At 32.9% G+C, this 57,671-nt stretch carries 58 protein-coding genes, 3 pseudogenes, 1 riboswitch and 2 other annotated features (2 of these 64 cut by a window edge); of the genes and pseudogenes, 51 read left to right on the forward strand and 10 right to left on the reverse strand.

Annotated features, from left to right (window positions below; genetic code table 11):
• The 3 genes in view from ACVWY7_RS18430 to ACVWY7_RS18440 are tightly spaced (at most 35 nt apart) and all read left to right on the forward strand, a layout consistent with a single transcriptional unit that may run on beyond the window.
• A protein-coding gene (locus ACVWY7_RS18430) for an MDR family MFS transporter (protein WP_000644773.1) crosses the window boundary here: on the forward strand, window positions 1-1,072 show its 3' portion. It extends 371 nt beyond the left edge of the window; only the last 1,072 of its 1,443 coding nucleotides appear in the window; its start codon lies off the left edge, out of view; it ends in the stop codon at window positions 1,070-1,072.
• A 33-nt stretch (window positions 1,073-1,105) separates the two neighbouring features.
• Window positions 1,106-1,855 (forward strand): 4'-phosphopantetheinyl transferase Sfp, encoded by a 750-nt coding sequence (gene sfp, locus ACVWY7_RS18435; RefSeq protein WP_456523897.1) that lies wholly within the window; start codon window positions 1,106-1,108, stop codon window positions 1,853-1,855.
• A 35-nt stretch (window positions 1,856-1,890) separates the two neighbouring features.
• Window positions 1,891-2,433: a hypothetical protein gene (locus ACVWY7_RS18440; protein ID WP_000959134.1), complete on the forward strand. Its 543-nt coding sequence runs from the start codon at window positions 1,891-1,893 to the stop codon at window positions 2,431-2,433.
• 37 nt (window positions 2,434-2,470) lie between these two features.
• On the opposite strand, the gene ACVWY7_RS18445 is transcribed toward ACVWY7_RS18440, so the two are convergent.
• A complete protein-coding gene (locus ACVWY7_RS18445) occupies window positions 2,471-2,743 on the reverse strand; it encodes an HU family DNA-binding protein (protein WP_001043907.1) in 273 nt (90 codons plus the stop codon).
• Window positions 2,744-2,948: 205 nt separating this feature from the next.
• On the opposite strand from ACVWY7_RS18445, the gene ACVWY7_RS18450 reads away from it, so the two are divergent.
• Both ACVWY7_RS18450 and ACVWY7_RS18455 read left to right on the forward strand, forming a co-directional pair.
• Window positions 2,949-3,716 (forward strand): DUF3891 family protein, encoded by a 768-nt coding sequence (locus ACVWY7_RS18450; protein WP_000577431.1) that lies wholly within the window; start codon window positions 2,949-2,951, stop codon window positions 3,714-3,716.
• A gap of 14 nt (window positions 3,717-3,730) precedes the next feature.
• Window positions 3,731-4,255 carry a DinB family protein gene (locus tag ACVWY7_RS18455; RefSeq protein ID WP_000666448.1) on the forward strand — a complete coding sequence of 175 codons (525 nt, stop codon included), beginning with the start codon at window positions 3,731-3,733 and terminating at the stop codon, window positions 4,253-4,255.
• 88 nt (window positions 4,256-4,343) lie between these two features.
• On the opposite strand, the gene ACVWY7_RS18460 is transcribed toward ACVWY7_RS18455, so the two are convergent.
• The 3 genes from ACVWY7_RS18460 to ACVWY7_RS18470 all read right to left on the reverse strand — a co-directional run bounded on the left by ACVWY7_RS18460 (window position 4,344) and on the right by ACVWY7_RS18470 (window position 8,150).
• On the reverse strand, window positions 4,344-5,537 hold the full coding sequence (locus tag ACVWY7_RS18460; protein WP_073524114.1) for a S8 family peptidase: 1,194 nt from the start codon (window positions 5,535-5,537) through the stop codon (window positions 4,344-4,346).
• Between the two features lie 225 nt (window positions 5,538-5,762).
• Complete coding sequence (locus ACVWY7_RS18465) at window positions 5,763-7,130, reverse strand: alanine/glycine:cation symporter family protein (protein ID WP_105989588.1); 1,368 nt, start codon at window positions 7,128-7,130, stop codon at window positions 5,763-5,765.
• 107 nt (window positions 7,131-7,237) lie between these two features.
• Window positions 7,238-7,357: riboswitch (glycine riboswitch) on the reverse strand.
• A gap of 217 nt (window positions 7,358-7,574) precedes the next feature.
• Window positions 7,575-8,150, reverse strand: coding sequence for a hypothetical protein (locus ACVWY7_RS18470; protein ID WP_001170874.1), 576 nt, complete (start codon window positions 8,148-8,150; stop codon window positions 7,575-7,577).
• Window positions 8,151-8,282: 132 nt separating this feature from the next.
• On the opposite strand from ACVWY7_RS18470, the gene ACVWY7_RS18475 reads away from it, so the two are divergent.
• The 10 genes from ACVWY7_RS18475 to ACVWY7_RS18520 all read left to right on the forward strand — a co-directional run bounded on the left by ACVWY7_RS18475 (window position 8,283) and on the right by ACVWY7_RS18520 (window position 20,562).
• Complete coding sequence (locus ACVWY7_RS18475) at window positions 8,283-8,645, forward strand: hypothetical protein (RefSeq protein WP_139242278.1); 363 nt, start codon at window positions 8,283-8,285, stop codon at window positions 8,643-8,645.
• Window positions 8,646-8,850: 205 nt separating this feature from the next.
• The gene (locus tag ACVWY7_RS18480; protein WP_000925157.1) at window positions 8,851-9,471 is read left to right on the forward strand and encodes a YdbC family protein; all 621 of its coding nucleotides are present in this window, start codon (window positions 8,851-8,853) and stop codon (window positions 9,469-9,471) included.
• A gap of 185 nt (window positions 9,472-9,656) precedes the next feature.
• Window positions 9,657-10,364 (forward strand): 23S rRNA pseudouridine(2604) synthase RluF, encoded by a 708-nt coding sequence (gene rluF / locus ACVWY7_RS18485; RefSeq protein WP_001222169.1) that lies wholly within the window; start codon window positions 9,657-9,659, stop codon window positions 10,362-10,364.
• Window positions 10,365-10,489: 125 nt separating this feature from the next.
• Window positions 10,490-10,713, forward strand: a binding site (T-box leader).
• A 35-nt stretch (window positions 10,714-10,748) separates the two neighbouring features.
• Window positions 10,749-10,971: a binding site (T-box leader), on the forward strand.
• A gap of 44 nt (window positions 10,972-11,015) precedes the next feature.
• Window positions 11,016-12,935 carry a threonine--tRNA ligase gene (gene thrS / locus ACVWY7_RS18490; RefSeq protein ID WP_000663055.1) on the forward strand — a complete coding sequence of 640 codons (1,920 nt, stop codon included), beginning with the start codon at window positions 11,016-11,018 and terminating at the stop codon, window positions 12,933-12,935.
• A gap of 253 nt (window positions 12,936-13,188) precedes the next feature.
• Window positions 13,189-13,956, forward strand: coding sequence for an ABC transporter ATP-binding protein (locus ACVWY7_RS18495; protein ID WP_000106420.1), 768 nt, complete (start codon window positions 13,189-13,191; stop codon window positions 13,954-13,956).
• Window positions 13,957-13,967: 11 nt separating this feature from the next.
• Entirely contained in the window at window positions 13,968-15,848 is a 1,881-nt protein-coding gene (locus ACVWY7_RS18500; protein WP_000897890.1) for an FtsX-like permease family protein, read from the forward strand.
• 267 nt (window positions 15,849-16,115) lie between these two features.
• Window positions 16,116-17,147: an alpha/beta hydrolase gene (locus ACVWY7_RS18505; protein ID WP_000716998.1), complete on the forward strand. Its 1,032-nt coding sequence runs from the start codon at window positions 16,116-16,118 to the stop codon at window positions 17,145-17,147.
• 197 nt (window positions 17,148-17,344) lie between these two features.
• Window positions 17,345-18,631, forward strand: a complete 1,287-nt coding sequence (locus ACVWY7_RS18510; protein WP_456523898.1) for an MFS transporter — start codon at window positions 17,345-17,347, stop codon at window positions 18,629-18,631.
• A gap of 61 nt (window positions 18,632-18,692) precedes the next feature.
• Entirely contained in the window at window positions 18,693-19,553 is an 861-nt protein-coding gene (locus tag ACVWY7_RS18515) for an ABC transporter permease subunit (protein WP_033681975.1), read from the forward strand.
• A 1-nt stretch (window position 19,554) separates the two neighbouring features.
• The gene (locus tag ACVWY7_RS18520) at window positions 19,555-20,562 is read left to right on the forward strand and encodes an ABC transporter permease subunit (protein WP_456523899.1); all 1,008 of its coding nucleotides are present in this window, start codon (window positions 19,555-19,557) and stop codon (window positions 20,560-20,562) included.
• A 50-nt stretch (window positions 20,563-20,612) separates the two neighbouring features.
• Here ACVWY7_RS18520 and ACVWY7_RS18525 read toward each other — a convergent pair whose 3' ends face one another.
• Window positions 20,613-21,350 carry a ZIP family metal transporter gene (locus ACVWY7_RS18525; protein WP_000440604.1) on the reverse strand — a complete coding sequence of 246 codons (738 nt, stop codon included), beginning with the start codon at window positions 21,348-21,350 and terminating at the stop codon, window positions 20,613-20,615.
• A gap of 138 nt (window positions 21,351-21,488) precedes the next feature.
• Between ACVWY7_RS18525 and ACVWY7_RS18530 the strand changes: the two are divergent.
• From ACVWY7_RS18530 to ACVWY7_RS18545, 4 genes and pseudogenes are all read left to right on the forward strand, one after another.
• Window positions 21,489-21,764 (forward strand): annotated as a pseudogene (locus ACVWY7_RS18530) (SAM-dependent methyltransferase); the annotation flags it as partial.
• Between the two features lie 48 nt (window positions 21,765-21,812).
• Complete coding sequence (locus ACVWY7_RS18535; protein ID WP_001994305.1) at window positions 21,813-22,442, forward strand: immunity protein Imm33 domain-containing protein; 630 nt, start codon at window positions 21,813-21,815, stop codon at window positions 22,440-22,442.
• Window positions 22,435-22,968, forward strand: a complete 534-nt coding sequence (locus ACVWY7_RS18540) for a DUF6843 domain-containing protein (protein WP_456523900.1) — start codon at window positions 22,435-22,437, stop codon at window positions 22,966-22,968. The genes ACVWY7_RS18535 and ACVWY7_RS18540 overlap by 8 nt, the downstream gene beginning before the upstream one ends.
• A 73-nt stretch (window positions 22,969-23,041) precedes the next feature.
• Window positions 23,042-23,908 carry an MBL fold metallo-hydrolase gene (locus ACVWY7_RS18545; RefSeq protein ID WP_456523901.1) on the forward strand — a complete coding sequence of 289 codons (867 nt, stop codon included), beginning with the start codon at window positions 23,042-23,044 and terminating at the stop codon, window positions 23,906-23,908.
• A gap of 159 nt (window positions 23,909-24,067) precedes the next feature.
• Here ACVWY7_RS18545 and ACVWY7_RS18550 read toward each other — a convergent pair whose 3' ends face one another.
• Window positions 24,068-25,009 (reverse strand): nucleoside hydrolase, encoded by a 942-nt coding sequence (locus ACVWY7_RS18550; protein ID WP_139242277.1) that lies wholly within the window; start codon window positions 25,007-25,009, stop codon window positions 24,068-24,070.
• 33 nt (window positions 25,010-25,042) lie between these two features.
• Window positions 25,043-25,645, reverse strand: a pseudogene (locus tag ACVWY7_RS18555) (DUF2441 domain-containing protein).
• Window positions 25,646-25,857: 212 nt separating this feature from the next.
• Here ACVWY7_RS18555 and ACVWY7_RS18560 point away from each other — a divergent pair.
• The 6 genes and pseudogenes from ACVWY7_RS18560 to ACVWY7_RS18585 all read left to right on the forward strand — a co-directional run bounded on the left by ACVWY7_RS18560 (window position 25,858) and on the right by ACVWY7_RS18585 (window position 29,882).
• Complete coding sequence (locus ACVWY7_RS18560) at window positions 25,858-26,343, forward strand: DUF2798 domain-containing protein (protein WP_456523902.1); 486 nt, start codon at window positions 25,858-25,860, stop codon at window positions 26,341-26,343.
• Window positions 26,344-26,514: 171 nt separating this feature from the next.
• Window positions 26,515-26,940 (forward strand): DMT family transporter, encoded by a 426-nt coding sequence (locus ACVWY7_RS18565; protein ID WP_000676025.1) that lies wholly within the window; start codon window positions 26,515-26,517, stop codon window positions 26,938-26,940.
• A 19-nt stretch (window positions 26,941-26,959) separates the two neighbouring features.
• Complete coding sequence (locus ACVWY7_RS18570; RefSeq protein ID WP_000431595.1) at window positions 26,960-27,655, forward strand: Crp/Fnr family transcriptional regulator; 696 nt, start codon at window positions 26,960-26,962, stop codon at window positions 27,653-27,655.
• A gap of 16 nt (window positions 27,656-27,671) precedes the next feature.
• Window positions 27,672-28,142, forward strand: a complete 471-nt coding sequence (locus tag ACVWY7_RS18575; RefSeq protein WP_073524257.1) for a DMT family transporter — start codon at window positions 27,672-27,674, stop codon at window positions 28,140-28,142.
• A gap of 610 nt (window positions 28,143-28,752) precedes the next feature.
• Window positions 28,753-29,162, forward strand: a pseudogene (locus ACVWY7_RS18580) (GNAT family N-acetyltransferase).
• 66 nt (window positions 29,163-29,228) lie between these two features.
• Window positions 29,229-29,882: an MBL fold metallo-hydrolase gene (locus tag ACVWY7_RS18585; protein WP_456523903.1), complete on the forward strand. Its 654-nt coding sequence runs from the start codon at window positions 29,229-29,231 to the stop codon at window positions 29,880-29,882.
• A gap of 97 nt (window positions 29,883-29,979) precedes the next feature.
• Here the strand turns inward: ACVWY7_RS18585 and ACVWY7_RS18590 are convergent, their stop codons facing one another.
• Window positions 29,980-30,603 carry a TetR/AcrR family transcriptional regulator gene (locus tag ACVWY7_RS18590; RefSeq protein ID WP_139242276.1) on the reverse strand — a complete coding sequence of 208 codons (624 nt, stop codon included), beginning with the start codon at window positions 30,601-30,603 and terminating at the stop codon, window positions 29,980-29,982.
• 121 nt (window positions 30,604-30,724) lie between these two features.
• On the opposite strand from ACVWY7_RS18590, the gene ACVWY7_RS18595 reads away from it, so the two are divergent.
• The gene (locus ACVWY7_RS18595; protein WP_456523904.1) at window positions 30,725-32,956 is read left to right on the forward strand and encodes an MMPL family transporter; all 2,232 of its coding nucleotides are present in this window, start codon (window positions 30,725-30,727) and stop codon (window positions 32,954-32,956) included.
• A gap of 42 nt (window positions 32,957-32,998) precedes the next feature.
• On the opposite strand, the gene ACVWY7_RS18600 is transcribed toward ACVWY7_RS18595, so the two are convergent.
• Entirely contained in the window at window positions 32,999-33,181 is a 183-nt protein-coding gene (locus ACVWY7_RS18600; protein WP_071737533.1) for a DUF4021 domain-containing protein, read from the reverse strand.
• A gap of 200 nt (window positions 33,182-33,381) precedes the next feature.
• Here ACVWY7_RS18600 and catA point away from each other — a divergent pair, with 200 nt between their 5' ends.
• The 24 genes from catA (at window position 33,382) to ACVWY7_RS18720 (ending at window position 56,144) form a co-directional block, all read left to right on the forward strand.
• On the forward strand, window positions 33,382-34,032 hold the full coding sequence (catA, locus tag ACVWY7_RS18605) for a type A chloramphenicol O-acetyltransferase (RefSeq protein WP_456523905.1): 651 nt from the start codon (window positions 33,382-33,384) through the stop codon (window positions 34,030-34,032).
• A 208-nt stretch (window positions 34,033-34,240) separates the two neighbouring features.
• The gene (locus tag ACVWY7_RS18610) at window positions 34,241-34,765 is read left to right on the forward strand and encodes a GNAT family N-acetyltransferase (RefSeq protein WP_000673969.1); all 525 of its coding nucleotides are present in this window, start codon (window positions 34,241-34,243) and stop codon (window positions 34,763-34,765) included.
• Between the two features lie 55 nt (window positions 34,766-34,820).
• Window positions 34,821-35,747 carry a GNAT family N-acetyltransferase gene (locus ACVWY7_RS18615; RefSeq protein ID WP_078986349.1) on the forward strand — a complete coding sequence of 309 codons (927 nt, stop codon included), beginning with the start codon at window positions 34,821-34,823 and terminating at the stop codon, window positions 35,745-35,747.
• 144 nt (window positions 35,748-35,891) lie between these two features.
• The gene (locus tag ACVWY7_RS18620) at window positions 35,892-36,404 is read left to right on the forward strand and encodes a GNAT family N-acetyltransferase (RefSeq protein ID WP_000153567.1); all 513 of its coding nucleotides are present in this window, start codon (window positions 35,892-35,894) and stop codon (window positions 36,402-36,404) included.
• A 570-nt stretch (window positions 36,405-36,974) separates the two neighbouring features.
• Window positions 36,975-37,424 carry a hypothetical protein gene (locus ACVWY7_RS18625; protein WP_427328948.1) on the forward strand — a complete coding sequence of 150 codons (450 nt, stop codon included), beginning with the start codon at window positions 36,975-36,977 and terminating at the stop codon, window positions 37,422-37,424.
• A 105-nt stretch (window positions 37,425-37,529) separates the two neighbouring features.
• Window positions 37,530-38,252 carry a hypothetical protein gene (locus ACVWY7_RS18630; protein ID WP_427328950.1) on the forward strand — a complete coding sequence of 241 codons (723 nt, stop codon included), beginning with the start codon at window positions 37,530-37,532 and terminating at the stop codon, window positions 38,250-38,252.
• Between the two features lie 444 nt (window positions 38,253-38,696).
• Window positions 38,697-39,575: a DMT family transporter gene (locus ACVWY7_RS18635; protein WP_327804169.1), complete on the forward strand. Its 879-nt coding sequence runs from the start codon at window positions 38,697-38,699 to the stop codon at window positions 39,573-39,575.
• A 63-nt stretch (window positions 39,576-39,638) separates the two neighbouring features.
• On the forward strand, window positions 39,639-39,968 hold the full coding sequence (locus ACVWY7_RS18640) for a tRNA-binding protein (protein WP_427328947.1): 330 nt from the start codon (window positions 39,639-39,641) through the stop codon (window positions 39,966-39,968).
• A 325-nt stretch (window positions 39,969-40,293) separates the two neighbouring features.
• A complete protein-coding gene (locus tag ACVWY7_RS18645; RefSeq protein WP_286096919.1) occupies window positions 40,294-40,614 on the forward strand; it encodes an ArsR/SmtB family transcription factor in 321 nt (106 codons plus the stop codon).
• A 183-nt stretch (window positions 40,615-40,797) separates the two neighbouring features.
• A complete protein-coding gene (locus ACVWY7_RS18650; RefSeq protein ID WP_456523906.1) occupies window positions 40,798-42,183 on the forward strand; it encodes an NAD(P)-binding domain-containing protein in 1,386 nt (461 codons plus the stop codon).
• Window positions 42,184-42,262: 79 nt separating this feature from the next.
• Window positions 42,263-42,466: a hypothetical protein gene (locus tag ACVWY7_RS18655; protein WP_071736974.1), complete on the forward strand. Its 204-nt coding sequence runs from the start codon at window positions 42,263-42,265 to the stop codon at window positions 42,464-42,466.
• Window positions 42,467-42,492: 26 nt separating this feature from the next.
• Window positions 42,493-43,551 carry a flavin-containing monooxygenase gene (locus ACVWY7_RS18660; protein WP_427328957.1) on the forward strand — a complete coding sequence of 353 codons (1,059 nt, stop codon included), beginning with the start codon at window positions 42,493-42,495 and terminating at the stop codon, window positions 43,549-43,551.
• 22 nt (window positions 43,552-43,573) lie between these two features.
• Window positions 43,574-44,068, forward strand: a complete 495-nt coding sequence (locus ACVWY7_RS18665) for an arsinothricin resistance N-acetyltransferase ArsN1 family A (protein WP_427328956.1) — start codon at window positions 43,574-43,576, stop codon at window positions 44,066-44,068.
• A gap of 621 nt (window positions 44,069-44,689) precedes the next feature.
• A complete protein-coding gene (locus tag ACVWY7_RS18670; protein ID WP_000416313.1) occupies window positions 44,690-45,037 on the forward strand; it encodes an ArsR/SmtB family transcription factor in 348 nt (115 codons plus the stop codon).
• A gap of 28 nt (window positions 45,038-45,065) precedes the next feature.
• Window positions 45,066-46,115 (forward strand): ACR3 family arsenite efflux transporter, encoded by a 1,050-nt coding sequence (arsB, locus tag ACVWY7_RS18675; protein ID WP_456523907.1) that lies wholly within the window; start codon window positions 45,066-45,068, stop codon window positions 46,113-46,115.
• Window positions 46,116-46,147: 32 nt separating this feature from the next.
• Window positions 46,148-46,552 carry an arsenate reductase (thioredoxin) gene (gene arsC / locus ACVWY7_RS18680; protein WP_000428327.1) on the forward strand — a complete coding sequence of 135 codons (405 nt, stop codon included), beginning with the start codon at window positions 46,148-46,150 and terminating at the stop codon, window positions 46,550-46,552.
• A 64-nt stretch (window positions 46,553-46,616) separates the two neighbouring features.
• Window positions 46,617-46,976 carry an arsenite efflux transporter metallochaperone ArsD gene (gene arsD, locus ACVWY7_RS18685; protein ID WP_427328951.1) on the forward strand — a complete coding sequence of 120 codons (360 nt, stop codon included), beginning with the start codon at window positions 46,617-46,619 and terminating at the stop codon, window positions 46,974-46,976.
• 18 nt (window positions 46,977-46,994) lie between these two features.
• Entirely contained in the window at window positions 46,995-48,755 is a 1,761-nt protein-coding gene (arsA, locus tag ACVWY7_RS18690; RefSeq protein ID WP_456523908.1) for an arsenical pump-driving ATPase, read from the forward strand.
• A gap of 38 nt (window positions 48,756-48,793) precedes the next feature.
• Complete coding sequence (locus ACVWY7_RS18695; protein ID WP_427328953.1) at window positions 48,794-49,075, forward strand: HesB/IscA family protein; 282 nt, start codon at window positions 48,794-48,796, stop codon at window positions 49,073-49,075.
• Window positions 49,076-49,101: 26 nt separating this feature from the next.
• Window positions 49,102-49,527, forward strand: a complete 426-nt coding sequence (locus tag ACVWY7_RS18700; RefSeq protein WP_456523909.1) for a protein-tyrosine phosphatase family protein — start codon at window positions 49,102-49,104, stop codon at window positions 49,525-49,527.
• Window positions 49,528-49,644: 117 nt separating this feature from the next.
• Window positions 49,645-50,484 (forward strand): TnsA endonuclease N-terminal domain-containing protein, encoded by an 840-nt coding sequence (locus ACVWY7_RS18705; protein ID WP_427328981.1) that lies wholly within the window; start codon window positions 49,645-49,647, stop codon window positions 50,482-50,484.
• Window positions 50,456-52,609 carry a Mu transposase C-terminal domain-containing protein gene (locus ACVWY7_RS18710; protein ID WP_456523910.1) on the forward strand — a complete coding sequence of 718 codons (2,154 nt, stop codon included), beginning with the start codon at window positions 50,456-50,458 and terminating at the stop codon, window positions 52,607-52,609. The genes ACVWY7_RS18705 and ACVWY7_RS18710 overlap by 29 nt, the downstream gene beginning before the upstream one ends.
• The gene (locus ACVWY7_RS18715; RefSeq protein ID WP_456523911.1) at window positions 52,602-54,242 is read left to right on the forward strand and encodes an ATP-binding protein; all 1,641 of its coding nucleotides are present in this window, start codon (window positions 52,602-52,604) and stop codon (window positions 54,240-54,242) included. The genes ACVWY7_RS18710 and ACVWY7_RS18715 overlap by 8 nt, the downstream gene beginning before the upstream one ends.
• A gap of 6 nt (window positions 54,243-54,248) precedes the next feature.
• Complete coding sequence (locus tag ACVWY7_RS18720; RefSeq protein ID WP_456523912.1) at window positions 54,249-56,144, forward strand: TnsD family Tn7-like transposition protein; 1,896 nt, start codon at window positions 54,249-54,251, stop codon at window positions 56,142-56,144.
• A 298-nt stretch (window positions 56,145-56,442) separates the two neighbouring features.
• On the opposite strand, the gene ACVWY7_RS18725 is transcribed toward ACVWY7_RS18720, so the two are convergent.
• Window positions 56,443-57,327, reverse strand: a complete 885-nt coding sequence (locus tag ACVWY7_RS18725) for a DMT family transporter (RefSeq protein ID WP_456523913.1) — start codon at window positions 57,325-57,327, stop codon at window positions 56,443-56,445.
• A 170-nt stretch (window positions 57,328-57,497) separates the two neighbouring features.
• Between ACVWY7_RS18725 and ACVWY7_RS18730 the strand changes: the two genes are divergently transcribed.
• A protein-coding gene (locus ACVWY7_RS18730; RefSeq protein ID WP_000581022.1) for a helix-turn-helix domain-containing protein crosses the window boundary here: on the forward strand, window positions 57,498-57,671 show its 5' end (the start). It continues 387 nt past the right edge of the window; the window shows 174 of its 561 coding nt (coding positions 1-174); it begins with the start codon at window positions 57,498-57,500; the stop codon falls past the right edge of the window.

Genomic DNA, 57,671 nt, shown 5'->3' on the forward strand with positions numbered 1-57,671 from the left:
CCGAACATTTTCACCAGAGGAAAGGCCGAAAATTTCTCGGTTTATTGTGTTGCCAATTGCTGTCGCACCGGCAGTAGGACCAATTATTGGGGGCTTTTTTGTAGATCAAATGTCTTGGCGCTGGGCATTTTATATTAATTTACCCTTTGGAATTATGGCGTTACTATTCGGTCTGCTATTTTTAAAAGAGCATATTGAAAAATCAGCTGGTCGCTTTGATTCTCTCGGTTTTATTCTATCAGCACCAGGATTTGCGATGATAATCTATGCGCTTAGTCAAGGACCATCAAGAGGCTGGATTTCTACAGAGATTATAAGTACTGGAATAGCTGGGACTGTATTTATTACATTGTTTATTCTTGTAGAACTTAAAGTAAAGCAACCGATGTTAGATTTACGCTTATTAAAAGAACCAGTCTTTAGAAAAATGAGTCTTATTTCATTATTTTCATCAGCTGGTTTACTAGGAATGTTATTTGTTTTTCCTCTTATGTATCAAAATGTAATAGGAGTTTCCGCGTTAGAATCAGGTCTAACGACATTTCCGGAGGCGATTGGTTTAATGATTTCTTCACAAATCGTACCATGGTCATATAAGAAATTAGGAGCTCGTAAGGTAATTTCTATTGGGTTAATTTGTACGGCGATTATCTTTGTTTTATTAAGTTTTGTAAATCACGATACAAACCCTTGGCAAATACGGGCATTATTGTTTGGCATAGGTATTTTCTTAGGCCAGTCAGTTGGAGCAGTTCAATTTTCTGCATTTAACAATATAACGCCACCTTCTATGGGGAGAGCAACCACTATATTTAATGTGCAAAATCGATTAGGTTCAGCGATAGGAGTTGCTGTTTTAGCTAGTATACTAGCCGGTTTTGGAAATAACAGTGTACAACATAATGCGCATTCAGATTTCTTTCCATATCAAGCAGCATTAATTGGATCAGCAATATTTTTACTCGTAGCATTACTATTTTCTTTACGTCTTTCTGATAAAGAGGTAATGTCAAAGAAGAAAGAAAAAATGTTATCCGTAACAAAAAAACAGAAAGCACTTGTCAATGAATAACAATTGATATTCGTTATATAAAGGAGAGTTTACATGATAGAAAGTAAAGTTGTAGATTCTATACCAGCTTTGAATGAGAATGATTGTCAAATATGGTGGGGAAGAATTTCAGATTTACAATCATGGCATTATAATTTACTAAATGATATTGAACGAGAGAAAGCAAATTCATATCATCATTCGGCAGATCGTGCCCGTTTTATAATCGGTTGCGTAATTAGTAGATTAGTTCTTGGAAAGATACTTTCTATGTCGCCAGTTCAAGTTCCGATTGATCGAATGTGCCCAGTATGTAAGTTACAACATGGTAGACCACAATTACCAGAAGGCATGCCGCAGTTATCCGTTTCACATTCGGGTGAGTGGGTTGTTGTTGCATTTACAAAGTTTGCACCTGTAGGCGTTGATGTTGAACAAATGAATCCGAATGTGGATGTTATGAAAATGGCAGAAGGCGTATTAACAGACATTGAAAAAGCGCAAGTTATGAAATTACCTAATGAACAGAAAATAGAAGGTTTTTTAACATATTGGACTAGAAAAGAAGCAGTGCTAAAAGCGACTGGTGAAGGACTAATGATTTCACCAGTGGATATTACAATATCAGCTCCAAATGATTCTCCATACTTATTGGTTTTTAAGGATAGACAAGAGTTAGTAGAAAATACAGTGATGAGAGATTTAAGGCCAAGTGTAGATTATATGGCTTCCATTGCAATATGTAGTAAAGAAGTCACCGAAATTACACAGTTGGACGCAGTAGCGCTTTTAACTTATAAATAAGTTAAATAAAATATTTTATAGAAGAGGTGTTCCTCATGTTAGTAGCGGAAAATAGAACAAATGAATTCACATATAATGTACAAGCAATTAAAAATATTTTATTTTCTGGAGATACATCATCTATTCATGCTTTAGAAAAGCTTTTGAATGATACAGTTCAATTTGATGTTCTAGAACAAGAGGTGCTTGATAGACAGTACATCCCGAAAGAAGCGAAGAACTTCTTTGATAAAAACGGAACATTTCTTTATCGTGTATCTCATGTTAGCTATAAAGGAAAAGTGTTATCTGAAAATCTAATTTTTGCAGACACTTCGTTTTTACCAAATACAATTAAGAGTGAATTAGAGAGTGGAAACATTCCAGTTGAAAAACTTATAGAGAAAATGGAAGTAAGAAGAAATGTATTATACGAAGGGTATCAGCCCTCTGGAAATATTATTGAATTATTTGATGGATGCTCTGTTTCGGCGAATGTGTATCCAACTAGAAAATATCAAATTGTAAGTAACTGCAAATGTATATTTTATATTTGCGAGGTGTATCATGCTGAGAATATAAAAGAATTACTTAAATAAAACAAGAAACCAGCCTATAAAATGGCTGGTTTCTTGTTTATTTCACAGCTTCTTTTAACTCTTTACCTGCTTTAAATGCAGGAACTTTACCAGCAGCGATTTGAATTTCTTCGCCAGTTTGTGGATTACGTCCTGTACGAGCAGATCTTTCACGCACTTCAAAAGTTCCAAAGCCGATTAATTGAACTTTATCGCCAGATTGTAATGCAGTAGCAATTGTGTCAAATACAGATTGTACAGCTGCAGAAGCATCCTTTTGAGAAATATCAGCTGATTGTGCGACATTTTTAATCAATTCTGTTTTGTTCATGTTTTCACCTCATAAAAAAATTTTTTGGAATGAAAGATTTAGTATAATGGATAGTAAAGATAAAGCTATTTATATTGTTAGAAAGAATGCTATATAGTTATGTTAATTTCGTTGCAAGAAACTGAATCCCTGCTAATATTTAGGGATTAATTAAGAATTGATGCATAGAAAACGCTGTAATATGAGGATGAGGGGGAGTATACAGATGATTTTTCGTAAAAAGGATGAGAAAGAAAGTATATTAATTCGTCAACATGATCATGGTTTTTTAGCTGGAGAGATTGCGAAGCATATAAAAGAAGATTTTTTTGAAGATGAAACATATTTAAAAGAGACAATTGATGCAATATATGAGCATGATAGAGGGTGGATAGAACTTGATAAAGTACCAATTTTAAATGATGCTAAAAATACCCCATATACATTTATGGATTGTCCAAGTTCATTACGCTTTGTCTTTTATACGATTGGTTTGAATGAAATTGAAGATTCCAATCCATACGGAGCATTACTTTGTAGTAAGCATTTTTTATCATTTCCATTAAATGAGGAAGATGAAGAGATGATGTCATTTTATGCGGGGGAATTGGAACGACAAAAAAGAATATTGACAACGCTAACAAAAGAACAATTTGTGATGTTCGATAAACATTATAGATTATTAAAGTTTTGCGATGAACTTTCTTTATATGTCTGTATGAATAAACCAGGTGTAGAAAAGAAAAATGAAATTGATTTGTTTAAAGATGGTTTTGAAGGAACAGAAATGTTTAATAGTAAAGAGGAGAAACCTATTCAAGCGGAATGGATAGATGAGGAAACAATTCGCATTACACCGTTTCCATTTCAAATGGAATTTCATACGCATGTAAAATATAAAACTATAGATAAACGTGAAATTGAAGAAAAAGGAATTGTAAAGGCTGATAGAGAATCAGAAATGAAGGAACAAACTATTCGTTTCATACAATAAGGAGGCGATTTTGATTGAAAGAGTACATGTTAAAACAAGTGGATTACCATGCTTGGGCTAATACACGATTATTCGAGCGACTAAAAGAATTACCAAACTATGAGACGATTTTTACTGAACAGATACAGAGTGTATTTCCATCAATCAAGGATACGTTTGCGCATATTTATATTACAGATCAAGTGTGGTTACATATATTGCATGGTAAAAGTATGAATGAAGCAATACAAGACCGAGAAAATTTACGAAAACAAATGGAAAACAAATCGTTACATGAATTAGAAAAAATGTTTGAAAACATGGCAAATCAATATAAAGATTTTTTAAGTACAATACAAGATGTGAATGCTGTATTTGTTATTGAAAATCCATATGTAGGGAAATTAGAAACTTCAATTTTAGAGTTAGTACAACATGTTATAAATCATGGTACATATCATAGAGGAAATATAACAGCAATGATTCGTCAACTTGGTCATTCGTCGACAATGATGGATTTTGTACTGTATTTACATATGGTTAAAAAGCAGGGAGAGTAATATAGTTTGTAAGAAGGAGAGACTTTCATTGTAAAAGTCTCTCCTTCTATTTTATCCTGCATGAATGGTCGATCGACAGATTAAAGTTTTAAGACGCTTTATTTTCTTGTAATTGCTTAGCGTATTGTACCGCTTTATATGCATTGACTCTACCGTTTTTCCAGTACGTACCTGTACCACTAATTTTATCAGAAGTTGACTCAATAATTTGGCGGATTTGTGTATTGCTATATCCTTGATTTGCTAAAAGAGCAGCGACTCCTGCAACGTGGGGTGTTGCCATAGATGTACCACTTAATGATTGATACGTGCTTCCTTTATATGTGGAATATATATTTGAACCTGGTGCTGCAACATCTACCCAGCTACCATAAGTAGAAAATGAAGATTTTCTATCTGATTGATCTGTAGAAGCAACTGCAATTACTTCGCTGTAATAAGCAGGGTAATTAGCTTTTGTATTTCCAGCATTTCCAGCAGCCGCAACAATAACAGAGCCTTTATTCCATGCATATTGAACAGCTTGTTGTAATGCAGTCCCACCATTTGGAGCTCCTAAACTTAAACTAATTACTTTTGCACCTGAATCAGCAGCTTCTCGAATACCTTGCGCTACAGCATCAAGAGTCCCACTTCCTTGATTATCTAATACGCGGACAGCATAAATTGAAGTTTGTGGGGCAACACCAGCAATTCCGACGCTGTTATTCGTAAGTGCTCCAGTAATTCCAGCGCAATGTGTACCATGACCATTACCGTCATCAGAAACATTATCGTTATCAACATAATCATGCCCGTAAATTACTTTCGAAGATAAATCAGGGTGTGAACCTTGTACTCCTGTATCAATAATAGCTACTTTTATACTAGAATCACTTCGTTGACTATCCCAAGCTAGTGGAGCTTGAATTTTTTGTAATCCATATTGATTTTTATAATATGGATCGTTCGGAGTCCAAAAGGAGTGAACGTAGTAATTCGGCTCTGCATATTCCACATCTGGATTGTTTTTATAGCTTTTTATCTTTTCTTTTACAGTACCTTTCGAAAATTGAACGACTTCAAAACCTAACTTATCATCTTTAGATAAAACAGTAGCACCAACAGACTTATGAAAAGATTGCACATTACTTAAAGATGCATTTTGTTTGAACTTAACGATCAATTGGTTAGGAACGTAATCAGTAGATGATGTTTCAGCACTTGAAGTATTTGTGTTAAAGAAGAAACCACCAATAATAAATGACAAAACAGATAGGAAAACAATGATTTTGTTTTTCAAAAGATTTTTCCTCCCTTTTCTTGGATAAGTTTTTCAGCGACGCTTTAATGTCGCATTCCTTTTCAACTATATAGTTAGACCATACGATTTATGTCATTTATGTGAAAAACTTTTAGTGGAATAAAAAAGGGAAAGATTGATATAAATATATTTTTGATGGTATTTACTGAGTAAGAAAACGAAAAAAAGGAATGCTCATTATGTATGAGTCATTCCTTTTTTAGATTAACTTGCCTGTTTTTTATTATTTTCTTTCAATTTCTCTGCTTGTAAAAAGCGATTCGTTTCAGCAACAACAATACCACTTAACCCAATAAGACCAATTAAGTTTGGAATCGCCATAAGTCCATTTGCAATATCCGCAAATGTCCATACGATACCTAGTTTTAAATTCGCACCAATAGCAATCATTACTATAAAGATTGCTTTATAATAACGAACAGCACCTTCTCCAAATAAATAAGCTACACACTTTTCTCCATAATACGACCACCCTAAAATAGTAGAGTAGGCGAATAAAATAATTGCGATACCGAGAATCATACTACCTGCAGTACCGAATACAGATTGGAACGCAAGTGTTGTAGCTTCAACGCCAGTTTTACCAGATTTCCATGCGCCTGTAGTAATTAATACAAGTCCTGTAATTGTACATACAATAAAAGTATCTAGAAAAGTACCAGTCATTGAAACTAAAGCTTGCTTTGCAGGTGAATCAGTTTTTGCAGCCGCCGCGGCAATAGGTGCACTCCCTAAACCAGCTTCGTTCGCAAATACGCCGCGCGCCATTCCGATTTGAATAGCAGATGCAACTGTTGAACCGATAAAACCACCAGCCGCTGCAGTACCGTTAAATGCACCAGAAAAAATAAGTGAAAATGCTTCTGGAATTTGATCGTAGTGATAGAAAATAATAATAAGACCAGCAATGATATAAAAGAAAGCTTTAATAGGAACGACATACCCTGTCACTTTCCCGATTTTTTTTACACCGCCTAAAATAACGATAGCGATTAAAAATGACATTATTATACCAGTTAAAGCAGGGGGGAAAGAGAAATTAATTCGCATTGCCTCTGCAACTGAATTAGACTGCACCATATTACCGATACCGAAAGAAGCAGTTGTACCGAATATAGCGAATAAAACTGCAAGCCATTTCTTACCTAAACCACGTTCTAAATAGTACATTGGTCCACCTGAATATTCACCATTTTCATTACTGACACGGTATTTCACTGCAAGAATTGCTTCGGCATATTTTGTTGCCATACCAAACAAAGCAGTAATCCACATCCAAAAGATTGCACCAGGTCCACCGATCGTCACAGCAGTTGCAACACCAGCTATATTTCCCATACCAATCGTTGCCGCCATAGCTGTCATAAGTGCTTGGAAGTGGCTAATATCTCCAGAGGAAGATGTATCTTCTGATTTTTTAAAAGCTAGTTTGTGAGCGTATAATAGTTTACTAAACTGTAAACCTTTTAAACGCACTGTGAGAATAATACCAGTACCAACGAGTAACAATAACGTTGGTAATCCCCACACATAGTGATTGATTTGTTCTAATACTTTACTTACTGTCTCCATCTTTATTCTCCTTTTTTAGAAAAAATAAAAACCACTTCAAGTAAATGAAATGGTCTCTGGAGAAACAAGAGATAGAAAAATAAACCGATACAAATCGGCATTTTCTTTCGCTTGTCTCTGTCCTTTTACCTGAGAGATTATCCGCTATAGTAGCGGATTTGCTCCTTCGGTGCTCGTTTTCCTCTCCGCTATTTAAAGCGAGAGGGAGTCTCTCCAGAGATTCGTCCCCATGCAGTTCTACTTGTAAACAAGACCTGAGAGTTTCAAAGTCGGTTAACAACTTTTTGCCCCGTCGGTAGATCAATAGACCTTCTCCTGAATGGTTCATCCGAATTATAAAATTAATAACCTATACGAATTGAATGTGTATAGAATCAATAAAAACATTATAGATATACAATTAGTGAAATGCAATCATTTTTTATTTTAAAATAGTAAAGAATTCTATTTTTTCGAAAGTCCTAATTTCTCTTCAACTTCAGTTAAAGTAGATAAAGCGATGACAATATGTTGATCTGCAAGCCCTAAAGCATGTTTAGTATTTTCAATTGTTGCACTGTTTAGAGTAGAGTTAGTGGCCCCGTCTATAATTAAATCTGCCGCGTTTTTCATAAATTTAGAAGCAGCCTTAAATTCAGTTGTAAAATAAACTAGTTGCTCTTGTATTTGTACGTCCGATATATTTTCTTTAATTTTCAATGTGTCTATTTCATTCATAATGTTTTCATATTGTTTGGAAACAGCATTCATTGTAACTAATAGTTTATCTCTGGCTACTGAATCACCGTTCGTGTTAATTTCTTCCCAAGCAGGCAACCAATCTTTTTCGATGATGTCATTATAATTAGTAGTCAATTCATTAATTTTAGGTTGCAATTTAGATTTGAAAGTTGTTGTATCCGCTGTTTCTACAGTTGCTTTTTCATTGTTATTTTTACCATTAGTAACGTAGAAAATTGTACCGAAAATGATGAAAATAGAAATAACAACTGTCCATTTAGTAAAAAGTAATTTCTGCAATATGTAACGCCTCCAAAATTTAAAAACTTATAATTATAATATATAACAATAATGTTGTTTCATGTAGAGAAAATAGGTTAGAAATGATTTAAATTATATCTTTTCTATACACGAATAATTAAAGTTAGTAAAATGATAAAAGAAATATGTGAGAAAAGAGGAATTTTAGTGAAAATAAATAGAAGAAAACTAGTTTTAAATAGTTCAATGGCTATGCTGTTAATTAGCTTAATTGCACTCATATATTTAGACAAAGAATCTAAAATTGCAGATTTTCCAGTACCAATGTCAGCAATCCATATTAACGATGATAAGGAAGAGGATTATAAATATATAAGTGTAATGCCTATTATAAAGGTAAGTGGATGGGAGAACTTAGGGGAAAACGGGCATACTGTTAGTTTTAAAAAAGGGGAGCGGAAGGTAACTGTATTACATTATCCGGGAGAAATTACGTATTATTTATTTGAGAAAAAGATGAATAATGGAGATTAGCTAAAGATGTAATTCATTAAGAGTTACATCTTTTTTTGCATTCTGAATTATTTGAAATTAAATTTGATAGATGTTTTGATAGATGTAGTGATAAATATGATTAGTTCTATATGTCTATAAAGAGTATTAGGGTGATTATAAAAATATTATGTGAACTAATTATTGTGAGAAGAAGATAAATTATATACTAAAGGGGAAATTAAAAATGTTACTAAAAACAATCTATTGTAAAGTAGAAGAAGAGAAAAAAGAGTTATTTTCAATGGCACAAGAAAAATGGCGTGATATACAGCATCTAGATGGATTTCATGGACAATTTGGTGGATGGCATAAAGGTGAGGCATGTGTATTTACTTTATGGGAAGATCGAAGTGCATATCAATCATTTATGAATGGTGCTCACGATACAATTTATTTAAATAGTAATCAAGAGGATACGTTTCTTTCATGTGAAATTGAATTATTTCAAACTTTGTATGATATAACTGATACACTTCTGAAAGATGTTGTTACAGAAGGATCATTCGTAAGAGTTGCTATATGTGATGTTAAAGTGGAAAAAGAAAAATATTTTTTACATAAACAAGAAACAATTTGGAATAAAGGAATGGAAAATATAAAAGGGATGCTAGGTGGAGTAGTTGGTAAGTCTTTAAAAAATGAAAACCGTTACATCGTGTTAACTTATTGGAAAGATGAAAAAGCGCATCAACATTATGTAGAAGAAATTTCCCCTGAGTTGTATAAACTAGCTAATATTCATGAAGATATAGAGAATATAAGAGGAAAACAAGCTGTATGTAAGGAAGAATGGCTTGTATATTAAGCGCGGAAAAAGTGCATAAATGAATGTATAATAAAGATATTTTCTTATAAATAAGTAATTAATAGAAGACGTTATATGCCCTTTCATGTTAATATATTTAAGTTATAATAGGAGGCTTACCCTTTTGTATTGTACGGTAGAAGCAGTGTGAGCTTGAAATTTTTTTAGAAAAGGATGTGCCTAATTTGCGTATCAATAAATTTATTAGTGAAGCTGGAAAAGCGTCTCGACGTGGAGCAGATAAACTAATTAATGAGAGAAGAGTAATTATTAACGGCAAGGTTGCAAAAATTGGTGACCAAGTGAATCCAGGTGATGATGTACGCGTAAATGGAGAGCAACTTCGCATTGCTCGAGATCACGTATATATCGCTTTAAATAAACCAGTAGGTATTACATGTACGAGTGAAAAATCGGTAAAAGGGAATATTATCGATTTAGTGAATCATCCATTACGAATTAGTCACATTGGACGTCTTGATAAAGACTCAGACGGTTTAATTTTGTTAACGAATGATGGTGATATCGTTAATGAAATTTTACGTGCTGAAAACAAACATGAGAAAGAATATATCGTTTCAGTAGATAAGCCAATTACACCTGATTTCTTAGAAAAAATGGCAGCTGGTGTGAAAATTTTAGGAACGAAAACACTTCCATGTGAGATCACACAGTTATCAAAATATGAGTTTAAAATTATTTTAACACAAGGATTGAATCGTCAAATTCGCCGTATGTGTGAAGCTTTAGGGTATCAAGTATATACGTTAAAACGTACGAGAATTATGAATATTGAATTGAATAATTTACCAGTTGGACAGTGGAGAGATTTAACGAAGAAAGAGAAAAGACGTCTATTTTCAGACTTAAATTACGAACCACAAGATTGGTAAAATTGAGAAGAGGAAACCAAAAATCTATTTTTGGTTTCTTTTTTTATTAAATAAAAAATATTTTTTTAACACTTGCAAAAATAAAATGAATAAGATATAGTAAATAACAATTAATGGATGTACTTTTAAAAGCAAAGAAAAGGACACGAGTTATTTTACCCGGTTATACAGAGAAGGAAGGAAAGCTGAGAACTTCCTAACGCAGAAAAATAACTTACCACCTTAGAGCTGCACTAGGGAAACGAAGTATCTAGTGCCGTGTAAGCGACGTTATCGCAAAAGAAGCCATTATGTTTTTTGTGATGGGAATTTGGGTGGAACCACGGATATAAGCATATTCGTCCCTATTTTAGGGATGAATATGCTTTTTTGCATTCAATTTCATAATAAGCGAAGAAAAGGACACGAGTTATTTTACCCGGTTATACAGAGAAGGAAGGAAAGCTGAGAACTTCCTAACGCAGAAAAATAACTTACCACCTTAGAGCTGCACTGGGGAAATGAAGTAACTAGTGCCGTGTAAACGACGTTACCGTAAAAGAAGCCATTGCATGTTTGTGATGGGAATCTGGGTGGAACCACGGGTATAAGCACGCTCGTCCCTATTGTAGGGATGAGTGTGCTTTTTATTATGAAATGGAGAGATGAAAAATGAAAGAACAGATGATTGAAATTAAATTTCCAGATGGTAGCGTGAAAGAATTTGTAAAAGGAATTACTTTAGAAGAAATTGCTGGATCCATTAGCAGTAGCTTAAAAAAGAAAGCAGTTGCAGGGAAAGTAAATGATGAGTTATATGATTTACGCCGAAATATTGAAGAAAATGCGGAAGTAGAAATCATTACTATAGATTCAAATGAAGGTGTAGAAATTGCAAGGCACTCTGCGGCACATATTTTAGCGCAAGCTGTAAAAAGATTGTATGGTGATATAAATCTTGGAGTAGGGCCTGTTATTGAAAATGGATTTTATTATGATATGGATCTTCCGAGTAGTGTAAACGTAGAAGATTTACGAAAAATCGAAAAAGAAATGAAAAAGATTATAAATGAAAATATAAAGATAGAACGAGTTGAGGTTTCTCGAGAAGAAGCAGCTAAACTGTTTCAAGAAATGAACGATCGATTGAAATTAGAACTTTTAGAAGCAATTCCTAGTGGGGAAAGTGTAACACTATATAAACAAGGTGAATTTGTAGATTTATGTAGAGGTCCACATTTACCGTCAACAGGTTATTTGAAAGCATTTCAATTAACTCACGTTTCCGGTGCATATTGGCGAGGAGATAGTAATAATCAAGTGCTTCAGCGTATATATGGTGTTGCATTCTCTTCCCAGAAAGAATTAGAAGAGTATTTACATTTCGTTGAAGAAGCAGCCAAAAGAAACCATCGTAAGTTAGGCAATGAACTGGAGTTATTTATGTTTTCTGAAGAGGCTCCGGGAATGCCGTTTTATTTACCGAAAGGCCAAATTATTCGTAATGAATTAGAAGCTTTTTTAAGAGAAATTCAAAAAGAATATAATTATCAAGAAGTACGCACTCCATTCATGATGAACCAAGAAGTATGGGAAAGATCAGGGCACTGGGGACATTATAAAGATAATATGTATTTCTCAGAAGTGGATAATAAAAGTTTTGCATTAAAACCGATGAACTGCCCAGGGCATATGCTAATGTTCAAAAATAAATTGCATTCTTATCGCGAATTACCGATTCGTATGTGTGAGTTTGGTCAAGTACATCGCCATGAATTTAGTGGGGCGTTAAACGGATTATTAAGAGTACGTACTTTCTGCCAAGATGATGCACATTTATTTGTAACTCCAGAACAAATTGAAGATGAAATCAAATCTGTAATGGCGCAAATCGATTATGTATATAAAACTTTTGGATTCGAATATGAAGTAGAACTTTCTACTCGTCCAGAAGATTCAATGGGTGATGATAAGTTATGGGAGCAAGCAGAAGCGTCATTAGAAAATGTATTACAATCGCTAAATTATAAATATAGACTAAATGAAGGTGATGGTGCATTTTACGGACCGAAAATTGACTTCCATATTAAAGATGCTTTAAATAGAAGTCATCAGTGTGGGACAATCCAGCTAGATTTCCAAATGCCAGAGAAGTTTGATTTAAATTATATAGATGAGAAGAATGAAAAGAAAAGACCGGTTGTCATTCACAGGGCAGTATTAGGATCTTTAGATCGTTTCTTAGCAATATTAATTGAGCACTTTGGAGGTGCATTCCCAGCATGGGTGGCACCAGTTCAAGTGAAAGTCATTCCAGTTTCAAATGCAGTCCATGTACAATACGCAGATGAGGTTGCAGATAAATTAGCACAAGCTGGTGTTCGTGTCGAACGAGATATGCGAGATGAAAAATTAGGATATAAAATAAGAGAAGCACAAATGCAAAAAGTTCCTTATGTTCTTGTTATTGGTGATAAGGAAATGGAAAACGGAGCTGTAAATGTGCGTAAATATGGGGAAGAAAAATCAGATGTAATTGAACTAGATATGTTTGTGGAAAGTATAAAAGAGGAAATAAATAATCGAAAATAGATTTTAAAAAGAAAACACACCAATTCAAAAATGGTGTGTTTTCTTTTTTACCTTACAAAAATGTAAGATAAATGTAAGCGAAATCGAAGGAACGAGTTGTAGAAAAATGAGAATATGAAGTAGGAAATAGCTTCATGTAGCCTGTGTAACCTTAATAGGATGAATAATTAAAAAATGCTTAAGAATTTACATGAGAAAAAGATAAGAAATATGTGAGAAATTAAATTTATATAAAAGGAATGGAGTGAAAGAGATGTCAACAAATGTAGTTACTGTAGAAAGTGTAGAAAAAACGTATGGGAAAAGAAATGAGAATCAGTCAAAAGCATTAAGAGGCGTATCATTAAATATTAAGGAAGGGGAATTCGTCGGGATTATGGGTCCTTCTGGGTCTGGAAAAACAACTTTACTTAATGTGATTAGTACATTGGATCAAGCGACAGGTGGTAGTGTGACAATAGCTGGTACAAATATTACTTCTATGAAGGGCAATGCGTTATCTGATTTTCGTTCTCAAAAATTAGGTTTCATTTTTCAAGATTTTAACTTACTTGAAAACTTATCAATTTATGAAAATATCGCTTTACCACTTTCTTTGCAAGGCGTACCTTCAAGTGAGATTACTGGAAAGGTGAATGAGGTTGCGAAGAAGTTAGGGATTACTGAAATTTTAACGAAATATCCAACTGCTGTTTCTGGTGGACAAAAGCAAAGAACAGCGGCAGCACGAGCTTTAGTACATAATCCAGCAATCGTATTAGCAGATGAACCGACTGGTGCGCTTGATAGTAAAAATGCAAAAAGCTTATTAGAAGCGATGCAAGATTTACATGGAAATCATAATGTAAGTATTTTGATGGTGACACACGATGCATTTAGTGCGAGTTACTGTGAGCGAATATTATTTATCCAAGACGGTCTTTTATATAAAGAATTAAAGCGTCAAGGAAAGCGAGAAAATTTCTATCAAGACATTTTAGGTGTGCTCGCTCATATGGGCTCAGCTGCTGAGTCTAAGTAGGGGGCGAGATTATGTTATTTAAATTATCACGTCATAGTATGAAAAAGATGTTAAAAGATTATATGGTTTTACTTATTGGTCTCGTTATTAGCATTAGTATTTTTTACATGTTCCAAACGATGGCGATGAATAGTGAATTTACGAAGGATAATAGTCTTATTAGTAGTATTAGACTTGTATTCTGGGTAGGTGCAATACTATTATCTTTCATAACTGTATTTTATATTATATATGCCAATTCTTTCTTACTCACATTAAGAAGAAAAGAACTCGGTATGTACATGATGCTCGGAGCGAAAAAGAAAAAAGTAGCACAGTTATTATTTATTGAAACATTCGGTATGGGTATTGTTAGTATTATTATCGGGATTTTAGTAGGGATGTTACTTGCAAGTGTAGCAGGGAACTTTTTAATGAATGGTATGGAAATTTCAGCAAAAGGTAGTTATTCATCTGTATATACACCAGCAATCTTAGTTACAGCTATTTTCTTCGTAATACTATTTTTTATTACAGGTTTAATGAATAGCATCCGTTTATTACGCAAAACAGAACTAGAGCTAATTCGTGAAGATGAAACACTAGATGAAGTGAAGAAAAGTAAAACTCGCATTATTATAATGACTGTATTTGGTGTATTACTAGTAAGTACAGGCTACTATTTTATGGTAAATATAAAAATGTTTGCTGAACTCGGTTTCATAATAGCGACAATCGTCACAACGCTTGGAACATATTTTATCTTTAGTTCATTGCTCCCATTTTTTGTGATGAAAATTAAAGGGAATAAAAAACGTAATGAAACGGGCTTAAATAGTTTTACATATGCACAGCTACGCTTTCGAGTAAATAGTTTATCGAGAGTATTAGGCACTGTAGCGATGTTAATTGCATTAGGGGCAGGTGCCATGACAGCAGGTATGGCGTTCCAAAAAAATGTAGGTATTATGACAGACTTCTCACGTGTGTATGATGTCGTAATTCATGATCCAAATGAACAAGATACAGCTGCATTAAAAGAAATGGAAATTGTTGAAGAAAGCCAGTACAAGTATAAAGTAGATGGGGAAGCGGTTTATTACTTACGTAATGATTTAACAGCGAAACCACCACTAATTTCTGAACGCTTTGATACGAAAACTTTAAAAGAGCCTGCGCGTAAACGGGTGACCGAACCTTTAACTGAACCTATATATTCTGCTTTGGAAGCTCCTGAAGTAGCAAAATTCCCTCGTATGCCGAAAGATTGGGAAGATGCAATTGTAAGAGAAATACAAATTACACATAATCAATTTAATGGAAAACCTGTAAGAATTGCAGATGAAGCGTATTATAAAGGAATTCAAGGAACAGAACACACTGTAACATTAGCAAAAGTAGATGATATGAAAAAGTATAAACCGTTGTTGATTGAAATAGATAAGAGACAAAAAGAACAAATTGAAAAAACAACAGGTACAAAAGTAGACATATTTACGAAAATGACAATTTATCAGTTAACGAGCAGTTTCATGAGCGGAACAATGTTTATGGGATTTTTCCTCGGAATTGCCTTTTTAGCGATGATGGCAAGTTCACTAATGTTCAAAATATTAACAGGTGCTTCTCGTGATGTACGCCGTTATGAAATGTTACGAAAAATCGGTGTGAGACGTAGTATGTTAACAAAAAGTATATATAAAGAAATTTCATATTTATTTATCTTCCCAGCGATTATTGGAATTTCCCACGTGTTAGTAGGGCTAAACTTATTTAGCTTCATATTAGTTGACCCGTTTGTAAAAGTGTGGGTGCCAATTGGGATATTCTTAGTCATTTATTTTATCTATTACTGGATAACTGTCCAATTGTATAAAGGTATGGTAATGCCGAAAGAAGAGGTAGCAAAATAGATTAATAAAAAAGTCCTTGTTTTGAAAACAAGGACTTTTTTATTTGTAATACATTGTAATCAAGTTTTTCCATAGTTAATATATCGAAAATTAAGAAAATATTAAGGGTTACTGTAGCGGAAAGTTAAGAATTGTATGGGATATTAAGAATGTACAAAAGATCAAGTTGAAATTAGAAAGTGCAGTTGATGTACATTCCTATTTTTTAAGGTAGTTTTACAGAACTAAATTGATGTTTTTATAAATTTAAAAGAAAGGAAACGACTTATGAAGAAGATAGCAAAATTAATAAAATTTATTGGTGCCATCACTATACTATTATTAATTGTAGCATTAATATTTCCTACATGGACCTCGCAAATAAAAGGACAAAACAGTATAAGTATATTAGAGAAAGTAGAGATAAATGGAAGTGATCATGAAATTATGATACGCGGCAAAGATAAGAGCAATCCAGTTATTATTTTTGTACATGGTGGACCTGGTTCTTCAGAAATACCATATGCTCAAAAGTATCAAAAATTATTGGAAGAGAAATTCACCGTAGTTAATTATGATCAAAGAGGAAGCGGGAAATCGTATCATTTCTTTGAGGACTATTCAAATCTTACATCAGATCTTCTTGTAGAGGATTTATTAGCTATGACAGATTATATTTCAAAACGTCTTGGTAAAGAAAAGGCAATATTGATTGGCCATTCTTACGGTACATATATCGGAATGCAAGCTGCTAATAAAGCTCCTGAAAAATATGAAGCATATGTTGGTATAGGGCAGATGAGTGATACATTAGAAGGTGAGATGGATAGTTTAAAGTTTGTCATAGACCAAGCGGAAAATGCAGGAAATAAAGAGGAAGTTTCCTATTTAAATGGATTAACTGAAAAAATTCAAAATGGCGATACATACACTCCGCGGAATTATGTTGCGAAATATGGTGGAACATCAAGACTCATTGAAAATCCAGATGGTGATAACATCGGGATGTTACTCAGTAATGAATATAACTTGTTAGACGTAATTCGTTATAACATTGGATTATCACACTCTCAGACTGTCTTATTAGAAAAAGATTTAAAGAATCCATTACCTACTAAGGTGAAGAAACTGAAGTTACCGTTTTATTTCCTTATGGGGAAATATGACTATAATACTTCATTTCATGCGGCAAAAACATATTTTGATACGATTGAAGCAGAGCAAAAAGAATTTATTACTTTTGAAAAATCCGCGCATTATCCACAATTTGAAGAGAAGGAAAAGTTTTATGAGTGGATGTGCGATACATTCGTAAAGTAAATAAAGTGTATCCGAACTATAGAGAATTAAAAAAGTTAGCGAGATGTATCGTTACATAAAGCGAAATCAAATAAAAAAGACTCTTGTATAAAAAAATAAGAGTCTTCTTTATAATGTTCTCTATACAGAAGGAAAAGATTGGATAATAGTCGAAAAATATAATATAACTTCCAAGAAATGACTAGAATAATAAAATTTTGTCGAAAGAAAGGATACGAAGTATGAAAGAAATGCTACAGTTATTTCGCAACAAAGTGTATGCACGTTTTTTTCTAGCAAATATTTTAGAGCGACTCGGTTCTATGATTGCTGGAGTTTCTTTAATGTTTTATTTGCTAGATCAATACGGAAAACAACCAGTTTACGCAACAATGACACAAATTATGATTGCATTACCTGCATTAATCTTTTTTCTATTAGTAGGGACAGTAGTGGATCGTTTTGATAGACAACGTATTTGTACAGTAAGTAACATATGTTGTTCACTCTGTAATATCGGAATTCTAATTTCGTTTTATTACGGGATGATTATACTTGTCTTTCTATTTTTATTTTTAGAAAATGCATGTATACAATTTTTCTCTCCATCAGAACAGTCGATGATACAGGGAGTAGTTGAATCAGACCAATATGGTGCAGCAGCGGGGATTAATCAAATGGTAAATAGTTTGTATGCCTTGTTTGGTGTAGGAATTGCAACGATGGTGTACTGGACTTTTGGAGTTTACGGGAGCATTTTAGTAAATACGCTCACATTTATTATGAGTGGTATTTTGATTCAAACGATCTCCATTCCAGAAAAAGTTCGTTTGCCAAATGGTAGAACAAAATGGAAAGAAGTTAATTTAAAAATGTTAATAACAGAGTTTAAAGAAGGGATTAGGTATATATACCAAAATGAAACTTTAAAAAAATTACTTTTAGGATTTATCGTATTTGGACTATTAAATGGTATTTTAAGCGTATCTACTACTTACATATTAAAATACAAATTAGCACCAGCTACGTATGAAAGTTTAGCAATGGTAGGCGGTGTAGTTGGAGGGATTTCATTACTAATTGGAAGTATAGTAGCAACGAGTATAGGTAAGAAATATGCGCCAAAACCTATTATAGTTTTTGGTATGGCGGGCTCAGGGATCTTTTTCGGTATGTGTTACTTTGTAAATTACGTATGGTCTTTTTATGTATGTATTGCTTTTGCGACTTTCTTTTTACCGTTTATTAATGTTGCAATAATGGGCTGGATGTATGAAATTGTAGAAGAGTCATTTATGGGGCGCGTTCAAAGTTTACTTAGTCCATTAACGACAGGATTCCAGCTTTTATCTCTCGGTGCGATAGCAATGTTATTCCCGAAATGGATTCGTGCAGATACATTGTATATCATTTTATTTGGTTTATTACTTTTTGTTACATGTTTATATCAAGCTATTCTACCTAGTGGGCAAAAGCGAGTACATGTTGTCGCTAAAGAAATGTGATATATTTAGCTTTTTTATTTCTGAATCTTCTATCTAATGGTAAGGGGAAATCGTTATGTTGATGCGAATGGTTAAGTGGTGTGGGATTAATGGTTTACAACTAGTAGCTGCAATTTTATGTATAATCTGCCTAGGTGCACTACCGCGTTTATTTAAGGGATTGCAAATTGATTTAATCGGTTTTTGGAACACGATTGTATTTCTTGGAGGAAAGTTACTTCAACCGGGGGAAATAACATACGGTTTTCGAGACTCAAGAAAATTATTTCCGCAAATATGGATTCATTATTTAGAGACAATGTTTGTGTTTATTTCGGCATTTTTACTGTCATTACTTATTGCATATCTTCTCGTTGTGTGGGTATTACAACGATCTCAATCAAAGCAACGAATGTGGAATGGGATTTTTGTCGCACTTGAAAGCATCCCAGATATTTTAATAATTTTATTATCTCAACTTCTAGTTGTAATAATCTTTCAAAAGACAGGGTTTATGCCAGTTAAACTTGCAGGGATTGGGGAGGAAAGGGCTCGCCTGTTGCCAATAATATGTCTCACTTTGCCTACAACGTTATTATTTATTAAGTTACTACTATTACGTTTTAGGGAAGAATTAGAGAAGGATTATAGTATATTTGCTAAAAGTAAAGGGCTTAGTTTAAGACATATTTTAACACATCATATTTCAAGAAATGTTTTGTTAACAACAATCTATTATGCAAAAACAAATATTTTATTTATGTTATCAAATCTATATATTATTGAATGGATATTTAATACGTACGGCATGTTTGTTTTTGTAAAAGAAAATTCGAAATTAGAAATATTTACAGTGAGCTTAATTATGTTATACGTACCGCTTTTTATACTATTTCGTTTATTACATACGTTCTTACAAAATGTTATAAAGGAGCGTGTGTAACATGTGGGAAGTTGTAAAAAGAGATGTAAGATTTTGGATTGGTGTTACTTTTTTTAGTGTACTTATGATTGTTAGTATTGGGAATACGTTGTTTTTCGACGGGAATATTCGCGAACTAACGATGATGTATAACGAAAAAGGAGAACTAGAGGCTGCTCCGTTTTCACCGTCGAGTAAATTTTGGTTCGGAAGTGATGAGAAAGGACGCGACCTTTTCCAGTTAATAATAGAAGGAGCAAAATGGACAGTTGGCGCGAGTGTAATTATAGCGATTTTACGAGTTATAGTTGGAGGGGGTATAGGCTTGCTTCTTGGTATGTATAGCAAACGGTCTTTTCCAGTTATATCATCTTTTTTTGATCCGTTCAGTATTGTACCTATGGTTATGGTTTCTTTCTTTGTATTAAAGGAAGTTTTAGTTTTTGAAAATGGGACAGTACCAGAACCGTTTCATTTAAGGGTAATATTTCAAATGGTTATCCTTATATGTTTAGCGGTACCAACAATTATGTTATATACAACGCAGGAAGTCCGTCGGATAAAAGGAGAAGAATTTATGATGGCAGCAACTGTGCTTGGGGGAAGTAATTGGCATAGAATGAAAAATCACGTATGGCCACACGTATTGCCATCATTTTTTTTACTTGTCGCCCAACAATTTGTGAGCACTTTATTACTTCTTTTACATCTTGGCTTGTTGGAGTTATTTTTTGGTGGAACAATAATCTCTGGTTTAGAGGCAGATAGTGTAACAAAGGAATGGACAGGTCTAATTGGTCAAAATTTCCGTCACTTAACTACACATACATGGATAGTACTTATACCAATCGCTTTCTATAGTATGACGATCTTGTCAGGGAATCTAATTAGTAATAGCATGCAAGATGCGATTAAACTAGGGAATATAAGAACACCTAAGAGCAAGAACAAGGATAAAGAAATGAAGGAAGAGATACAAGTACAACATACTGTGAATGATTTTTCTTTCTATAGAGAGGTACAAAAATAAAGAGAGATAGCTGAAGACAAATTGTTTTCAGCTATCTTTTTTTGTTTAATTTAGTGATGTCCAGCTAGTAGAGTAAACACTATTATTAAGAAAAATCCACTAGATGCCCACATTAAAAATGTAAGAAAAGAGAGCTGTTTCTTTGCCTTCCAAAGCATTTCATGAATTGTGACATAGCCAAGTGAACCGATAGCACTTCCCATAATGAGTCCTTGCAGGTGAAGAGCTTTTCCTTCCATCAAAATACCAAAAACCGTACCAGTACCGAGAATAAGAGAAAGTAATAAAGTTGTTAATAAAAATGAAATATATTTATGCTTTGTAAAGAGAAAGGGGATAATTAAAGCTAATCCTTCTGGAATATGGTGAATGACGATTGCCATTAAAAAAGGAATGGCAGAGTCTGCATGATTAATAAAAGCTGTACCTAAAGCAAAGCCACTCGGTAAATTATGAATAAATATAGCGAAAGAGAGGAAAAGGAAAGTTTGCCAAGCTTGTTGATCTTTTTTATGTATCATTGGATGATGACAATAGTTATCTAATAAGCTCATAACTAATACTCCGATAGCTATACCAAGTATAGGACCAATTATTTCATAGCTTGAAAATGTTTCAGGAATAATTTCAAGGGATAAAAGCCCAAGCAAAATCCCTCCACATAATGCATATAAACGATGCATCTTTTCTTCAATTAGTTGGCGCGTAGCAATGCCAACAGCACCGCCTAATAGTAATCCGCCAAATGAAAAAAACGTAACAATCATTGGAATCCATAATCGTTCCATATTATCACACTCCGATTCTCCCACCTTATTTTTAGCTTACGAAAAGGAAAGTTAGATTAGTCCAAGTAATTGTGTTTGATTATAGAGAAAAAACTAATAATTCGTTATAATTTATATATTAAATTTAAGTGGAATTATGAAAAGGGGAGAAAATGTGATCTATATACTGAAATGACATATGATTCAATTCAGCAAATACAGCACTACATAACAACAAGAAAGTTTTATGATGATGATGCATTAGTAGAGGAACTGAAAACAACGATTGATCTTCGCTATACGTATCCTCAGGAGTTAGAAAGATTATTAGTAGCGAATGGTTTTGAATTATTACATATATATAATGATTGGGAAGGAAATGAGTTAGGGGAAGATTGCTATTCTATGGTAGTAGTTTGCCGGAAGAAAAAATAGTATTATTTTAAAAATATGAGTGTAAAAAGCCTTTAAGGAGAGAAAAAGATGTCTTGGTACTTAGATAATGTTTATGAATTAAATAAAGAAGCGCCGTATACATTCTACCTTCCTAGCTCAGAAGTTTTGGCGAAATTAAAGGTTGGAGATTTGGTAAAGCTAATTTTTGTATCTAAAAAAGAGGAAGAAGATGGATTTAATGGTGAAAGAATGTGGGTTAAAATTACTGAAAGAAATGAGAAGAAGTTTGTAGGGGAACTGAGCAATGAACCATATCGATTAGATTTAAAAATAGGTGATAAAATTTCATTTGGAATTGAAAATATATGTGATACGGAATATAACGATCCAGCTTCAAAAGATTGGGATTTTTATTTTGATACGAAGGTAATTGTTAGTAATGATGTACTTGAAAAAAGAGAATTTAACTTTATGCTTAAAGGGGATTCAAGGGAAGAAGGTGACTCTGGTTGGTCAATATTAAGTGGTTATGAGAGTGATGACTATGTGAATGATCCTAAAAACTTTCAAATTATTTCAATTGGAGTCATATTGAATATAGATGATACTATTTTGAAATTTATTGAAGAAACCCCTTTATGTGCATATGAAAGAAACGATGAAGGTAGATTCTATAAAATTGAAGACTATGATTGGGATGCATATTTAAATGGATAGAAGAATTTACTTTGTTTTAAAGAACAGTACATTTTGTTTCGGAATCATATTAACGTTTTTATTAAGCGGATGTATCAGTTTTAGTAAAGAAACTACAGATACCATATACTTAATTCCTGAAGAGTACGAAGGGGATCTGATTGTTGTGTACAACGTACCTGGTGCTGAGTTGTTACCAAAGGAAGAGGAGTTTAGTGTTGTCACTTTTGCAGCTGATGGGACTGCTGTGACATCTACAAAAAATATGAAGTTTGGAACGGTAAATGATTTATATTATACAGTAAATAAAGAAGGCCAGCGTACAAAAATTGATTCGAGCTGTATACATTTTTCTTCAACTGGAAGTAGAACCGAAAATTCGTGGGAATTTCCAATTGCAAACTTAGAAGTAACTCGTACAGCATGTTCTCAAGAATTTTCAGCCAATGGCAGAGAGGTACCAGAGAATCAAGAGCATCCTGCCGAAAAGAAGATGAGAGATTTAATGCAGCGTATACAAGAACGGTATATGAATAAAGTAAAATAGTTATTGTGTTAAATAGCAAAAATTTAAAAGTGGTGAAAATTAAAGAGAATAGTAGTAAATGGAGGAGTTAATTATGCAACACATTAAGAAAATAGGAAACTCATTTTGGTACATGACACCAGTTTCCGAAACAGATAGACCTATTTTGGGAATGGTTGTTGGAAAAGAAAAAACGTTAATGATTGATGCAGGAAATTCAGAGGAACATGCACAATTGTTTTTAGAAATGTTAAAGGAACAAAATGTATCACATCCTGATTTCGTAGCATTAACGCATTGGCATTGGGATCATATTTTTGGATTGTCTGTACTACAAGATGCATTGTCCATTGCACATTCTGAAACGAAAAAAGAGATGAGTAAACTTGTTTCTTATGAATGGACAGATGAAGCGTTGGATGCACGTATAAAAAAAGGTATTGAAATTGAGTTTTGTGCGGATTGTATCAAAAAAGAGTTTAATGAAAAAGCGAGAAATATTAAAATTATCCCTCCAACTTTAACATTCGAGAATCAACTTGAATTGGACCTTGGTGAAGTGACCTGCGTGTTAAAACATGTGGGCGGAGATCATGCACATGATTCAGTTGTTATGTATATAAAAGAAGAAAAGATATTGTTTGTAGGAGACTGTCTATATGCAGATATTTTTTCTTCTAAGTGGAACTATACGACGAAAAGAACGTTTAAATTAATAGAAGAATTGGAGAAATTTGATGCTGAAACTTATATTCTTTCTCATGGGGAAGCAATAGATCGAGCTGAATTTTCACAAGAAATTCATTTGCTAAAAACAGTAGGAACTTATACAGAAGCTCATAAAGGCGATGAAGAGAAGATAAAGGCAGCATATAAACAAGAGCTAGATAGAGAATTAAATGAAGATGAATTAGAAACAATAACGTATTTTGTCAATGGTTATGAAATGGTGAATCTATAAAATACAACTTTAATCAAATAATTTTAGACTACATAAAAAGAGTATTGAAAGTTAATTCAATACTCTTTTCAATATTAAGTTCCAACCAATTTCCAATTATTTTTTACTACGTACAATTTGAAGCTACACCATTTTTTTGTTGTTTATATACATAAGCTTTTAAGTAGAGCCTTTCTTTGCTAACCCAGTTATATAGTCGAAAAATCGATCGTGGTTTACATCATAAACAACATGTACCGGCCGCCCATCATCAGTTTCCACTGTACGTCCTTGGCTTGGTCCGTATGTATGAACGATACTATTGATCGTTTGTACTTTTGCTAGGTCAGCTTTCCCAACAAAGGCAGCAGTTAATACATCCCACAAATAGTAGGTAGAGTTCTTTGCAAAGTGAACGAGAGGGGGAACAATTGCATAACATTGACCAAGGAAATCAATACCGATATACTTTCGCTCTTTTGCCCATTGTTCACGTATGTCTATAGTTAGGGGAACTTGGTTTGTACTCTCTAGAGTTACTAAGTCGATTTCTATATTTGCTTCCCATACGCGAGCTACTGCTTCAGGGTCCCAAAACGAATTCCATTCGGCTGTTCCATCATGTTCAGGTTCATGTACATTGCCTGCAGTACGAAATGTACCGCCCATCCAAACTAAACGTTTAATTTTATTTTCGATTATAGGTGCTTCATATAGTGCACGGGCTAAATCGGTAAGAGGACCTGTAAATAATAAAGTTGTTTTCTCTTCAGTTTGTAGAAGAGTCTCAATTAAATGATGATGCGCAGGCTTTGCTGCTACGTGCGTTACAACTTTTCCAGACTCATTTAAAATGGGTAAAGCATCTACATAAAATGCATGCATCCGCCAATCTTTTGGAAACGGATTTTTTCCACGAGAATTAGAAGCTGCTACCTCAATAGTATTTTTGCCGAAGCGATCAATAATTTTTCGACTTGCAGACATTGCTGGTTCTAAATAGCAATCTGCTGGGATAACTGAAACACCTGTAAGTTCTACATTATCCATTTGGAGTAATAAAAATAGTGAAACTAAATCATCTACACCACCATCATGATTGAAGTACACTTTTTTCATCATTGTAATCTCCATTCTCTAATATTTAACTAGAAATTAAATTTTCATTTTGGAAAAATCATTGATTATTTCTACTACCTCAATTTTTCCATTAATCAATAGCTCAGGTAATTCGTTTTTGCTATTTCCTTTCCAATACTCTCTAGCTTGTTCTATTTTTTGAGAGAAAGGAATCCCATCTTCTTTCGGTAAAAGGTTACCGTCACCTTCAAAAGAACTTCCAATTACTCATAGTTTAACAATTTGTAAAGCTTCTCGATTGTAAGAATCAAATAATGCTTTCCATTTTAAAGCATCTTCATAGCTTTTAGCAGCATATAAACAAGATAATCTTGACGGATAATTAGGATATTCTTGTAGTCTAACCATTTCCACAATCGTTTCTCTAATGGCTCTAATTGTTTGATCCATGTAATTCATAACGACTGGAGCATTTTCATTATTTATATGTAATTCTTCATTTTTATAGTGATTATTTATAATTTTCATGCCATCTTCACCACTAGCATTTAATTGTTCCTTTTCAAAAAAGAAGTGATATAGAGTATTATGTTGATTTTTGTTAAAATGAATGATTTGTCCGATATTCATTTTTCTCTTTGTTACGATGTGATATGCGTAAAATGCTGCTTCATTCATGGGTATCCTCCTAGTAATAATGTAATGCAACGTTAAATTTAGTAATTCAACATCGCGATATATATAACCTTTATAAGTAAAAGTGAGAATTTAAGTAGAAAATAAAGAAAATATATGGAAACGCTTTAAAATTGTTCACAAAATGTTCACTTACGAAGGGGTTTCCAATATCGATATAATGACAAAGACTCAAAGAGAAAGGATGATGAATTTTGCCAACAACAAGAAAGGAAAACCTCCAATTTGGTATGATGATGTGCCTTGGGATGGTTATCGTAATGACGTTTTACAATTTACTAATGAATGGATTAGGAGGGCCAATTCATATTAAGGAGATTGCATTAGAACTATTAATTGGATTTATTATTGCGCTATTAATTGAAATAAGTATTGTTGGACCTTGTGCGAAAAAAATTGTATTCATGCTACCGTTTGATAAATCAAAGAAAATAAATATTATTATTGCAATGGCGACAGCAATGGTAATCGGAATGGTGTTCTTTATGTCATTTTTCGGAATGATTATGATGCATTTACATGGTGGGCTACAAGGAGACTCATTTGTTTCAATATATTTTTCAATTTTTATTAAAAATTTTATTATGGCTTATCCATTACAATTAATTATTATGGGGCCACTTGTGCGTTTCTTATTTGCAAAGTTTGTTATGAAAAAGAAATCTGTTAATGTAGCGTAATTTTTATTTATAAAACATTATATATAAATAAAAAAACACATCTCACATTTTTGAGGTGTGTTTTTCTTGTTCATCCCTAGTTATTTCAAACTGATGTGACATTTGTCCTTTTGCCTTTATAGGATTATAGCTTTTAATTAAGTTAGAAATAGAAGATTAGGAGATGATTTTTTGAAAGGTATTATATTTGCTGTTTTAGCCGGCATATTTATTACACTTCAAGGTACATTTAATGCAAAACTTAGTTCGCATATAGGTATATGGTCAACGAGTATTGTAACGCATTTAATTGGATTTATTATTGCAACAACTGTATTTTTGTTAAAGAAGGAAGAGAAAGTAACGGAATTAAAGAGTGTGAAAAAAGTATATTTAGTAGCGGGTGCATTTGGTGGATTCATTATTTGTGCAGAAACAATGGCGATATATTCATTGGGAGTTACATTGACAGCTGGAACACTTATGGTTGCTCAATTGTTAACAGCAACTGTTATTGAAATGAAAGGGCTGTTTCGTATAAAAAAGATACAAATGGAGAGATATCACATTGTGGGAACAATAGTAATGATTATAGGTATTGCTGTATTTAATATGTAAATGAAAGGAGGAAATGAAAGTGGAGAATAGATCAGAATTAATTATGCATTATTTGAAAACTTATAAATTGCTTGAGTTTTTTTCGGAAATAGATATAGATTATTTGCAAGTAAATCACTTTAAAAAAGGTACACTTATTTGTGATAAAGATGAGGAAATTCATCGTTTATATTTCGTTGTTAAAGGTAAAGTAAAAGTTTACACGATTACACCAGAAGGAAAGAAACTCATCCTTCGTTTTATTAATCCATTGGCAGTTGTTGGCGATATTGAATTAATACAAAAAAGTAAGACGCATAATGTCGTTGAAGCTTGTTCAGATGTTATAACTATCTCCATTTCTAATGCTGTAATTAGAAACAAGTTAATACAGGATCCTATATTTATGAACTTCCTACTTGAAAACATTGCGAACACATTAAAGATATCGACTCGTTTTACAGCTCTTAATTTACTTTATCCAGTAGAAGTACGTGTAGCTAGTTATTTACTTTCTATTTCTACTGATAGTAACGGGAATATGTATAAAGAGGATTTGGATGCAACTTCGGTATCAAGTATCGCGGATTTTATAGGAGTAAGCTATAGACACGTAATTCGTGTGTTACAAAAATTTTATAATGAAAAATTAATTGAAAAGAGTAATGGAGTTATTATAATTAAAGAAATTTCTAGAATGAAGGAAGTCGCGAAAGATAATATATATGAGCAATAAAAGGGAAAGAAGGATGATGAGTGGATTTAGTTTAGCTATATTAGCTGGAGTATTAATTAGCTTACAATCTGTTTTTAATACAAAAGTGAATGAAAATGTAGGGCAGTGGTTAACAACTGCATGTGTTCTTGGAATAGGTCTCATAAGTTCTATTCTATTTTATATCATTACAGAAAACAGTATTAGCATTAAAGTGTATACTACAAATTATTTGTTTTATGTAAGTGGATTGTTTGGCATCGGGTTAATAATTTGTATAATGATTGCAATAAAGAATTTAGGTCCAGCGTATACGGTGCTAATTAGCCTTATTACTCAATTGGTCGTGGCGTTATTCATTGATACATTTGGATTGTTCGGAATGGAGAGCGTCCCATTACAAATAAATAAGTTAGTTGGTATAGGTTTATTAATTTTTGGAGTAGGAATTTTTAAAAATATCTTTTCGAATAAGAGAGCTATTAGAATAACCGAGGATGAGATTTAAAGGTTATAAGGATGTTAATAATCAGATTATAGATGTTTATGTAGTGGGGAACGCATTTCATATATGTCTCTGTTAGTGAAGGGTTTAGATATATTCGATAAAAAGTGTGAATTAGCTATTAGTGTAGTTGAAAAGAAGATGTCAATAAGTTGAGGTCTTCTTATGTTTTGTTCTGAGGTTATCAAAACTTAAGTATAAGGGGATGAGAAGTGGTTTAAGTTAAGAAAAATACGACCGAAAATAAAATATTACTAAACATATATAACTAATGAACCCAATGTCTTTTTCAGTTATTATGTAATAAAAAAATTTGTGATAAAATCTTTTACATAATTAGATAAAGGGGTAATATTCGATGGGTTATTTCTCAAATGGTTTATTAGTTTTATTTGTACTTATCGTATGTAGTTGTATATTTTTTGGTTGAGAATATAATGAGAGTCTTATATAAAAGAAGTTATCTTAAGTGAGATAGCTTCTTTTTATTTTATGTTGAGAAGGAATTCTTTTTTCGTATTGAAATTTGTTCTAGTTATTTTCAAGTAGATCATAATTTTTTAAAGAGATATGCAATAAAATATAAATAAACTAGAGAATTGGGAGTATTTGCATGGGAAATCGTATACGTTACAAAAGTGAACATCCTTCAGATTTTAATGGATTATTTGCTTTATACGAATCTTTAGGATGGAATTCTCTTAAATTAACGGTGAATGAATTAGAACAAATGTGTAAACAAAGTTGGTATGCGATATATGCATTTGATGATAGGAAGTTAGTAGGGATGGGGCGTGTGTCATATCAGATGGAGTAATAACAGGCATTATTTGTGGAGTAGGTGTATTGCCCAAATATCAGTCTAGTGGCATTGGGAAAGAAATAGTGAAACGATTAATCCAGCACTGCGAACAAAATAAGGTTATTCCACAACTTATGTGTGTACAAAAATTGCAATCTTACTATGAATCTATAGGTTTTGAAGCATTCTCTATTGGGATGACAAAACATATTATGAGATAGCGGTGTTTTATATTTTCAGTTTACTCGTACATATTTTCAAACTTCATTATAAAGGAGAATTGCTGTATGGAGATTGCAAAAGGGGTAGAAATGTTACAACTTGAATTTCAAGAATTTATAATTCACCCAATTCTTTTATGGAATGATGAAATGGCAGTTTTAATAGATACTGGTTTTCCTGGACAATTCGAAGATATACAAGTAGAGATGAAGAGAGTTGGGGTATCTGTTGATAAGCTAAAAGTTGTGATTTTGACACACCAGGATATAGATCATATAGGTAGCCTCCCTGATTTATTGGAGAATGGTGTAAGCGATATTAAAGTTTACGCGCACGAGTTAGATAAACGATATATTGAGGGAGATTTACCTTTATTGAAAGATGTACATGTAGAGAATCCACCAAAAGGAAAAGTGAGTGACACAGTGATTGACGGGCAAGAACTTCCATATTGCGGTGGAATACGAATTCTCCATACTCCAGGGCATACTCCTGGTCATATTAGTTTATATTTGAAACAAAGTAAAACTCTTATTGCAGGAGACTCGATGTATAGTGTGAATGGAAAGTTAGGAGGAATTCACGCCCCAACAACTTTAAATATTAAAGAAGCACAGCAGTCTTTGAAGAAGTATTTAAATCTAGATATTGAATCTGTAGTTTGTTACCATGGGGGATTAAGTAAGGGGAATATAAAGATTCAACTTCAAAATTTGTAAAAGTCGAAGATAATAATTTTTTAATAATGGATGCTAAATTATAAAAAAACATGTTTGAAAAAAATTCAAACATGCTTTTTTATTAAAGGAAATCTGTTTAATATGAATGACCTAATCCGTTCCAATAAAAAGAAACGATTTCTTGTGCTAATTTATCTATACTTACAATAATAGGATTGTCATTTTCATCTTTAAAATTCCCAATTGATAATAAAGATACGAATGCATGAGCGGCAAATTTAGGGTTTCCTTTTTGAATTTCTCCAAGTTGCATTGCTTTATCGAGTGCTTTTTCTAACACTTCATACATGCTATCTTCAGCTTTTTTTAATTCCTTTAATTGTTCTTCAGATAAAGATAGTTTTGCATCTTTCATAAAATTTTTCATATCGATATCCATTGTGGCATGTAAGTAAACTTTAGCAAAGTTTAATAATCTCTCTTCTAAAGTATGGTTTGTAGAGAGTATTTGCGACATATTCTCACGTATACGTATCATCATTTGAATCATAGTAGCGGTAAATAAATCGGCTTTTGTTGAAAAGTAATAGTAGACGGTTGCTTTCGTAACACCACAAACTTTTGCTACTTCATCCATGGAAACGACTTGATAATTTTGAGTAAGAAATAATCGTGTTGCAACTTCTAAAATAGTTTCTTTTGTAGATTTTGTATTTTTATTTTGGCGAGGCCTTCCGAGAGGACGTTGTTTTTGTTCCAAATCTATTCTCTCCTGACATGTATTCTTGAAATAATTATAACATAATTTTTAATCATTCTTGATTAATTAACCGACCAGTATATATAATTAATAATGGAGGAAAAAAGGAAGGTGGGTTTTTATGAAAAAGCACCCGTTACATATGTTAGGGAGGCTTGTAGCAGGGAAGAATACGCAATGGATCACTTTATCGGTTTGGATTCTTATTACATTATTACTTTCATTTACGTTACCACAAGTAAATAGTACGAAAGAACCGAATCCGAAAAATTTACCTGAAACAGCTATGTCGCAGCAAGCGGAAGCGCTTATGAAAAAAGAGTTTCCGAATAATGTGGGGAATCCTTTGTTAGTAGTATGGTATAGAGATGGTGGATTACAGTCACAAGATTATAAACTCATACAAGACGTTTATAAAGAGTTAAAAGCTAGTCCTTTAAAAGAACAATCAACGTTACCACCATTTGATATCATCCCGGAACAAGTATTATCAAAAAGTGCATCAAAAGATGGTACATCATTTGTTACACCGGTATTCTTTAACAAGTCAGCTGGAACAGATATATTAAAAGAAAATCTTGATGATTTAAGAAACATAGTGAATAGCAAGGTCGATGAAGAGCCATTCAAACGAAAAATTAGTGACGCTGGTTTACATGTTCGATTATCTGGACCTGTAGGTATTCAAACGGATGCAGTTAGTTTATTTAGTCAAGCAGATGTGAAATTGTTAGTTGCTACTGTATTACTTGTATTGGTTTTATTAATCTTATTGTACCGCTCACCAATATTAGCAATTTTACCTTTACTTGTTGTTGGCTTTGCATACGGCATTATTAGTCCTACACTTGGATTTTTAGCTGATCACGGATGGATTAAAGTCGATGCCCAAGCGATATCAATCATGACAGTGTTATTGTTTGGTGCTGGAACGGATTATTGCTTATTTTTAATTTCGAGATATCGGGAATACTTGTTAGAAGAAGAAAGCAAATATAAGGCGCTGCAACTTGCAATTAAAGCTTCTGGCGGGGCAATAATAATGAGTGCGTTAACAGTTGTACTTGGATTAGGAACATTATTACTTGCTCATTATGGTGCCTTCCATCGATTTGCAGTGCCATTTAGTGTAGCTGTATTCATAATGGGAATTGCAGCTTTAACGATTTTACCAGCATTTTTATTAATTTTCGGTAGAACTGCATTCTTCCCATTTATACCGAGAACAACTTCGATGAATGAAGAATTAGCAAGAAGGAAAAAGAAAGTAGTAAAAGTTAAAAAATCAAAAGGCGCCTTTAGTAAAAAACTTGGGGATGTTGTAGTACGAAGACCGTGGACAATCATTATGCTTACTGTATTTGTATTAGGTGGATTGGCATCATTTGTACCACGTATTCAATACACATACGACTTACTAGAATCGTTTCCTAAAGATATGCCTTCACGCGAAGGGTTTACGTTAATTAGTGATCATTTCTCAGCTGGTGAACTAGCGCCAGTAAAAGTTGTTGTTGATACGAAAGGAAAAGAGCTTCCTATTAAACAAGAACTAGAGAAATTTTCTTTCGTAAATACAGTGAAAGACCCAAAAGAGGGTAAAGAAAATAAGCAAATTAAAATGTATGAGGTTTCCTTAGCTGAAAATCCATACTCAATTGAAGCGTTAGATCAAATACCTAAATTGAAAAACAGTGTAGAAAAAGTATTAAAAGACGCTGGGGTTAGTAATGCAGAAGATCAACTATGGATTGGAGGAGAAACAGCTTCATTATATGATACAAAGCAAATTACAGAGCGTGATGAAGCGGTTATTATTCCAGTAATGATTAGCATTATAGCTTTACTATTGCTTGTTTACTTACGATCAATTATTGCGATGATTTATTTAATTGTAACTGTTGTATTATCGTTCTTCTCGGCACTAGGAGCAGGTTGGCTATTACTTCATTATGGTATGGGAGCGCCGGCCATTCAAGGCGCAATACCGTTATACGCATTCGTATTTTTAGTTGCTTTAGGGGAAGATTATAATATCTTTATGGTCTCAGAAATATGGAAAAATAGAAAGACACAAAATCATTTGGATGCAGTAAAAAATGGTGTTATACAAACAGGTAGTGTCATTACATCTGCAGGTTTAATTTTAGCAGGAACTTTTGCAGTGTTAGGTACACTTCCAATTCAAGTGCTCGTTCAATTTGGTATTGTAACAGCAATTGGCGTATTACTAGATACGTTTATTGTAAGACCATTACTTGTACCGGCAATCACAGTTGTGTTAGGCCGCTTTGCTTTTTGGCCAGGGAAACTTTCAAGAAAGAGTGAAGAAATACAAAAAGTGGATGCATAGTTGAAAAAGCCAAGGATATTTTCCTTGGCTTTTTCAATGTAATTAATTTTTTGAAGTCAAATCATCAGTTGCAGCGTGATCAGCATCTTCAATTGTTGTTTCTGGCATTCCATATAAGCCATTCATTGCTTGTTCTTCGATATTAAGATTTGCAGTATTATTATTTTGAATAGAAGTAGCGTTTTCGATAACATTTTCTTTTTTATTTACATTTTTGTTATTCATGTGTGAATCCTCCAAATTTCATTTGATTTATCTATAGTATGTGGATTGATTTCCAGAAATATGTGAATTGATTCTTGCAGATGTTATATAATTAAATAAATAATTAGGGTGAAATATAAACTGTTAGGAGTGAACAATTATGGTGAAAGCAAGGAAATTAGCCTTCTAAAATAAAAAGAAAATTTTAGGAGGCTATTAAAATGAAGTTTCACGTAATTGATAGAGAAAATTGGAATAGAGAGCAGTATTTTGAACACTATTTAGAATTAAAATGTACGTTTAGTATGACAGTAAATGTTGATATTACGCTTTTGATAAAGAAAGTACATCAAAAGGGAATTAAATTTTATCCGACTTTTATTTATATAGTTTCGAGAATAATAAATAAACATAAAGAATTTCGAACATGTTTTAACGATGAAGGAGTTTTAGGCTATTGGGAGGAAATGATCCCGAGTTATACAATCTTTCATAAAGATGATAAGTCTTTTTCAAGTATATGGACGGATTATTCAAGTGATTTCCGCATTTTCTATAAAAATTATGAAGAAGATATGAGATGTTATGCTAGTGTTCATGGTCTTTTCACGAAAGAAAATATTCCGCCTAATATATTTCCGATTTCTAGCATACCTTGGACTAGTTTTACTGGATTTAATCTTAATCTTAATAATGATGCAGATTTTCTATTACCGATTATAACTTGTGGGAAATATTTTAATGAAGAAAATAAGATTATGCTACCAGTTTCATTGCAAGTTCATCATTCGATTTGTGATGGATATCATGCAAGTCGATTTATAGAGGATTTACAGGAGTTAAGTAATAGTTGCAACGAGTGGCTTAAGTAATATCTAATTTTTAATTATGTGCAATTGAAAATGAATAAAAGAAGAGAACATGTTTTTATTACATGGTCTCTTTTTTTATTCATTAATACTGAGTTACAGTGGAAAATATAGGTTGATTTGTAGTTTAATAGTAAAGAGAAGTGTTGTTTTTAATTATTTTAATTTTCAATTAAATGAAATTTTACATGATTTAATAGGGGGTAGTAAAGTGAAGTTCGTAAGTATTGAAAAAGAAGAGATCCTAATTGAGAATATGGCAAAACTGTATTGTAAGGCATTTGAAAAAACAAATTTCAATGAGATGATTGAGCGAATGAAAAGACATGTAGAATATGCTGATTTCAAAGGTATAGTAGCAATAAATGATGAAAATGAAGTGGTTGGTTTTACTTATGGTTATCGTTCATTAGAAGGACAGTACTATAATCAATTAATGAGAGAAGCGTTAAATCTAGAGCAAGTAGAAGAGTGGTTACAAGATTGTTTTGAATTTGTAGAGTTAGCAGTTCATCCACAACATCAAAATGAAGGTCTTGGAACGAAATTACATAATGAACTACTAAAAGGGATTTTAAATAGAACGAGTGTTTTAACAACACAAATAAACAATGAAAAAGCGCGTTCGTTATATGAAAGATTAGAGTGGGTAAATATATTGGAGCCATTTCACCCAAGTACAAATGATGTTCCATATATAATAATGGGAAAAACTTTAAAAACAAAAGTGAATTGATAATTATTTCGTTCGCAAAGGTTATTAGCTTGTAACAATAAAGGGGAAAACAAAAATGACATTAATATTTATAGAAAAAGCTACTACTTTAGATGCTGAAAAATTAACAGAAATAATGACAAGAACATTTGATGAAGAAGCAGAACGATGGTTATGTGGTCAAGGTGATGTTATTGACTATAACATCCAACCACCAGGGTATTCTTCAGTAGAAATGATGAGATATTCAATCGAAGAATTGGATTCTTATAAAGTAATAATGGATGAAAAAATAATCGGGGGAATTATAGTTACGATCTCAGGTAAGTCATATGGCCGGATTGATCGTATTTTTGTAGAGCCTGTTTATCAAGGGAAAGGAATTGGATCAAATGTTATTAAATTAATAGAAACGGAATATCCAAGCATAAGGATTTGGGATCTCGAAACATCGAGTAGACAAATTAATAATCACCATTTTTATAAAAAGATGGGTTACCAAACAATTTTTGAATCAGAAGATGAGTATTGTTACGTGAAAAGAATAGGGACGAGCTCAAACAAAGAAAGTGTATTTAAAAATGAAGACATGAAAAATAGCCAATACGAAAACTGCAACTTGGAAAATACAGAGTATTATCAAGTAAATTTAAAAAATAGTTCATTTGTTGGCAGCAATATAAGGAATATGAATGTGAGCAATTGTAATGTAAGTCAATCCAAGTTTAGAAATATTAATTTTAGAAGTTCTTCATATGCAGATTTAAATCTTTCTGGCAGTAAATTTAGTTTGGTGACTTTAGGTGGAGTTCAATTTAAAGATACAAGTCTTGGAGAAAATAAACATCCTATTTCATTTAATAGATGTGATTTAGAAGGGAGTACGATAAGTAGTAGTAATCTAAAAAATATGGAAATAGAAAATTGTGATATAACCGGTATGAAAGTAAATGGTATTCCAATGGAAAAGCTGCTTGCGTTATATAATAAAGTAAAAAGTTAACGGTAATAAGATAAGTTGTTCATAAATCTAATATTATATCGAAATAATTATATAAAAATAACATAAAGAAATAAAGGAGAGAAGGGGTTTTATGCAGGAGGCTAGAATGAATATGTATTGTTAAGAATATGGAGGGAAGAAAATATGACGATCAAAGTAAGAGCAGTAGAAATACAAGATGCCAGAGCGATTCACCGTATATGCATACAAGATGATGTTTTACCTTATATGGTTTTCTTACCTAGCATGCGTGTAGATGCGATGGAAAATAGAATTCGAAATTTAGCGTCAAATCAATTTGAATTTGTTGCAGAGTATGATGGGGAAGTTGTTGGATTTGTTGGGTTAACCCAAAGTCCAGGACGTAGATCTCATTCGGGTGATTTGTTTATCGGGGTAGATAGTGAATATCATAATAAAGGCATTGGAAAAGCTCTTCTTACAAAAATGCTTGATTTGGCTGATAATTGGTTAATGTTAGAGCGAGTGGAACTTGGTGTTTTAGAAACGAATCCTAAAGCGAAAACTCTATATGAAAAATTCGGATTTGTAGAAGAGGGAGTAAAGGTAGGAAATTTGAAAGCTCACGGAAAGTTTATAAATGAAATTATGATGAGTCGTTTTAGACCTGATGGTTTATTTGTACATAATGGATAGTTGTGAACTTAAAAGAAAGTTGTACACGTTAAAAGAAAGTTGTACATGTTAAAAGAAAGTTGTACACGTTAAAAGAAAGTTGTACATTAAATAATATAGTTGTTAGATAAAAGCATGATACAAAAAATATGGTGTTTTTGTATCATGCTTTTTATTATGGCGAGATTATTAAATTAAAGTCGTTTTAAAGTAGAAAGATGTATAATTACAACAAAGTCGTGGACTATACAAGAAAGTTGTATACATTACAAGAAGGTTATTTATTCTACAACAAAGATATACATGATACATGAAAGATGTAGACTTAAAATACTATTAGATTATATGAGAAAAAGCATGACAATTGTACGTCATGCTTTTTTTTATAGGTCAAAAAAGGAATTTTAAGAGGTTTTAAAGAATTAATAATGGTTAGGGTTCTGTATTGACAAAATTATTGTTTTTATTGATGTATATATTAAATAGAAATTTGAAGAATTATACTAATTATTAATTTAAGAAGTCGATTTTACATACATGCATATATATATCTAAATTTTTAGTTAAGACATAATAAAGGGAGCTATAGTGATGCCAAAAAAATTTATAATTTCTAAACAAAGCGACATGGCTGGATTCTCATCCTTTAAGTGCTCATTGTGTGGAGAAGAATTTAAATTAAGAGCCGATGAAGTACAAGAAGATGATGTTATTGAGTTATTTTGTCCTAGTTGTGGTATTCCTTGTCCAGTTTCTACATACTACACTGAGGATATTAAGGAAAATGCTATGATATTAGCAGAGAATGAAATGGCAAAAGCGGTAAATGATCTATTTAAAGGATTAGAAAAGTCTTTGAAAAGAAGTAAGGGCATGAAATTTAAAGCTGGGAAACCTATGACAACAAAACAACCAAGAGTACTATATGAAAAAGATGATTTAGATGAAGTGATGTTTTTATGTTGTAATAGAAAAGCTAAATTAACTATATTAACTAAAGCAGGTCATTCTCCATTTTGTCCATACTGTGGGGTGAATTAGTTGGAAGCTTCAGTTCTTATTCCTATTAAAAAATTTAAAATTCTCTCTAAAAATTTTAGGAGAGTCTCTGGAGATTTGTTGAATTCAAGTGATATACATGAGACCATGAGATTGGCTAAAAAGTTTGTTACATATATTGAAAGTGAACCTATTATTTATGATTTTATACGTAAATGTCATACACAAGACTATAATATAGAGGAAATGATAGGACTAAAGACATATGGTTCAAAGTATGATATTCCTATCGATAATAATGAAGAAATCAGCTTTATTTATCAACTTTTAAAATATGCAACAGTGCACTTAAATGATTATCATGAATTAGCATTTGGATATGCTTTCTATAAAGGAGCAAAATTTTCAGATCAAGTACGCGAATTTAATTATCAAGTTGTAAGACTTTTAGTAAATCATATTACAGATTATTTAGAGGAGATGGCAATTGAATTGGGAATTGATGAAAAACCGAATGCGAAAGTATTAATTCAAGGTAATGTAGGACAATTTAATTATGCAGAACAAGGGAATATTGAAGCTAATCAAATAAATAACCAAGATGAGGGGAAGGAGCTTAAAAAAATAGCTCAAGAACTAATGGAACTCCTAAGAGGGGCATCTATGGAAAATAAAGATGTTCAAGAAGATGCTATAGATTTTGTTGGAGAGGTAGTACAAAATATCGAGGAAGGTCATGAACCGAAGCCGTCTCTTCTTAGAAGAACAACAAATGCTTTGACGGAAATTAATTCAACGGTGGAAGGTGGATCTCAACTTGCTATTAAGATTGGTCAATTTGTAAATCTAGTGAGCAGTTGGATTTCTTAAAAAGTCAGTGGTTTACGTTAATATTAAAAAGACATTTACGGATGATATTAGTAAATGTCTTTTTAATTAATAATTACTTTTACAACTAATAAATCAAAAAAAATTTGTGATTTGAACCATAATCTTGCCAATCCGGCAAAGTTATGGTTCTTTTGATTTGTGGTAAACTTATGGTTCAAAAATAGAGCATATCTATTTCTATGTATGCAATTCACTTGAATTCTTTAATGAATATTTTTATCTTGATAAATCTCGATATTCCATGTAGGATAAAAAACTATAGTATATTTCAGTATGAAATTAGAGGTGAATCAGTATGTATTTGGCTCCATTATTTGAAAACGATGTACCAGTAGCACTTTTCCGCTCTTAATAGAGAGAAAGTGACTACATCTCTCCGTTAGGGGCTTTATAGACCTAAAGAAAAAGCGGAGGGTACAAAAAATGAAAAACACCTTATTAGGTTCTTTATATTTAATTCTAGCTTCTAGTATATGGGGCGGCATGTATGTTGTTGTTAAAGTTTTGGTATCGGTCATTCCACCATTGGAACTCGTATGGCTACGTTATTTAGTAGCTATTGTTGCACTTCTTATTATTGGATTTGTAACAAAACAAAAATGGCGCATTGAAAAGCGTTATTTCTTAATAATTGTAGCAATCGGAGTTATTGGTTATGCTATTTCGATCGTTACTCAAGAAACGGGTACAATGCTTTCTTCAGCACAGATGGGAGCCGTTATAACTTCTTCAACACCAGCGTTTATGGTATTGTTTGCGTGGTTAATCCTTAAAGAACGGTTGACTTTTAAAAAAGGTATATCTGTTTGTTTAGCGACAATTGGAGTCATTATAATTGTCGGAATTGGTGATTTGAATACGTCAAGTGTGCTTGGCGGTATTTCTCTTCTTATTGCAGCTTTAACATGGGCGCTTATGTCTGTTCTTGTAAAGCGTTTGCCAAGTGATTATTCACAGATTGTGGTAACCACTTATTCCACCTTGGTAGCTTTAATGGTGTTAACCCCTTTTGTTTTACCAAGGTTACATGCAATTGATTTCTCTCAGCTAACTCGTCCAACTATTTGGGGAGGACTTTTATATTTAGGAATTATTTCAACAGCCGTTGCATTTTTACTTTGGAATCGTGGATTACAAATGCTTAATGCCTCGAGTGGAGGATTATTTTTCTTCTTTCAACCTGTTGTTGGAACATTACTGGGGTGGCTTATTCTTGGAGAAAAGATAGGTGTAACGTTTTGGATAGGTTCTGCCTTAATTTTGATAGGAGTTTTATTAGTTATTAGAGAGAAACAGGATTAATTAAAGATTACTTTGTTAATAAATAATTGTTTGTAGAATGATAATTTTTCAGGAGGAATAAATATGGCAACTTTTGATGATTTTCAAAAAATAGATATGCGTGTAGGAGAGATCATCCGTGCAGAAGAATTCCCGAAAGCGAGAAAGCCAGCATATAAGCTTTGGGTTGATTTTGGTGATGAAATAGGAATTAAACAAAGTAGTGCGCAAATAACTGCATGTTATGAGCTATCCGATCTTATTGGTAAACAAGTACTTGGTGTAGTAAATTTCCCACCAATGAGGGTTGCTGGTTTTAGTTCGGAAGTATTAGTGATGGGTGTTTATGCAGAACAAGGTGTTGTACTGATAGAACCTCAACAAAAAGTAAAAAAAGGAGACCGATTGGGTTAAATAGCTGTCACATTTATGTGTGGTTAACATGACGTTTCTAGGTAAATAGCAAACAAAAAGGACAAACTTATACTAACTAGAGTTTGTCCTTTTTTATTTTTTAGGCAAGCTTATGGGTTAATAACAAACTCATGGCAAAGTTATGCTTCTATTTTCTTTGAACAATTAGATAAATATCTTCTAAAATAAGCGATTTTAGGCAAGTTTATGATTCCAACTGCGGCAAAATTATAAGTAAAGTGACAAAATTGATTTATTAGTTGTAAAAGTAATGAAATGCGTATATATTATAAATATCAAAAAAAATTGATGAAAGGAAATTACCATGAAAGAAATTAAGTTGTACAATCAATCAACTACCCAAACCTTTGAAACGTATGAAAAGAAGTTTAAAGCATTGGCAGATCAAAAAAGGTTACACATTTTGTACGAATTGTGTCAGCGCGGAGAAACTTGTGTATGTGATTTAACTGGTGTTCTTGAATTACCACAATCAAAACTTTCCTATCATTTAAAACTTTTACTTGATGCAAACCTTATTACGAAAGAAACAAAAGGAACATGGAGTTACTATAACATTAATAAAAAAGAAGTAGACGCACTATTATCTGAGCAATTATGCTGTATATTTCGTCCTATGTCATAATTTTGTTTGGGACGAAATAGCGTTTTAATATATCTTAAATCAATTTTTCTTGATTAATATAACTTTTGATAAGTGATTAAACTTGAATAATAATTATGGTTTTTAAATCAATTTTTTTTGATTTAATGGATCCAATTAAGGAACTACACTTGCAAATTTAGAGAAAATAAGGAGGTTTTTTTCATGAAACCTATTCAACTTTCATTCAAAGTACAGGAGTGTTGCGGAACGGAAAATCAAACACTACAAAACAATACTGATATGCAGAGATTAAAACGATTACCAATAGCCATTATTGGGGGAGGACCCGTAGGGTTGGCAGCGGCAGCACATTTAGCAAAACATGATGAATCATTTATCTTATTAGAAGCTGGGGCAAATATAGGTTCAAACATCCTTACATGGGGCCATGTGCGGTTATTCTCACCTTGGCAATATAACATAGATAAAGCAGCTCTAGCTCTTCTTGAACAACATGGCTGGGAATCACCAGACATAAACGCATTACCAACAGGAAGAGAAATTATAGAACAATACTTACAACCGCTTGCGAATCTTCCAGAAATTAAACCATTTATCCATTTGAATACAAAAGTGTTATCTATAGGTAGGAAAGATACGGATAAAATGAAAACAGCGAATCGTGAAAAAATGCCATTCATGATCTATACAGAAAAAGAAGGTGTACTTCAAGTTTATGAAGCTAGAGCAGTGATAGATGCTTCAGGTACGTGGGGAAATCCAAATCCGGCAAATTCTAATGGTATTTGGTTGAAAGAAGAGCAATCCCTTAACGAGCATATTTTTTATGGTATTCCAGATATCTTAGGAAATGAACAAAAGCGATATGCCAATAAGCATGTAGCTGTTGTTGGAAGTGGTCATTCTGCAATCAATGCTTTATTGGAGTTGGCAAAATTAAAGGAATCCTATCCAGGGACTAAGATTGTATGGATTATGAGAAAGCAACGTGTGGAAGAAGCATACGGGGGAGAGGAAAAAGATGCTCTTGAAGCACGTGGTACTTTAGGTAGCCGTATTCATCAATTGGTTGATGAAGGAAATGTAGAAGTAATGACACCATATAAAATTCAATACGTAGTTAGAACAAAAAATGGAATGGACATTGTAGGTTATCAAGATGAACAAGAAATAAAAATTACTGATATTCATGAGATGATTGTAAATACAGGGAATCGCCCTAACTTATCTATGATAAGTGAAATACGTACTTCTATTGATACTGCTACTGAAAGTGTAGAGGCGTTAGCGCCACTAATCGATCCTAACCTTCATAGTTGTGGTACTGTTCGTCCCCATGGTGAAAAAGAGCTTCGACACCCAGAGAAAGATTTCTATATTGTAGGTTCAAAAAGTTATGGAAGAGCGCCTACTTTCCTTATGGCGACAGGCTATGAACAAGTTAGATCTATAGTTGCTTACCTTACTGGTGATTATGAGGCAGCTGAAAAAGTAGAACTTGATTTGCCAGAGACTGGTGTTTGTAGTGTAAATTTAAAGCCTAATAAAGTAGATGATTCATGTTGTGGTACAGAATCTTGTTGTTAAGGAGAATAACTGTAAGGAGGAGTAATTTATATTACCCCTCCTTACAGAATGATTAAGTTTGAAAGGAGAACACAATGAAATGGTTATTAATCATGCGGGTAATTTAAAGAAAGACTATTTTGTATCTTATATAAGATTAATAATGAATGCCCACCAATGTAATGTTGAAAATGCAAAGGATTATGTTTTTCAAAGTATGTTCAGACTCGAAAAAAACAGTTTAGGAAAGAAAACTTATCAGAGTTTCCTTGAAGCGTATCAAGAATTGAAACAATCTAATTAAATAAGTAAATCAGAGGTGGGATAAAGATGAAAGAAATATTAGATTCCATTGTAATTGGAGGAGGGCAAGCTGGTCTTGCGTCTGGTTATCACCTTCAAAAAAAAGGATTACAGTTTTTAATATTAGAAGCGAGTGAGAGAATAGCTGGGTCTTGGCCTTACTATTATGACAGTCTTAAATTATTTTCTCCCGCACGTTTTTCATCGTTACCTGGTATGCAATTCCCGGGTCATCCTGATGATTATCCCACGAGGAACGAAGTAATTGATTACTTGCAAAATTATGTGGGAAATTTTCGGCTACCAGTTATGCTAAATCAGCGAGTAGAATCTGTAGAAAAAGAAGACGAAATATTTAAAGTTCTAACAGGGTCTGGAGAGATATTTCAGACTAGAACTATTATAAATGCAACTGGTTCTTTTCACAGTCCGTCTAATCCGATAATAAAGGATCAAGAGAAATTCAAGGGGAATATTATACATTCCGCTATGTATCGGAGTCCGAATCATTATATGAATCAAAGAGTAGTGGTGGTGGGGCGGAGAAATTCAGCTGTCCAAATTGCGCTCGAACTGGCCGATGTAAGTAAAGTATCTTTAGCTGTCCGAAAGCCTGTTCAACTTATGAAACAAAAAGTGTGGGGGAAGGACTTACATTTTTGGCTTAAAGTATTAGGCATAGATACCTTTCCGTTTTGGCGATTTGGAAAAACAGCACCGAGTTCAGGTGGAGTCATCGATTTAGGTGATTACAAGGAACGATTAGCTAGGGGGAATCCAGATCAAAGACCTATGTTTACATCTTTTTACACTGATGGTGTAGTTTGGCCTGATGGGAAGAAGGATCCAATCGATACGGTCATTTTTGCAACGGGCTATCATCCTACTCTCTCTTATTTCAATTCTATTGGAGCACTGGACTCAGAAGGAAGACCTATACAAATAGCTGGTGTAAGTACAGAAGTCCAAGGGGTATATTATGTTGGTTTGGAAGGTCAACGTTCGTTTTCTTCTGCGACATTAAGGGGAGTTGGGGCGGATGCTAAATTTGTTGTGAGAAAGCTAATAAGCTACTTAAAGATATGAGGTGAATAAGGGGGAGATAAGTATGGAGATTAGAAAAGCAATTGAACAAGATGTACAAGAAATTATGACTATTTATAATGAGGGTATCGAGGATCGTATTGCAACTTTAGAGACAGAAATAAAAACAGATAAATATGTGATGGAATGGCTGTTTCAAAGAGAAAATAGATATTCGGTAATTGTTATGGAAGAGAATTCACATATTGTCGGTTGGGCTTCCATCAATCCATATAGTCATCGATATGCTTATCGAGGGGTAGGTGAACTATCTATATACATAAAGAGAGAATATCGTGGTAAAGGTTTGGGACAGAAGTTACTTTTAGCTTTAGAAAAGATCGGACAGCAAAATGAATTCTATAAATTTGTTTTGTTTACTTTTTCTTTTAATAATCTAGGGCAAGGCTTATATCGTAAAATGAGTTATCGTGAAGTAGGAGTGTTTGAAAAGCAGGGTGTAATGGACGGAGAACATGTTGATGTAATGATCATGGAAAAATTGTTATCTGCAGAATAAATAAAACTGTATCTGAAATTTAAATGGTAAAGGTATTTACACATTAGATGAGTTTGTGAATACCTTTATAACGCAATTATTTACATATACCTCGAATCCTTAAGTATAGTTCAAGCAAGTAAATCCTTATTAGAATTAGTAGAGGATTTATAAACTTTATCACCCTTTATATAGACATATAATTATTTACTTATGATATGATTTTAAAAAATACCTAAGAATTATCTATTAAAAAATGGGGGGATAGGATTGTTAGATCAATTGCTAATTGTAGGTATATATCTTTTGATAATTTACATGTGTTCATATGTTACGCTCGAATATCGAAAAAATAAAATTAGTAAGCAACATTTTCTGATATGGTTGATATTTATCTTTTTAACAGGACCTATAGGATTTATCATTTATATCTTTTGGAATAAGAAAAAGAGCACAAATTTAAAAAAAGGAAATCGAATGTAAAGGTTCTGTAAAGGTGAGAGTTTTCAGTTGAATATATAAGCGAATAGTTATATACTTATTTTGAAAGTGAGAATAAGTTAATTTGAAGGAATAATACGTTTTATTTTTACACAACATATAAGCATATGCTTATGTAATTATAACGAGGTAGGTGTAGATATGGAAAAAACAGTTGTAGAAGTAACAAGAGCATCCCAATTACTGAAATTATTAGGAGATAAAACAAGATTAACAATTGTATCAATCCTTAAACAACGTGAGTGCTGTGTATGTGAACTTCTTGAAGTATTTGATATGAGTCAACCTTCTATCAGTCAGCATCTTCGAAAGTTAAAGGATTTAGGTTTAGTACAGGAAGAGCGTAGAGGTCAGTGGATTTATTACTCTTTAAATCAAGCAAGTGATTTATACACGCTTTTAGAAGATATTTTAGCGCATGTACCAGACCAAACAGAGAAAATTAAACAAATTGTGAAGAGCAATCCTACACTCCGGTGTGGTTGTTAATAAATAGTTAGAAAGGGAAGTGAGAAGGATGAGCAACACGGGGAAAAAACGTCTATCTTTCCTAGATCGATATCTAACCCTTTGGATTTTTCTCGCAATGGCAGTAGGGATTGGAGTTGGATATCTATCACCTGGATTCGTTGATGGAATGAATAGTTTACAGGTAGGAACAACGTCTATTCCACTTGCGATTGGCTTAATTTTAATGATGTACCCACCACTCGCTAAAGTACGCTACGAAGAAATGGGACGCGTTTTTAAAGATGTAAAAGTATTAGTATTATCACTGGTACAAAACTGGATTATTGGTCCTGTTTTAATGTTTGTTTTGGCTGTTATATTCTTACCAGATAAGCCAGAATATATGGTGGGCCTAATCATGATAGGTTTAGCTCGTTGTATTGCGATGGTTATCGTATGGAATGACTTAGCGAAAGGTGATACAGAATATGCGGCAGGATTAGTAGCATTTAACTCTGTATTCCAAATGTTATTTTTCTCAGTATATGCTTATGTATTTGTAACAGTTATTCCAGAATGGCTTGGAATTGAAGGTGCTGTTGTAGATATAACAATGGCAGAGGTTGCAAAATCAGTGTTTATATATCTAGGAATTCCATTCATCGCAGGAATGCTAACACGTTTGATTTTTGTAAAAACGAAAGGACGAGAATGGTATGAAAAAGTATTCATTCCAAAGATTAGTCCAATTACTTTAATTGCTTTACTATTTACAATCATTGTGATGTTCTCTCTTAAAGGAGAAGTGATTGTTAGCGTACCATTCGATGTTGTACGTATTGCAATCCCATTACTGATTTATTTTGTATTAATGTTCTTTATCTCTTTCTATATGGGTAAGAAAGTTGGTGCAAGTTATGGGGTATCAACAACATTAGCGTTTACAGCGGGAAGTAACAACTTTGAATTAGCAATCGCTGTAGCTGTAGGTGTATTTGGAATCCAGTCTGGTGCAGCGTTTGCGGCAGTTATCGGACCTTTAGTCGAGGTGCCAGTTATGATAGCACTTGTAAATGTAGCACTTTGGTTCCAACGTAAATACTTTCAAACACAATAAAAATAAACAATCATAATAAAGGTGGAATTATCATGGAAAACAAAAAAACAATTTACTTCTTATGCACAGGAAACTCATGTCGTAGCCAAATGGCAGAAGCTTGGGGTAAAAAATATCTAGGTGACAAATGGAATGTACTTTCTGCTGGTATTGAGGCACACGGAGTAAATCCGAATGCAATTAAAGCAATGAAAGAAGTAGACATTGATATTACGGACCAAACATCTGATATCATTGACCGTGACATTTTAGACAAAGCAGATTTAGTTGTAACACTTTGTGGTCACGCAAATGATGTATGTCCGACAACACCACCTCATGTAAAACGAGTTCACTGGGGATTTGATGATCCAGCGGGTCAAGAATGGTCTGTATTCCAAAGAGTTCGTGATGAAATTGGCGCACGCATTAAAAAGTATGCTGAAACAGGAGAATAATTGAAAACAAAATAGGCCGAGAATTCTTTCTCGGCTTTTTTATAAAGAAGGGGAGAAATCAGAGATGAAAAAGATTGAAATTTTTGATCCTGCAATGTGTTGTTCTACTGGAGTTTGCGGTCCAAGTGTTGATCCAGAGTTAATTCGTATTTCAGTTGCTGTTAACAACTTGAAGAATAAAGGAATTGATGTGACTCGTTATAATTTGGCAAGTGAACCAGATGCATTTGCCAATAATGTTGTTATCAGTCAACTGTTAACAGATAAAGGACCAGACGTGTTGCCTGTAACTTTGGTAGATGGAAAAGTAGTAAAAGAAAAAAGTCACCTGACAAATGAAGAACTTACACAATTAATAGATATAACAGTAGAAGAGTTGAGTCAAAAGCCAGTCGTACGTTTAAAGTTAAACGTGAAAAAATAGAGAAAGAAGTGAAAGGCAATGACAAACTTATATAACCCAAACACAATAGCATTCACACCATTTTTGTTCTTTACTGGTAAAGGCGGAGTAGGAAAAACATCTACTGCATGTGCAACAGCTATTACGTTAGCTGATATGGGGAAACAAGTTTTATTAATAAGTACTGACCCAGCTTCAAATTTACAAGATGTGTTCGAAATAGAACTTACGAATAAGCCGAAAGAAATTCCAAGTGTTCCAAATCTACAAGTAGCAAACTTAGATCCTGAAACAGCAGCACATGAATATAAAGAACGTGTTGTTGGTCCATACCGTGGAAAGCTCCCTGATGCTGTTATTGCAACGATGGAAGAGCAATTATCTGGAGCTTGCACAGTAGAAATGGCCGCATTTGATGAATTCTCTACGTTACTTACAAATAAAGAATTAACAGCAAAATTCGATCACATTATATTTGATACAGCACCAACAGGTCATACGCTACGTCTTCTTCAACTTCCTACGGCTTGGAGTGGTTTCCTAGAAGAAAGTACTCATGGAGCTTCTTGTTTAGGACCATTAGCAGGACTTGGTGATAAAAAAGAGTTATATAGTCAAACGGTCCAGGCACTATCTAATCCGAACCAAACGATGTTATTGCTTGTTACACGACCAGATAGTTCTCCATTACAAGAAGCAGAACGAGCAGCGCATGAATTAAAAGAAATTGGTGTTAGTAATCAATTTCTACTTGTAAATGGGATTTTGAAAGACTATATGCAAAGTGATAATGTCTCAAATGCACTGTTTAAGAGACAATCACGCGCGTTAGAAAACATGGCAAAAGAATTAAAAGATCTTCCTACTTATGAAATTCCATTAGTACCGTTTAATGTTACTGGGATAGAGAATATGAGAAAACTGGTTCAACCAATGGAAAATCTCTCGATTTCGGATGAAGAAACAAATACCGTCTCTATTCCTTCACTTCAGACATTGATTACTAATCTTTCAGAATCAGGAAAACGAGTAATTTTTACAATGGGAAAAGGTGGTGTCGGAAAGACTACGGTAGCTTCAGCAATTGCAGTAGGCCTGGCGGAAAAAGGACACCATGTACACCTAACTACAACTGATCCCGCAGCGCATATTGATTATGTCATGCATGGAGAACAAGGAAACATTGCGATAAGTCGAATTGATCCAAAAGTAGAAGTTGAAAACTATCGTAAGGAAGTCATAGAGCAAGCAAAAGATACAGTTGATGAAGAAGGTTTAGCGTATCTTGAAGAGGACTTACGTTCTCCTTGTACGGAAGAGATTGCAGTCTTTCGTGCTTTGGCCGATATTGTTGAAAGAGCTAATGATGAAATTGTAGTAATTGATACAGCACCAACAGGTCATACATTATTGTTACTAGATGCAGCACAAACGTATCATAAGGAAATTGCACGTTCTACGGGTGAAGTACCACAGTCTGTGAAAAACTTATTACCACGTTTGCGTAATCCAGAAGAAACAAGCGTTGTAATTGTAACACTTGCAGAAGCAACACCAGTTCATGAAGCGAGCCGTCTACAAGAAGACTTAAAACGTGCGGACATTACTCCGAAATGGTGGGTTATCAATCAAAGTTTTTACGCAACACATACAAGTGACTTCGTGTTAAGAGGAAGAGCACAGTCCGAAATACAGTGGATTCAAGAAGTACAAAAGGAATCACAAAATAACTGTGTTATCATCCCTTGGCAATCGGAAGATATTGTAGGATATGAGAAGCTTAAAGAGTTAGTAAAATAAAAAATTCTAATTAGTTACTGTGAAGGGGAGAAATAATAATGAATATTACAGATAAAGCAAAAGAGTTTATTGAAACTGCTATGAAAGAAAACGGTGTTTCAACACTACGTTTTACATTTGATGGTGCTGGATGCTGTGGACCAAGCTACGGTATTAATTTAGGAGAAGCGCAAGAAAATGATGTAACAGAAACAGTAAATGGTATTGAAGTTGCTATGGATCCAAAGGTTGTTGAATTAGTAAATACATTGACACTAGACTATGTAGAAGATCAACAAGGTGCAGGCCTTGTTATCAGTGGCGGATTGAATTGCTGCTAACTAATAATTGAAGGAGACTAACAAACATGACTAACTATCACGAACTCGTAAAAGGAAAAGTATATATTGGTGGAGTAGACGCTATACAAGACGCAGTAAACAAGCACGGGATTACAGAGGTGTTTGATTTACGTGCTGGAGGAGAAGAACCAGAAGGGTTTCCGATTGGAACTAAACGTCATGCTTATCCAATCGTAGAAGGTGTAGAAGGGCAAGACGAATCAGTAAGAAATGCCATTGCAGCGGTCAAAGAAGCTGTTGAGCAAGATAAGAAAGTATTTTTCCATTGTTCTGGTGGACGTAATCGTACAGGTACAGTTGCTACGGGCTTATTGCTAGAATTAGGTCATGCTTCTAATGTTGAAGATGCGGAACAGCAAGTAAAGGCGATTCGTTCAATTATTGCAATTAAACCAGAATTAAAACAAGTGTTACGAAATTTATATAAATAATTAGTGTAAAACGGATATTTTTAAAATATCCGTTTTTTTGTAAACAAGTTAAGTATTATATACATAAAAAAATCCAATAATGGGAATTATAAAGAGTTTTAAAAAAGGGGATAAAACATGACCAAACGTAAAAATGATTGGACGGAAAAGAAAATAGAGAAGTATATAAAAGAGGGTAGGGGAGAAGGAGAGTTTAATAATTATAAACCTTGGTTAACGATTCAAAATGTTTCTTCAACAGGAAATAGTTCTAGGTTGAAAGGATGGAAAACAAATAGAAGGCATGAACTGTTATCTGATTTAGAGAGGAATTATTTTTTTATAATGGAATGGATAGAAGATATTATTGATATTCGTGAGCAATTTCCGTTAAATCGGGAAGTAACTTATAACATCGCAAAAGAAAAAGGGATTCGTCATCCTATTTGTACGAAAAATGAAACGTTAATTGTACTAACAACAGATTTTTTCCTTACAGTTCGAGAGGGAAATGGAATAAAATATCTAGCTAGAACTATCAAGCCTAGTAGTGAATTAGAAAATGAAAGGATTATAGAGAAGTTTGAAATAGAAAGAGAATATTGGGAAAGAAAAGGGATTGATTGGGGGATTGTAACAGAAAAGGATATCCCAATCATTATAACCCAGAATATTTCGTGGATTCATAAGTCTTATTATCTTGATGAAATTGAAGATGAAACGTTTGTAAAAGTCTTTTCTAGTTACTTAATGAGATTTCAAAATATCGATAAGGATCTTATGGAAATATGCAATGAGTTTGAGGAACAGTACAATTTGGAACAAGGTTCGTCAATTAAATATTTTAAACATTTGTTAGCTAGGAAGTTATTTTTTGTAGATATGAGTTCTCAAAAATTAAATGTACGAAGTTTAACTTTAAATGATGTAGTTTTTAGTAAAAGAGGTGATGAAAATTGTGATTCAATTATCAGTTAATGAAACATTTAAGTCAATTGATGATTCAAAGGTATATAGATTGCTCTGGATAGATGAAGGTAATGTTATTATTTATTTAATTGATGTTTATGATGAAAAAGCTATGCCTTTTGTAGATACAATTAGTAATATTCATGAGGGCTTTGCAAATGGACAGTACATAAAATTAAGTACAAACGAACTATTTCCAATAGTAAATCATGAAGGATTAAAAGAAAAAGATAAATTAATTAGGGATAAAGCATGGAGGATTATACAAGATTTAGTAAGTAAAGAACCTAATATTTTCAAAAAAAATGAGAGAGGCAAGCTCATTTTACAAGCAACAGAAAAATTTGGCTGTACGTATAAGACTATTTATAAATATTTAAAAAGGTATTGGCAAAGAGGGAAAGTCAAAGATAGTTTACTCCCGGATTATAAAAATTGTGGGAATAAGGGAGAACAAAAGAACTGGAACGAAAATAAAACTGGTAGACCTAGAATTACAAATAGCATTGGAGTTAATATTACATCTGAAATAAAAGAAAAATTTAAGAGAGCTATACAGTCTTATTATTTTTCAAATCAGGAAAATACACTAGCATATACGTATAAAATGATGATTAGAGATAACTTTCAGTCGAGTGTATATTATCAAAATAATACTAAATATATCAAGATTTTGGATGAGGATAATATACCTACTTTAGGACAGTTTTATTATTGGTTTAATAAAGAATATGGGATACAAGAAGTTACAATTGCTAAGTATGGAAGAAAGAAATTTGAAAGAGATTATAGGCCTGTTTTGGGTTCTTCTTCTTTTGAGGTTTTTGGACCAGGATCTAGGTATCAAATTGATGCAACTATTGCTAATGTATATTTAGTTTCTCGCTACAATGCCGACTGGGTATTGAAGCGACCGACGATTTACTACGTAACAGATGTATATACGCATTTAATTACTGGTTTTTATGTTGGATTAGAAGGACCTTCATGGATTGGAATGATGATGGCACTTTTGAATTCTACTGTCAATAAGAAGGATTTTTGTGCGAATTATAATATATCTATTACAGATGATTGTTGGCCTGCGGCACATTTACCAGAAATTATCTTAGGTGATCGGGGAGAATTAGAAGGATATAATGTAAATCATTTGATAGAAGGACTTAATATTACTATTGAAAACAATCCATCTTTTCGCCCGGATTGGAAAGGAATTGTTGAAAAACTATTTGATACATCTCAAGAAAAAATACGGCCATTTTTACCTGGGTATGTTTCAAAAGATTGGGGAAAAAGGGGCACAAAAGACCCACGTTTAGGGGCGAAACTCGATATAGAACAATATACAAAAATTATTATCAATTTTATTTTGCATTACAATAAAAACTTCTATATGAAGAATTACATACGTGATAAAGATATGGTAGTTGATAACGTAAAACCCACACCGATTGAATTATGGAAATGGGGCGTGAAAAATCGTGCAGGGAAATTAAGAGTAGTCCATCCTGATATTATGAAATTTTACTTAATGCCTAGGGGGAGTGCTACGGTAACTGCAAAAGGAATCAGATTTGAAAAAATGTTATACAGCTGTGATACAGCGCTTCAGCAATCATGGTTTTCTACAGCAAGAACAAAGAAAAGTTGGAAAGTAGATTTCTCATATGATCCACGCAATATGAACCATATTTATATTCATACAGGGAATGAAGAGATTTTTGAGAAATGTTATCTGTTAAAGCATCAAGAACGATATCAAAATAAAACTTTAGAAGAAGTTAAACAGTTAAACGCTTTAGAAAATAAAGATTATAAAGATAGCGAACATAGTTTATTACAAAGTGAAATTAACTTTTTTGATAATATTCAATCTATTGTTAAAGAAGCGATTCAAGAAACAAGTGAAAAACAAACAAAGAATGTAACAAAAGTAAAGAAAATTAAAGATATTAGTCACCATACTAAATGGGAGAGGAATGTACGAAGAACTGATGAAGTGTTTAAAATAGATAAAAATGAGGAAAAAACTTTAACAGAAGGAAATCATTTAGACGATCAACAAGAAAATGAATTCAAGCACCGCTCAGTTAAAGAATTATTTAATAAAAGAAGGGGGCGTAAAAATGAGTGATGCTCTAAGGGAAGTTAAGTTAGATAATGGGACATACGCTTTAATAGCACAATATCAGCCACAGGAATTAGTTGATTATCAGGGGAATCCTTTAATAGAAGCTTTACCTAGTATATTGTCATATGAAGAGGCTTTTAATCAACTTAGTTTTTTACCTAATTACCATGAAAAAGAAAGAAATTTATCAGATCATCATCGATTTCATGCATTATTACGTTTAACTCGTTTTTTCCAACCAATTGCTCAAACATTAGACTTAGAAAGACGTTTTTCAAGATTTTTACGATATGGATATGTGAACCGGAACCCTTTTCAAAAACAACATATTCAAGTACTAAATGAATTACATAATCAATTAGTAGAAAGAAATAATTTAAATTTGTCAGCAGATATACGTACTACTGCATCTAGTTTTACCTTAATGGGTTTCTCAGGTATTGGAAAATCAACAGCTATAGAACGAATCCTTTCATTATATCCTCAACTAATCATGCATAGACACCCCCTCAATATGCTTCAAATTGTTTGGTTAAAATTAAATTGTCCACATGATGGATCGTTAAAATCATTATGTCAAAACTTCTTTGAAAAGATAGATAAATTAATTGGGACAAACTACCTTGAAAGTTATGGTAAGTCCTCTAATTCTATAAGCTCAATGGTAACTAGAATGGGACAAATTTCTAGATTACATTGTGTTGGTGCATTAATCATAGATGAAATTCAACATCTGTTGGCGGCTACTGGGGATGCGTCAGAGAAAATGATGAATTTTTTCGTTACCCTTATTAATGAAATTGGTATACCGGTAATGATAATTGGAACTATGAGAGCTAGAAGCCTTTTACAAAAAGATTTTAGGCAAGCACGTCGTGGTAGTGGACAAGGAGATATGGTTTGGCAACAAATGAGCAATAAAGAAGATTGGGAAGTTTTAATTACAAGTATGTGGGATTATCAGTGGACAAAGCAATATGTAGAACTTAATCAAGATTTATTGGATGTTATTTACGAAGAGAGCCAGGGGATTACTGATATCGCTATAAAGCTATTTTTACTAGCACAGGGGCGAGCGATTGAAACGGGGAAAGAAAAAATTTCATCAGGGCTAATTAGAAAAGTGGGTAAGGAAGATTTAAGGCTTGTTCAACCAATGCTTAAAGCTCTTAAATCGGGTTGTGAAACTGAGATAGCAGGGTATGAAGATATTGTATCGTTAGATATGCAAGACTATATTCTAAATAAACTACCAGTAATCGATATGAGAGCTAGGCTCCAGGATAAAAAAGAAAAAATGGCACAGGAGCGTTTAAAAAAAGAACCAACTAAAGTAGAGAAGTTAATTTTTGCTCTTATAAACTTAGATATGAATGAAAAAGATGCAGAAATAGCAATAAAATATGTAATAAATAAATCACCTAACGCTAATATTAATGAGTTGATGAAAGATGCTTTGCAATATATGAAAGAGAAAGAAAATAAAAAAAGAAAAGAAGTAGTGAAGGATAAAAATATATTAAAGGGTATCATTGATGGCGGTAAGCAGAAAAAACAATCTGCATATGAAAGCCTAAATAATGAGGGATATATTAAGAATCCTTTAAAAGAATTTAATTATAACGAATTAAGGTGATGTTATTTGCTTGAACATTTTCCAGTCCCGTATGAAGATGAATTGTTTTATAGTATAGTCTCTAGATATCATATGCGAAGTCCAGATTTATCTAAAAGGAAAACTCTTGAGAAGTTATTTGATAAAAGTAGTTTTTTTTTAGGAATCCAATCTATTGGTATATTGAAACATTTAGTGGATAATCTACAAGTGTTTTCAGATATGTATACTATAAAATATTTTATAGAAAGGCATTCACTGATACCACTGATTAGACCATTTAAAACAGAAGAATGGTACGAGCAATTAAATGAAGGAATAGGTTCAAAAGTTTATCATAATCAATTCAGTTTAAAAAAAGGGAATATAAAATCCAAAGAGCATTTATACTGTTGTTCAGCATGTATCAAAGAACAATATGAACTTTATGGCGAAGCTTATTGGAATAGAGTACATCAGGTTCCAGGAGTTTTTGTTTGCATTAAACATCAAATACCTCTAATTAAGCATCCAACTAATATCACACACTTGTATACATATAAATTTATCTATCCTAAACTTACGGATAGTATAGATAATGAGTCTTCTTTTGAAAATAAACTTATGGATGAATTAATAGGGATTGCAGAAGATGTGAAGTATTTGTTAAGTAAAAATTTCTCGTCTTTTGAGAAAGATTATTATGTTGAGAAGTATGAGACACTCCTGGAGATTAAAGGTATCGGATATCCTATGTTAAAAAGAACTCAACGATTAAGCGAATTACTTCAAGATCATTATTCGCAAAATCTATTATGTATGCTGGAATCTTCATTTCAAATAAATGAAAGATCATCATGGGTAAATTATATTTTTGGTCAAGGTAGTATCCGATTTTGTCATCCAATTAGACATATATTGGTTATGCGTTGCTTGTGTGGTTCTGTAAAAAACTTTTTTGAAAATGATTTTATATATGAACCTTTTGGAAAGGGACCATGGATATGTATGAATCCTTTAGCTAATCATTATTTGCAAAAAAACGTTAAAAAGGTGGAAATTAGTGTTCATGGATTCAATCGAGAAGTACAAGGAGATTTCACATGTAATTGTGGTTTCATATATAGGCTTAGAGAAAGAGAAAAAGACCCCTTAAATATCCTTTATTGGAGCAATAGAATTGTTGAAAAAGGACATGTATGGGAGAGAGAATTTAATAAGCTTTTATCAAGTGGATGTACTCAGAAAGAAATCGCAATGAAAACAGGACTTACACCACCTACTATACGAAAAATAGTAAGGGATCGTAAAAAAATAATAAAAAAACTAGACAGTAAAGAAACTTTACAAATTTCGCGAGAAAAGAGAACACGGGATTATAAAGAAAAATGGATACAATTAAGATGTAAATATCCAACCTATACAAGAGTAGAATTGGCTCATTTAAATCGAGCAGCGTATGCTTGGTTGAGTAAATTTGAGAGAATATGGCTAGAAAGTCACTTACCGTCCAAAGTTTTGGGTAAAAATTCAATGAAAAAAAGTAAGGAAAGTTACAATAAAGAAGATTTAATACATATAGAAAATGCCAAAAAAATAGTTAATGATTGGGAAGAATATGAAAAAGTTAGAGGTAAGTTAATTAGAAAAACGTACTCAGCTGTTACGAAGATATTAGGAGAATATAAAAGGTGTTCGAAAAGAAAGAATCATCCATTGTTGAAAGATTATATTGCGACAATTGAAGAATCGTTGCAAGATTTTCAAAAAAGAAGGGTTCGATATGTACTTGAACATAAATTCAAAGATGTAGTAGTTAGTTTATCTGAATTAAAAGATGCAGCGAGTGTAAAAGTAGCAGTAAGAAAAGGAGAAGGGGATATAAAAGAATATATAATACGGTTGGTAAAGGAACACAACCAATCAATCTTAATGAAAAGATAAAGAAATATATATTTGTTTTTGGGAATGTGGAAAAAGCAATGCATTATGCATCTAATATAAATGTATAATGCATTGCTTTTTATATATCAACGAATAGTTTGGAAAGTTGTATTGTACAACTTTCTTTTAAAAAGAAAAAAATTGTAATTTGGAATTGAAGTTGTTATCGTACAACTATGTTTTAATGTTATTTAAAAGGATCTTTAATCAATGGGCTATACAGCAATGTTATTGTACAACTTTGTTTTAACATAACAATAGTGAAAGCATGACATTATACTGTCATGCTTTTTATTTGTTAGTTGTTAGGCAGTTTGGGTTGCATTAAAAATAATGCTAAACCAATAAAAATAACTGTAATGCCTAGTCCTTGTTGTAAAGAAATAGTCTCATTTAATATAAAGTACGCTAGTATACAAGTTCCAATCGTTTCTCCTAAAATGCTCATAGAGATAGCAGTAGCGCTCATCCACTTTAATAACCAATTGAATATTGTTTGACCTAAAATCGTTGCAATAAATGCTAAGCCAATAAAGCACAGCCAAGTTTGTGTAGAGTAGTGGATGAAAGATTCGTTTTGCATGTAAGCAAATACACCAAGAAAACAGGCACTACTCCCATAACTAATTATCGAATACGGTATAAGTGATAAATCTTTACGAACATATTGGCTAATGAAAAAGTATGCGGTAATAATTCCGGCCGCAATAAACGCTAAAATATCTCCGTATAAAGCTTCTCCACTAATTTGGAAGTCTTGCCATCCGATAACGATACTTCCTGAAATAGCGATGAGGCAACCGATAACCGCGCCTCTCGTAAACCTTTCTTTGAATAAAAAATAACCACCAATCATTGAGAATAAAGGTTGTAACGTTACGATAACTGTAGAACTTGCTACAGAAGTATATTGTAACGATTCAAACCATAGTACATAATGTGCAGCTAAAAATAGACCAGAAATGAATCCGAATCCCCATTGTCTTCTTGTTATTGTTTTTAGTTCGCTTCGATTGTTTTGATTAAAAAGTAATAATGGTAACAGAATTAATGTAGCGAAAAATAATCGATAAAAAGCAATGATAGTTGCAGGAGCATCGGCTAATTTTACAAAAATCGCTGAAGTTGATAAGGCGAATACACCGAAAAATAAGATGCAATATGAAAGAATAGGTGATTTCAAAGTTTGTCCCCCCGATAGATTGTCTATTATAATAAATTAAATACGATAAAATGTACAAAGGTAAGTATATAAGTCTCGGAGACGATAGAAAAGGATTATTTGCTTTTGTTTAGTAAGTCAGCACAAAAGCGATAAAATATATATTATGATGGACGAAGGAAGGATTTACTATGATACATGATAGGCTTGGACAAACTGTATTAAGTTATCGTAAGAAAAATAAGATGACAATTCGCGAATTTGCGGATTATGCAGGAATTAGTACTTCATTAATTAGTCAAATTGAACGAGGACATGCGAATCCCTCGTTAAGTGTATTGGAATTAATAGCGAAAGCGTTAAAT

This window comes from Bacillus sp. TE9106W (assembly GCF_054062215.1).

Excerpts from the sequence above, each read along its gene's own strand:
- sfp (WP_456523897.1), top strand. The coding sequence starts at position 1,106 with ATGATAGAAAGTAAAGTTGTAGATTCTATACCAGCTTTGAATGAGAAT.
- ACVWY7_RS18440 (WP_000959134.1), top strand. The coding sequence starts at position 1,891 with ATGTTAGTAGCGGAAAATAGAACAAATGAATTCACATATAATGTACAA.
- ACVWY7_RS18445 (WP_001043907.1), bottom strand. The coding sequence starts at position 2,743 with ATGAACAAAACAGAATTGATTAAAAATGTCGCACAATCAGCTGATATT.
- ACVWY7_RS18450 (WP_000577431.1), top strand. The coding sequence starts at position 2,949 with ATGATTTTTCGTAAAAAGGATGAGAAAGAAAGTATATTAATTCGTCAA.
- ACVWY7_RS18465 (WP_105989588.1), bottom strand. The coding sequence starts at position 7,130 with ATGGAGACAGTAAGTAAAGTATTAGAACAAATCAATCACTATGTGTGG.
- ACVWY7_RS18475 (WP_139242278.1), top strand. The coding sequence starts at position 8,283 with ATGATAAAAGAAATATGTGAGAAAAGAGGAATTTTAGTGAAAATAAAT.
- ACVWY7_RS18480 (WP_000925157.1), top strand. The coding sequence starts at position 8,851 with ATGTTACTAAAAACAATCTATTGTAAAGTAGAAGAAGAGAAAAAAGAG.
- thrS (WP_000663055.1), top strand. The coding sequence starts at position 11,016 with ATGAAAGAACAGATGATTGAAATTAAATTTCCAGATGGTAGCGTGAAA.
- ACVWY7_RS18495 (WP_000106420.1), top strand. The coding sequence starts at position 13,189 with ATGTCAACAAATGTAGTTACTGTAGAAAGTGTAGAAAAAACGTATGGG.
- ACVWY7_RS18500 (WP_000897890.1), top strand. The coding sequence starts at position 13,968 with ATGTTATTTAAATTATCACGTCATAGTATGAAAAAGATGTTAAAAGAT.
- ACVWY7_RS18505 (WP_000716998.1), top strand. The coding sequence starts at position 16,116 with ATGAAGAAGATAGCAAAATTAATAAAATTTATTGGTGCCATCACTATA.
- ACVWY7_RS18515 (WP_033681975.1), top strand. The coding sequence starts at position 18,693 with ATGCGAATGGTTAAGTGGTGTGGGATTAATGGTTTACAACTAGTAGCT.
- ACVWY7_RS18520 (WP_456523899.1), top strand. The coding sequence starts at position 19,555 with ATGTGGGAAGTTGTAAAAAGAGATGTAAGATTTTGGATTGGTGTTACT.
- ACVWY7_RS18525 (WP_000440604.1), bottom strand. The coding sequence starts at position 21,350 with ATGGAACGATTATGGATTCCAATGATTGTTACGTTTTTTTCATTTGGC.
- ACVWY7_RS18535 (WP_001994305.1), top strand. The coding sequence starts at position 21,813 with ATGTCTTGGTACTTAGATAATGTTTATGAATTAAATAAAGAAGCGCCG.
- ACVWY7_RS18540 (WP_456523900.1), top strand. The coding sequence starts at position 22,435 with ATGGATAGAAGAATTTACTTTGTTTTAAAGAACAGTACATTTTGTTTC.
- ACVWY7_RS18545 (WP_456523901.1), top strand. The coding sequence starts at position 23,042 with ATGCAACACATTAAGAAAATAGGAAACTCATTTTGGTACATGACACCA.
- ACVWY7_RS18550 (WP_139242277.1), bottom strand. The coding sequence starts at position 25,009 with ATGATGAAAAAAGTGTACTTCAATCATGATGGTGGTGTAGATGATTTA.
- ACVWY7_RS18575 (WP_073524257.1), top strand. The coding sequence starts at position 27,672 with ATGAGTGGATTTAGTTTAGCTATATTAGCTGGAGTATTAATTAGCTTA.
- ACVWY7_RS18585 (WP_456523903.1), top strand. The coding sequence starts at position 29,229 with ATGGAGATTGCAAAAGGGGTAGAAATGTTACAACTTGAATTTCAAGAA.
- ACVWY7_RS18595 (WP_456523904.1), top strand. The coding sequence starts at position 30,725 with ATGAAAAAGCACCCGTTACATATGTTAGGGAGGCTTGTAGCAGGGAAG.
- ACVWY7_RS18600 (WP_071737533.1), bottom strand. The coding sequence starts at position 33,181 with ATGAATAACAAAAATGTAAATAAAAAAGAAAATGTTATCGAAAACGCT.
- catA (WP_456523905.1), top strand. The coding sequence starts at position 33,382 with ATGAAGTTTCACGTAATTGATAGAGAAAATTGGAATAGAGAGCAGTAT.
- ACVWY7_RS18615 (WP_078986349.1), top strand. The coding sequence starts at position 34,821 with ATGACATTAATATTTATAGAAAAAGCTACTACTTTAGATGCTGAAAAA.
- ACVWY7_RS18620 (WP_000153567.1), top strand. The coding sequence starts at position 35,892 with ATGACGATCAAAGTAAGAGCAGTAGAAATACAAGATGCCAGAGCGATT.
- ACVWY7_RS18625 (WP_427328948.1), top strand. The coding sequence starts at position 36,975 with ATGCCAAAAAAATTTATAATTTCTAAACAAAGCGACATGGCTGGATTC.
- ACVWY7_RS18630 (WP_427328950.1), top strand. The coding sequence starts at position 37,530 with ATGAGATTGGCTAAAAAGTTTGTTACATATATTGAAAGTGAACCTATT.
- ACVWY7_RS18635 (WP_327804169.1), top strand. The coding sequence starts at position 38,697 with ATGAAAAACACCTTATTAGGTTCTTTATATTTAATTCTAGCTTCTAGT.
- ACVWY7_RS18640 (WP_427328947.1), top strand. The coding sequence starts at position 39,639 with ATGGCAACTTTTGATGATTTTCAAAAAATAGATATGCGTGTAGGAGAG.
- ACVWY7_RS18645 (WP_286096919.1), top strand. The coding sequence starts at position 40,294 with ATGAAAGAAATTAAGTTGTACAATCAATCAACTACCCAAACCTTTGAA.
- ACVWY7_RS18650 (WP_456523906.1), top strand. The coding sequence starts at position 40,798 with ATGAAACCTATTCAACTTTCATTCAAAGTACAGGAGTGTTGCGGAACG.
- ACVWY7_RS18655 (WP_071736974.1), top strand. The coding sequence starts at position 42,263 with ATGGTTATTAATCATGCGGGTAATTTAAAGAAAGACTATTTTGTATCT.
- ACVWY7_RS18660 (WP_427328957.1), top strand. The coding sequence starts at position 42,493 with ATGAAAGAAATATTAGATTCCATTGTAATTGGAGGAGGGCAAGCTGGT.
- ACVWY7_RS18665 (WP_427328956.1), top strand. The coding sequence starts at position 43,574 with ATGGAGATTAGAAAAGCAATTGAACAAGATGTACAAGAAATTATGACT.
- ACVWY7_RS18670 (WP_000416313.1), top strand. The coding sequence starts at position 44,690 with ATGGAAAAAACAGTTGTAGAAGTAACAAGAGCATCCCAATTACTGAAA.
- arsB (WP_456523907.1), top strand. The coding sequence starts at position 45,066 with ATGAGCAACACGGGGAAAAAACGTCTATCTTTCCTAGATCGATATCTA.
- arsC (WP_000428327.1), top strand. The coding sequence starts at position 46,148 with ATGGAAAACAAAAAAACAATTTACTTCTTATGCACAGGAAACTCATGT.
- arsD (WP_427328951.1), top strand. The coding sequence starts at position 46,617 with ATGAAAAAGATTGAAATTTTTGATCCTGCAATGTGTTGTTCTACTGGA.
- arsA (WP_456523908.1), top strand. The coding sequence starts at position 46,995 with ATGACAAACTTATATAACCCAAACACAATAGCATTCACACCATTTTTG.
- ACVWY7_RS18695 (WP_427328953.1), top strand. The coding sequence starts at position 48,794 with ATGAATATTACAGATAAAGCAAAAGAGTTTATTGAAACTGCTATGAAA.
- ACVWY7_RS18700 (WP_456523909.1), top strand. The coding sequence starts at position 49,102 with ATGACTAACTATCACGAACTCGTAAAAGGAAAAGTATATATTGGTGGA.
- ACVWY7_RS18705 (WP_427328981.1), top strand. The coding sequence starts at position 49,645 with ATGACCAAACGTAAAAATGATTGGACGGAAAAGAAAATAGAGAAGTAT.
- ACVWY7_RS18710 (WP_456523910.1), top strand. The coding sequence starts at position 50,456 with ATGAAAATTGTGATTCAATTATCAGTTAATGAAACATTTAAGTCAATT.
- ACVWY7_RS18715 (WP_456523911.1), top strand. The coding sequence starts at position 52,602 with ATGAGTGATGCTCTAAGGGAAGTTAAGTTAGATAATGGGACATACGCT.